Origin of the sequence: Mesorhizobium sp. M1066, assembly GCF_040318635.1 — a bacterium.
In the GTDB taxonomy this organism is placed as follows: domain Bacteria; phylum Pseudomonadota; class Alphaproteobacteria; order Rhizobiales; family Rhizobiaceae; genus Mesorhizobium.
On the sequence record NZ_JAMYMR010000018.1, the window covers coordinates 55,795 to 111,939 of the forward strand.

At 64.2% G+C, this 56,145-nt stretch carries 57 protein-coding genes, 1 tRNA gene and 1 riboswitch (2 of these 59 cut by a window edge); of the genes, 32 read left to right on the top strand and 26 right to left on the bottom strand.

Going from position 1 to position 56,145, the window contains the following annotated elements:
* The 5 genes from NKH52_RS21390 to NKH52_RS21410 all read left to right on the top strand — a co-directional run.
* Positions 1–2,062, top strand: partial view of an efflux RND transporter permease subunit gene (locus tag NKH52_RS21390; RefSeq protein ID WP_127293148.1) — the 3' portion only. 1,100 nt of this gene lie to the left of the window's left edge; the window shows 2,062 of its 3,162 coding nt (coding positions 1,101–3,162); its start codon lies beyond the left edge, outside the window; it ends in the stop codon at positions 2,060–2,062.
* A gap of 80 nt (positions 2,063–2,142) precedes the next feature.
* A complete protein-coding gene (gene nthA, locus NKH52_RS21395) occupies positions 2,143–2,766 on the top strand; it encodes a nitrile hydratase subunit alpha (RefSeq protein ID WP_127293150.1) in 624 nt (207 codons plus the stop codon).
* Positions 2,763–3,422 (top strand): nitrile hydratase subunit beta, encoded by a 660-nt coding sequence (gene nthB / locus NKH52_RS21400; RefSeq protein WP_127293152.1) that lies wholly within the window; start codon positions 2,763–2,765, stop codon positions 3,420–3,422. The genes nthA and nthB overlap by 4 nt, the downstream gene beginning before the upstream one ends.
* 7 nt (positions 3,423–3,429) lie before the next feature.
* Complete coding sequence (locus NKH52_RS21405) at positions 3,430–3,768, top strand: nitrile hydratase accessory protein (protein ID WP_164780066.1); 339 nt, start codon at positions 3,430–3,432, stop codon at positions 3,766–3,768.
* Between the two features lie 144 nt (positions 3,769–3,912).
* Positions 3,913–5,040 carry an ATP-dependent DNA helicase gene (locus NKH52_RS21410; RefSeq protein WP_027034850.1) on the top strand — a complete coding sequence of 376 codons (1,128 nt, stop codon included), beginning with the start codon at positions 3,913–3,915 and terminating at the stop codon, positions 5,038–5,040.
* Here NKH52_RS21410 and NKH52_RS21415 read toward each other — a convergent pair.
* Positions 5,033–5,455, bottom strand: a complete 423-nt coding sequence (locus tag NKH52_RS21415) for a SpoIIAA family protein (RefSeq protein ID WP_128305796.1) — start codon at positions 5,453–5,455, stop codon at positions 5,033–5,035. The genes NKH52_RS21410 and NKH52_RS21415 overlap by 8 nt on opposite strands.
* Positions 5,456–5,590: 135 nt before the next feature.
* Here NKH52_RS21415 and NKH52_RS21420 point away from each other — a divergent pair, with 135 nt between their 5' ends.
* Both NKH52_RS21420 and NKH52_RS21425 read left to right on the top strand, forming a co-directional pair.
* Positions 5,591–6,331 carry a pyridoxine 5'-phosphate synthase gene (locus NKH52_RS21420; protein ID WP_352733537.1) on the top strand — a complete coding sequence of 247 codons (741 nt, stop codon included), beginning with the start codon at positions 5,591–5,593 and terminating at the stop codon, positions 6,329–6,331.
* A gap of 103 nt (positions 6,332–6,434) precedes the next feature.
* A complete protein-coding gene (locus NKH52_RS21425) occupies positions 6,435–8,354 on the top strand; it encodes a potassium transporter Kup (protein ID WP_127293158.1) in 1,920 nt (639 codons plus the stop codon).
* 394 nt (positions 8,355–8,748) lie between these two features.
* On the opposite strand, the gene NKH52_RS21430 is transcribed toward NKH52_RS21425, so the two are convergent.
* A complete protein-coding gene (locus NKH52_RS21430; RefSeq protein WP_352733453.1) occupies positions 8,749–9,642 on the bottom strand; it encodes an SDR family oxidoreductase in 894 nt (297 codons plus the stop codon).
* Between the two features lie 135 nt (positions 9,643–9,777).
* Between NKH52_RS21430 and NKH52_RS21435 the strand changes: the two genes are divergently transcribed.
* Together NKH52_RS21435 and NKH52_RS21440 are read left to right on the top strand one after the other, a co-directional pair.
* Positions 9,778–10,188 carry a winged helix-turn-helix transcriptional regulator gene (locus NKH52_RS21435; protein ID WP_127293162.1) on the top strand — a complete coding sequence of 137 codons (411 nt, stop codon included), beginning with the start codon at positions 9,778–9,780 and terminating at the stop codon, positions 10,186–10,188.
* 46 nt (positions 10,189–10,234) lie between these two features.
* A complete protein-coding gene (locus NKH52_RS21440; protein ID WP_352733450.1) occupies positions 10,235–11,497 on the top strand; it encodes an FAD-dependent oxidoreductase in 1,263 nt (420 codons plus the stop codon).
* On the opposite strand, the gene NKH52_RS21445 is transcribed toward NKH52_RS21440, so the two are convergent.
* A complete protein-coding gene (locus NKH52_RS21445; protein WP_352733447.1) occupies positions 11,445–12,191 on the bottom strand; it encodes a glutathione S-transferase family protein in 747 nt (248 codons plus the stop codon). The genes NKH52_RS21440 and NKH52_RS21445 overlap by 53 nt on opposite strands.
* A 100-nt stretch (positions 12,192–12,291) precedes the next feature.
* Between NKH52_RS21445 and NKH52_RS21450 the strand changes: the two genes are divergently transcribed.
* From NKH52_RS21450 to ilvC, 3 genes are all read left to right on the top strand, one after another.
* Positions 12,292–12,750 (top strand): MarR family winged helix-turn-helix transcriptional regulator, encoded by a 459-nt coding sequence (locus NKH52_RS21450; RefSeq protein WP_127293167.1) that lies wholly within the window; start codon positions 12,292–12,294, stop codon positions 12,748–12,750.
* Positions 12,751–12,901: 151 nt separating this feature from the next.
* On the top strand, positions 12,902–13,555 hold the full coding sequence (locus NKH52_RS21455) for a TetR/AcrR family transcriptional regulator (RefSeq protein WP_164780063.1): 654 nt from the start codon (positions 12,902–12,904) through the stop codon (positions 13,553–13,555).
* Between the two features lie 26 nt (positions 13,556–13,581).
* Entirely contained in the window at positions 13,582–14,601 is a 1,020-nt protein-coding gene (ilvC, locus tag NKH52_RS21460) for a ketol-acid reductoisomerase (RefSeq protein ID WP_352733442.1), read from the top strand.
* 105 nt (positions 14,602–14,706) lie between these two features.
* Here the strand turns inward: ilvC and NKH52_RS21465 are convergent, their stop codons facing one another.
* The gene (locus tag NKH52_RS21465; protein WP_352733440.1) at positions 14,707–15,270 is read right to left on the bottom strand and encodes a BA14K family protein; all 564 of its coding nucleotides are present in this window, start codon (positions 15,268–15,270) and stop codon (positions 14,707–14,709) included.
* 189 nt (positions 15,271–15,459) lie between these two features.
* On the opposite strand from NKH52_RS21465, the gene NKH52_RS21470 reads away from it, so the two are divergent.
* Together NKH52_RS21470 and NKH52_RS21475 are read left to right on the top strand one after the other, a co-directional pair.
* Positions 15,460–16,590 (top strand): endonuclease/exonuclease/phosphatase family protein, encoded by a 1,131-nt coding sequence (locus NKH52_RS21470; RefSeq protein ID WP_352733437.1) that lies wholly within the window; start codon positions 15,460–15,462, stop codon positions 16,588–16,590.
* A gap of 23 nt (positions 16,591–16,613) precedes the next feature.
* The gene (locus tag NKH52_RS21475) at positions 16,614–17,330 is read left to right on the top strand and encodes a hypothetical protein (RefSeq protein ID WP_352733434.1); all 717 of its coding nucleotides are present in this window, start codon (positions 16,614–16,616) and stop codon (positions 17,328–17,330) included.
* Here NKH52_RS21475 and NKH52_RS21480 read toward each other — a convergent pair.
* The 4 genes from NKH52_RS21480 to NKH52_RS21495 form a co-directional block, all read right to left on the bottom strand.
* Complete coding sequence (locus NKH52_RS21480; protein ID WP_352733432.1) at positions 17,327–17,569, bottom strand: hypothetical protein; 243 nt, start codon at positions 17,567–17,569, stop codon at positions 17,327–17,329. The two genes, NKH52_RS21475 and NKH52_RS21480, sit on opposite strands and share 4 nt — an antisense overlap.
* A 129-nt stretch (positions 17,570–17,698) precedes the next feature.
* Positions 17,699–18,916: an ABC transporter permease gene (locus NKH52_RS21485; RefSeq protein ID WP_352733429.1), complete on the bottom strand. Its 1,218-nt coding sequence runs from the start codon at positions 18,914–18,916 to the stop codon at positions 17,699–17,701.
* The gene (locus NKH52_RS21490; protein ID WP_027034834.1) at positions 18,913–19,626 is read right to left on the bottom strand and encodes an ABC transporter ATP-binding protein; all 714 of its coding nucleotides are present in this window, start codon (positions 19,624–19,626) and stop codon (positions 18,913–18,915) included. Before NKH52_RS21490 ends, NKH52_RS21485 begins: the two co-directional genes overlap by 4 nt.
* 4 nt (positions 19,627–19,630) lie before the next feature.
* On the bottom strand, positions 19,631–20,923 hold the full coding sequence (locus NKH52_RS21495; RefSeq protein WP_352733426.1) for an efflux RND transporter periplasmic adaptor subunit: 1,293 nt from the start codon (positions 20,921–20,923) through the stop codon (positions 19,631–19,633).
* Positions 20,924–21,024: 101 nt separating this feature from the next.
* On the opposite strand from NKH52_RS21495, the gene NKH52_RS21500 reads away from it, so the two are divergent.
* Together NKH52_RS21500 and NKH52_RS21505 are read left to right on the top strand one after the other, a co-directional pair.
* A complete protein-coding gene (locus tag NKH52_RS21500; RefSeq protein WP_352551912.1) occupies positions 21,025–21,933 on the top strand; it encodes a PhzF family phenazine biosynthesis protein in 909 nt (302 codons plus the stop codon).
* A gap of 106 nt (positions 21,934–22,039) precedes the next feature.
* Positions 22,040–22,115, top strand: a tRNA-Lys gene (locus tag NKH52_RS21505).
* A gap of 110 nt (positions 22,116–22,225) precedes the next feature.
* Here the strand turns inward: NKH52_RS21505 and NKH52_RS21510 are convergent.
* From NKH52_RS21510 to cbiE, 8 genes are all read right to left on the bottom strand, one after another.
* On the bottom strand, positions 22,226–22,513 hold the full coding sequence (locus NKH52_RS21510) for a hypothetical protein (RefSeq protein WP_352733424.1): 288 nt from the start codon (positions 22,511–22,513) through the stop codon (positions 22,226–22,228).
* Between the two features lie 63 nt (positions 22,514–22,576).
* A complete protein-coding gene (gene cobT, locus NKH52_RS21515) occupies positions 22,577–23,587 on the bottom strand; it encodes a nicotinate-nucleotide--dimethylbenzimidazole phosphoribosyltransferase (RefSeq protein ID WP_352733421.1) in 1,011 nt (336 codons plus the stop codon).
* A 51-nt stretch (positions 23,588–23,638) separates the two neighbouring features.
* The gene (locus tag NKH52_RS21520; RefSeq protein WP_352733418.1) at positions 23,639–24,415 is read right to left on the bottom strand and encodes an adenosylcobinamide-GDP ribazoletransferase; all 777 of its coding nucleotides are present in this window, start codon (positions 24,413–24,415) and stop codon (positions 23,639–23,641) included.
* A gap of 3 nt (positions 24,416–24,418) precedes the next feature.
* Positions 24,419–25,732, bottom strand: a complete 1,314-nt coding sequence (locus NKH52_RS21525) for a cobyrinic acid a,c-diamide synthase CobB (RefSeq protein WP_352733415.1) — start codon at positions 25,730–25,732, stop codon at positions 24,419–24,421.
* Entirely contained in the window at positions 25,729–26,547 is an 819-nt protein-coding gene (gene cobA / locus NKH52_RS21530) for a uroporphyrinogen-III C-methyltransferase (RefSeq protein WP_352733412.1), read from the bottom strand. The genes NKH52_RS21525 and cobA overlap by 4 nt, the downstream gene beginning before the upstream one ends.
* Positions 26,544–27,308, bottom strand: a complete 765-nt coding sequence (gene cobM, locus NKH52_RS21535; protein ID WP_352733409.1) for a precorrin-4 C(11)-methyltransferase — start codon at positions 27,306–27,308, stop codon at positions 26,544–26,546. The genes cobA and cobM overlap by 4 nt, the downstream gene beginning before the upstream one ends.
* On the bottom strand, positions 27,305–27,691 hold the full coding sequence (locus NKH52_RS21540) for a cobalamin biosynthesis protein (protein WP_352733406.1): 387 nt from the start codon (positions 27,689–27,691) through the stop codon (positions 27,305–27,307). The genes cobM and NKH52_RS21540 overlap by 4 nt, the downstream gene beginning before the upstream one ends.
* Positions 27,688–28,929, bottom strand: a complete 1,242-nt coding sequence (gene cbiE, locus NKH52_RS21545) for a precorrin-6y C5,15-methyltransferase (decarboxylating) subunit CbiE (RefSeq protein WP_352733404.1) — start codon at positions 28,927–28,929, stop codon at positions 27,688–27,690. The genes NKH52_RS21540 and cbiE overlap by 4 nt, the downstream gene beginning before the upstream one ends.
* Before the next feature lies 1 nt (position 28,930).
* Between cbiE and NKH52_RS21550 the strand changes: the two genes are divergently transcribed.
* Positions 28,931–29,707: a cobalt-precorrin-6A reductase gene (locus NKH52_RS21550; protein ID WP_352733401.1), complete on the top strand. Its 777-nt coding sequence runs from the start codon at positions 28,931–28,933 to the stop codon at positions 29,705–29,707.
* Here NKH52_RS21550 and NKH52_RS21555 read toward each other — a convergent pair.
* The 10 genes from NKH52_RS21555 to NKH52_RS21600 form a co-directional block, all read right to left on the bottom strand.
* Positions 29,671–30,435: a precorrin-3B C(17)-methyltransferase gene (locus tag NKH52_RS21555; protein WP_352733399.1), complete on the bottom strand. Its 765-nt coding sequence runs from the start codon at positions 30,433–30,435 to the stop codon at positions 29,671–29,673. The genes NKH52_RS21550 and NKH52_RS21555 overlap by 37 nt on opposite strands.
* Positions 30,432–31,190 (bottom strand): precorrin-2 C(20)-methyltransferase, encoded by a 759-nt coding sequence (locus NKH52_RS21560; protein ID WP_352733396.1) that lies wholly within the window; start codon positions 31,188–31,190, stop codon positions 30,432–30,434. Before NKH52_RS21560 ends, NKH52_RS21555 begins: the two co-directional genes overlap by 4 nt.
* A complete protein-coding gene (locus NKH52_RS21565; RefSeq protein ID WP_352733393.1) occupies positions 31,187–31,819 on the bottom strand; it encodes a precorrin-8X methylmutase in 633 nt (210 codons plus the stop codon). Before NKH52_RS21565 ends, NKH52_RS21560 begins: the two co-directional genes overlap by 4 nt.
* A 2-nt stretch (positions 31,820–31,821) precedes the next feature.
* Positions 31,822–33,318: a precorrin-3B synthase gene (gene cobG / locus NKH52_RS21570; protein ID WP_352733390.1), complete on the bottom strand. Its 1,497-nt coding sequence runs from the start codon at positions 33,316–33,318 to the stop codon at positions 31,822–31,824.
* Positions 33,315–37,049, bottom strand: coding sequence for a cobaltochelatase subunit CobN (locus tag NKH52_RS21575; protein WP_352733388.1), 3,735 nt, complete (start codon positions 37,047–37,049; stop codon positions 33,315–33,317). Before NKH52_RS21575 ends, cobG begins: the two co-directional genes overlap by 4 nt.
* A gap of 18 nt (positions 37,050–37,067) precedes the next feature.
* Positions 37,068–38,105, bottom strand: a complete 1,038-nt coding sequence (gene cobW / locus NKH52_RS21580) for a cobalamin biosynthesis protein CobW (protein WP_023812393.1) — start codon at positions 38,103–38,105, stop codon at positions 37,068–37,070.
* A gap of 2 nt (positions 38,106–38,107) precedes the next feature.
* Positions 38,108–38,536, bottom strand: a complete 429-nt coding sequence (locus NKH52_RS21585) for a DUF1636 family protein (protein WP_352733385.1) — start codon at positions 38,534–38,536, stop codon at positions 38,108–38,110.
* 39 nt (positions 38,537–38,575) lie between these two features.
* Positions 38,576–38,779, bottom strand: a riboswitch (cobalamin riboswitch).
* Between the two features lie 45 nt (positions 38,780–38,824).
* Positions 38,825–39,121: a hypothetical protein gene (locus NKH52_RS21590; protein WP_352733382.1), complete on the bottom strand. Its 297-nt coding sequence runs from the start codon at positions 39,119–39,121 to the stop codon at positions 38,825–38,827.
* A gap of 29 nt (positions 39,122–39,150) precedes the next feature.
* Positions 39,151–39,828: a DUF6348 family protein gene (locus NKH52_RS21595; protein WP_352967775.1), complete on the bottom strand. Its 678-nt coding sequence runs from the start codon at positions 39,826–39,828 to the stop codon at positions 39,151–39,153.
* 51 nt (positions 39,829–39,879) lie between these two features.
* Positions 39,880–41,088, bottom strand: a complete 1,209-nt coding sequence (locus NKH52_RS21600) for a winged helix-turn-helix domain-containing protein (protein WP_352733377.1) — start codon at positions 41,086–41,088, stop codon at positions 39,880–39,882.
* A 331-nt stretch (positions 41,089–41,419) separates the two neighbouring features.
* On the opposite strand from NKH52_RS21600, the gene NKH52_RS21605 reads away from it, so the two are divergent.
* From NKH52_RS21605 to nuoN, 15 genes are all read left to right on the top strand, one after another.
* Complete coding sequence (locus NKH52_RS21605) at positions 41,420–41,785, top strand: NADH-quinone oxidoreductase subunit A (protein WP_010910112.1); 366 nt, start codon at positions 41,420–41,422, stop codon at positions 41,783–41,785.
* Positions 41,776–42,357: a NuoB/complex I 20 kDa subunit family protein gene (locus NKH52_RS21610; RefSeq protein WP_013531090.1), complete on the top strand. Its 582-nt coding sequence runs from the start codon at positions 41,776–41,778 to the stop codon at positions 42,355–42,357. The genes NKH52_RS21605 and NKH52_RS21610 overlap by 10 nt, the downstream gene beginning before the upstream one ends.
* Positions 42,358–42,361: 4 nt before the next feature.
* A complete protein-coding gene (locus NKH52_RS21615; RefSeq protein ID WP_352733375.1) occupies positions 42,362–42,964 on the top strand; it encodes an NADH-quinone oxidoreductase subunit C in 603 nt (200 codons plus the stop codon).
* Positions 42,965–44,155, top strand: a complete 1,191-nt coding sequence (locus tag NKH52_RS21620) for an NADH-quinone oxidoreductase subunit D (protein ID WP_023812387.1) — start codon at positions 42,965–42,967, stop codon at positions 44,153–44,155.
* A complete protein-coding gene (locus tag NKH52_RS21625; RefSeq protein ID WP_352733372.1) occupies positions 44,156–45,436 on the top strand; it encodes an NADH-quinone oxidoreductase subunit E in 1,281 nt (426 codons plus the stop codon).
* Positions 45,437–45,446: 10 nt separating this feature from the next.
* Complete coding sequence (gene nuoF / locus NKH52_RS21630) at positions 45,447–46,751, top strand: NADH-quinone oxidoreductase subunit NuoF (RefSeq protein WP_023812385.1); 1,305 nt, start codon at positions 45,447–45,449, stop codon at positions 46,749–46,751.
* A 72-nt stretch (positions 46,752–46,823) separates the two neighbouring features.
* A complete protein-coding gene (locus NKH52_RS21635) occupies positions 46,824–47,513 on the top strand; it encodes a helix-hairpin-helix domain-containing protein (protein ID WP_352733369.1) in 690 nt (229 codons plus the stop codon).
* A gap of 73 nt (positions 47,514–47,586) precedes the next feature.
* Positions 47,587–49,668, top strand: coding sequence for an NADH-quinone oxidoreductase subunit NuoG (gene nuoG / locus NKH52_RS21640; protein ID WP_352733366.1), 2,082 nt, complete (start codon positions 47,587–47,589; stop codon positions 49,666–49,668).
* A 2-nt stretch (positions 49,669–49,670) separates the two neighbouring features.
* Complete coding sequence (gene nuoH, locus NKH52_RS21645) at positions 49,671–50,714, top strand: NADH-quinone oxidoreductase subunit NuoH (RefSeq protein WP_352733363.1); 1,044 nt, start codon at positions 49,671–49,673, stop codon at positions 50,712–50,714.
* Entirely contained in the window at positions 50,714–51,205 is a 492-nt protein-coding gene (gene nuoI / locus NKH52_RS21650; RefSeq protein ID WP_136622278.1) for an NADH-quinone oxidoreductase subunit NuoI, read from the top strand. Before nuoH ends, nuoI begins: the two co-directional genes overlap by 1 nt.
* Before the next feature lie 121 nt (positions 51,206–51,326).
* Positions 51,327–51,947: an NADH-quinone oxidoreductase subunit J gene (locus NKH52_RS21655; protein ID WP_013531099.1), complete on the top strand. Its 621-nt coding sequence runs from the start codon at positions 51,327–51,329 to the stop codon at positions 51,945–51,947.
* Between the two features lies 1 nt (position 51,948).
* Positions 51,949–52,257, top strand: coding sequence for an NADH-quinone oxidoreductase subunit NuoK (nuoK, locus tag NKH52_RS21660; RefSeq protein WP_010910101.1), 309 nt, complete (start codon positions 51,949–51,951; stop codon positions 52,255–52,257).
* A gap of 10 nt (positions 52,258–52,267) precedes the next feature.
* A complete protein-coding gene (gene nuoL, locus NKH52_RS21665) occupies positions 52,268–54,241 on the top strand; it encodes an NADH-quinone oxidoreductase subunit L (protein WP_128304420.1) in 1,974 nt (657 codons plus the stop codon).
* Positions 54,241–55,746, top strand: a complete 1,506-nt coding sequence (locus NKH52_RS21670; protein ID WP_352733359.1) for an NADH-quinone oxidoreductase subunit M — start codon at positions 54,241–54,243, stop codon at positions 55,744–55,746. Before nuoL ends, NKH52_RS21670 begins: the two co-directional genes overlap by 1 nt.
* Before the next feature lie 18 nt (positions 55,747–55,764).
* Positions 55,765–56,145 carry the start of an NADH-quinone oxidoreductase subunit NuoN gene (nuoN, locus tag NKH52_RS21675; protein WP_352733356.1) on the top strand. Its footprint extends 1,056 nt past the window's final position, so the window shows 381 of its 1,437 coding nt (coding positions 1–381); it begins with the start codon at positions 55,765–55,767; its stop codon lies off the right edge, out of view.

Here is a 56,145-nt window from a genome sequence, read left to right on the forward strand (position 1 = left end):
CTCGCTGATTGCCACGCTCGGCGCGATGTTCCTGTTCGGCTTTTCCATCGACAACATCTCGCTGATGGGCCTGACGCTCGCCGTCGGCCTCGTCGTCGACGACGCCATCGTGATGCTTGAAAACATCTTCCGCCATATGGAGGAGGAGGGGTTGTCGGCTTTCGATGCGTCGCTGAAGGGCGCGCGCGAAATCGGCTTCACCATCATCTCGATCTCGATTTCGCTGGTGGCGGTGTTCATCCCCGTGCTGCTGATGGGTGGCGTCATCGGGCGCATCTTCAACGAGTTCGCCGTCGTGGTGACGGTCGCCATCCTGGCGTCGATGTTCGTGTCGCTGACGCTGACGCCGATGCTGTGCTCGCGGCTGCTGTCGGTGACCAAAGCCGACCGTGACAAGCATGGCCCCGGCCATAAGCAGGACCTCATCACCCGCGGCTACGACAGGGTCTTGAGCTTCTGCCTGCGCCACACCTTCCTGGTGTTCCTCGTCTTCGTCGGCACCGCGGCAGCGTCGGTGTGGCTGATCCAGACTTCCCCGAAGGGTTTCTTCCCGCAGGAGGACATCGGCCAGATATCGGTGACCACCATCGCACGTCAGGACATCTCTTTCGACGCCATGTCCAGGCTGCAAGGACAGGTCGCCAGTGTCTTCTCGCATTCGCCCTATGTCGACCATGTGGCGTGGTCGGCGGGCAGCGGCAACAATGCGCTCAACCAGGGGCAGCTTTTCGTCCAGCTCAAGGGCAAGGACCAGCGCCCCGATATCGAGAAGGTGCTTTCGGATCTGCGCAAGCAACTGGCCGGCGTGGCGGGCATCGAGACCTACATGCAGCCGGTGCAGAATTTGAGGCTGGGCTCGCGGTCGTCGGCAAGCGCCTACCAGCTCGTGGTTCAGGGCCTTGATACCGGCCTGACCGATATTTGGGCGCAGAAACTGAACGACGCGATGGCTGCCGACCATGCGAACTTCACCGACGTCACCAGCGACCTGCAGAACAATGCGCTGCAGGCGACGCTGGTGGTGGATCGCGACAAGGCCGCCCAGCTCGGTATCGACACCGACACGTTGCGCTCCGCCCTCTATGGCGGGTTCGGCACCGACCAGGTTTCGACAATCTTCGGTTCGGCCGACAGCTACGAAGTCATCACCGAGCTCGATCCCAAGATCGAGTGGTCGCCCGAGCGGATGCTGGCCATCCAGATGAGGACGGCGAGCGGCAGTCTTGTTCCGCTCGGCGCCTTCGCCCGGGTCGATCGCACGGCCGGCGCCCTGACGGTCAACCAGCTCGGCCAGCTTCCGGCCGTGACCATCTCCTACAATCTGCCGCAGGGCGTGGCGCTGGGCGACAGCGTGACCCGCATCAATGCGCTCAAGGAGCAGATCGGCATGCCGACGGTGATCTCGACCACCTTCGCCGGGACGGCCAAGACCTTCCAGGATTCTCTTGCCAACCAGGGTTTTCTGGTCGGCGGCGCAATCCTGACCATCTACATCGTGCTCGGCATCCTCTACGAGAGCTTCATCCACCCGCTGACGATCCTCACCGGCCTGCCGTCGGCCGTGCTAGGAGCGGTTGTTGCGCTGCGCTTCGCCGGCATGGATCTGTCTGTCATCGCGGTGATCGGCATCCTGATGCTGATCGGCATCGTCAAGAAGAACGGCATCATGATGGTCGACGTCGCGCTCGAACTGCGACGAGAAGGCATGTCGGCGACCGAGTCGATCCACAAGGCGTGCCTGATGCGGTTCAGGCCGATCATGATGACGACGCTGGCGGCACTGATGGGCACCATCCCGATCGCGCTCGGCACCGGCGCCAGCGCCGAGCTGCGCCAGCCGCTGGGCGTTGCCGTTGTCGGCGGCCTGCTTGCCTCGCAGGCGCTGACGCTGTTCGTGACGCCGGTGATCTATGTCTACATGGAGAATTTCTCGGGCTGGCTGGTCGGGCTTTGGTCAAGTCGCAAGGGCGAGCCGAGCCCGGTCGAAGATGTCGACCAGCTCTCGCTGTTCAAACCAAGGGAAGACATGCTGGCCGAACCGCAGCGGGCGGCCGCCGAATGATGTGACAGGGCCGACGCCATATGCCGTTGGCCCAAGCCGTCGCGCTTGCGGCGGCATCATTGCAAACGTAGTTTGTAGCCATGTCACACGATCATGGCCACGACAACGAACTCGATCCGTTTGCCGCCCGCGTCCGCGCGCTGGAAACCATCCTCACCCAAAAGGGGCTGATCGATCCGGCGGCGATCGACGTCATCGTCGATACCTACGAGACGAAAATCGGCCCGCGCAACGGCGCCAGGGTGGTGGCGAAGGCCTGGAGCGATCCCGCCTATGCCGAATGGCTGAAACGCGATGCGACGGCGGCGATCGAATCGCTGAGCTATACCGGCCGTCAGGGCGAGCACATGCAGGCGGTGTTCAACACCGAGGAGACGCACAATCTCGTCGTCTGCACGCTGTGCTCCTGCTATCCGTGGTCGGTGCTCGGCCTGCCGCCGGTCTGGTACAAGGCGCCGCCCTATCGTTCGCGTGCCGTCATCGATCCGCGCGGCGTGCTGGAGGAGTTCGGGCTGACGCTGCCGGCGGACAAGAAAATCCGCGTCTGGGATTCGACCGCGGAGCTGCGCTATCTCGTCGTGCCGATGCGGCCCGAGGGCACCGAGGGCTGGAGCGAGGAGCGGCTGGCGGAACTGGTCAGCCGTGATGCGATGATCGGGACAGGCTTGGCCCAAAGACCTGAAATAGAGGGGCAGCCGGCATGAACGGGCCGCAGGATCTCGGCGGGCAGATGGGGTTCGGTCCCGTCGCGCCCGAACAGGACGAGCCTTACTTCCATACCGCCTGGGAAAGGCGGGCGCTCGGCGTGACGCTGACTGCCGGCGCCATGGGAGCCTGGAACATCGACGAGAGCCGGCATGCGCGGGAATCACTGCATCCGGCCGACTATTATGCCTCCAGCTACTACGAGATCTGGATCAAGGCGCTGGAGGTGCTGCTCAAGCGCCATGGGTTTGTCAGCGAGCGCGACTTGGCTGAGGGCCGAGCGGTTGATCCGGCTGCGACACCGAAAAGGGTGCTGAAGGCGGAAAACGTGCCTGCCGTGCTGGCCAAGGGCGGGCCTTGCGACCGGCCGGTGGCACAGCCAGCGCGGTTCAAGGCCGGCGATCCTATACGGACCAAGAATTTCAACCCGACCGGCCACACGCGGCTGCCGCGCTACGCGCGCGGCAAGCAGGGTAGAATCGAGGCCGTGCGCGATGGCTTCGTGTTCCCCGACAGCAACGCGCATGGCCACGGCGAAAACCCGCAATGGGTCTACACCGTGGTTTTCGAAGGATCGGAAATCTGGGGCGAGGGCGCCGACCCGATGCTTGTTGTGTCGATCGATGCCTGGGAGAGCTATCTTGAGCCGGCGTGACTCGGACATGGCCGATTTGCCGCCGAGCGTCGATGCGCCGGTGTTTGCCGAGCCATGGCAGGCCGAGGCGTTCGCCATGACGGTGGCGTTGCACGACAAGGGCCTGTTTTCGTGGAGCGAGTGGGCGCAGGCGCTGTCGGAAGAAGTGAAGAGACCGGGCGCTGCTGCCGACGGCCACGATTATTACGAACATTGGCTGGCGGCGCTGGAAAGCCTGCTTGCCACCAAAGGGCTGGCCGCGAAGTCGGATGTCGACGCTATGGCTGAGGCTTGGGAGCGCGCCGCGCATGCCACGCCGCACGGCAAGCCGATCCTGCTGGAGAACGATCCCCAGCCGATTCGATAAGGTGTGGGGCGAGCTTGTATGTTCCCTTTACGTTCTTGTTTGCGCCTGATAGCCTGACCTGTCGGCGGCATTGAAGCGTCCCGGCGCATCGATGATGGTGGCGGTTGTCTTGTCTTTCCCTTGCGAATCCGGTCTCTCGCGCTGATGGAATTCTCTCCCCAACAGGACGACGCGCTGAAGGCGGTCGCCCAATGGCTGAAGACCGGCCAGCCGCAGCTGTTCCGGCTGTTCGGCTATGCCGGCACCGGCAAGACGACCTTGGCGCGGTATTTCGCCGAACATGTCGACGGCCAGGTGCAGTTCGCCGCCTTTACCGGCAAGGCGGCGCAGGTGCTGCGCTCCAAGGGCGCGGTCAATGCGCGCACCATCCATTCGCTGATCTATCGGCCGAAGGGCGAGGAATCGGTATCGGACGAGGTCACCGGCAAGACGTCGATGTCGCCGACCTTCTCGCTCAACCGCCAGAGCCCGATTACGCGGGCGAAACTGGTCGTCATCGACGAATGCTCGATGGTCGACGAGCAGCTCGGCCGCGACCTGATGAGTTTCGGCACGCCGATCCTGGTGCTGGGCGACCCCGGCCAGCTGCCGCCGATCTCGGGCGGCGGCTTCTTCACCGACCACGAGCCAGATTTTCTGCTGACCGAAATCCACCGGCAGGCGCGCGACAACCCGATCCTGCGGCTGGCGCTCGATGTGCGCGAGGGCCGTGAATTCATGCGTGGCGACTATGGCACGGCGCAGGTGATCGGCAAGGAAGACGTCACCCAGGAGCTGGTGCTGAAGGCGGACCAGGTGCTGGTCGGCACCAACCGCACGCGTCGCCGCTACAATCAGCGGCTGCGCGAGCTCAAGGGCTTCAACGCCGATTATCCGCAGGCCGGCGACAAGCTCGTCTGCCTGCGCAACGATCCGGCCAAGGGCCTGCTCAACGGCTCGCTGTGGAAGGTGATGACCTCGTCGCGCGAGACGGTGAAGCCCGGCATCAATCTTCTGGTGTCGCCGGAAGAGGACGATCCGGATCGTGGCGTCGCCAAGATCAAGCTGCTCAAGGCGGCGTTCGAGGATCCCGATGCCGATATCCCCTGGCAGCAGAAGAAGCGCTTCGACGATTTCGACTATGGTTACGCGCTGACCGTGCACAAGGCGCAGGGCTCGCAGTGGAACGAGATTGTGCTGTTCGATGAAAGCTGGGCCTTCAAGGAAACCCGCCAGCGCTGGCTCTACACCGCCATCACGCGGGCGGCCGAGCGGCTGACGATCGTCAGGTAGGGGCGCCGGATGCTGTTGCCCCGATAGGCTGTGCGGCAAGCCATTGCCAGGCGGCAGCCTCGTCCTCCGCCCTGAAATGCCTGATTTCGATGGGCGGTGAGGACGGCAGAAAGCGTTGTGCGTCCGCTATCCAGTCCGGTTCGCCGATGGTTGCGCAACGGCCGACATGTTCCAATGCATGAATGGCGCCCTGCTTCAGGGTCTCGTCCGCGATGTCGGCCCAGTCGACGCCATCGTGGTCGACGAGGCGCACCAGCACATCGATGCGCGGATGCAGGGCATAGGCTGCCTCCAGCAGCCCGAAAAGATTTTCACCGTCGGCCGCGGAAACGTGCCCGACGACATCGATGGCGAAAAGGTCGTCGCGGCTGGTGTCGATACGGCGGACTGCCGGAACCTCATCGAGAAAATTCATCGGTGCGTCCTTTCCCGGGTTCGCTCATCAGGCTTGGAACACGCGAAACCCCCAGTCTGTTCCCACCAAAGGCATTACTGTTCCCGTTAAAGGCATTATAGGTGGGCGCGTTGAATGATTTCCGAGGCCACCCGCATGCCTGCAAAGCTCTCCGTCAACCTCAATGCCATCGCCATGCTGCGCAACCGGCGAGACCTGCCGTGGCCAAGCGTGACCGGCCTCGGCCGCATTGCGCTGGCGGCCGGAGCGCATGGGCTGACGGTGCATCCACGCCCCGACGAGCGGCACACAAGACACTCCGATCTGCCAGAAATCCGGTCGCTGATCGACGACGAGTTTCCGCGCGCGGAATTCAACATCGAGGGCTATCCGACCGAGGATTTTCTGTTGCTTGTGGAAAAGCATCAGCCTGAACAGGTGACGCTGGTGCCGGACGATCCGGCCCAGGCGACATCGGACCATGGCTGGAACTTCGCGACCCAGACCGCGTTCCTCACACCGATCGTCAAGCGTCTGAAAAAGGGGGGCTTTCGCGTGTCGCTGTTTTCTGATCCGGACCCCGATGGCGTGGCGGCTGCGCGCGACATCGGCGCCGACCGTATCGAACTTTATACGGGTCCATATGGCAGCTATCACACAGATTCCGCGAAAGCGGCCAAGGAGCTGGAAAAACTGGGAAAAACCGCCGACGCCGCGCTTGCTGCCGGGCTTCAGGTCAATGCCGGGCACGATCTGGTGGTCAGCAATCTGCCGGCACTTGCCCGGCGCATTCCGGCATTGGCCGAAGTGTCGATCGGACATGGGTTGACAGCCGACGCGTTGGAGTATGGCATGGCCGGCACGGTGGGTCGGTTCCTCAAGGCCTGCGGATGGTAGCAATGGCAGCCTCGCGTGGCAGGCATGGCAGCCATTACGCGACGGCACTTGATATTGCATTGCAGCAAGCGTAGAGCACCGCGCGCTTATCGGAGTGTCGTCCATGGCCCTTACCAATACTGGTAGTGAGGCAGAACCCGTCGAACAATCGAGCCATTCGGAAGTCGAGCAGCACAGCACCAAGGTTCTGATGCTGGGCGCGCTCGGTGTCGTCTATGGGGATATCGGCACCAGCCCGATCTACGCCTTTCGCGAGGCGCTGGTGGCGTCGTCGGGCGGACAAGTCGCCCAGCGCGGCGATATTCTGGGCGTTTTGTCGTTGATCATCTGGTCGCTGACGATCATCGTCACCATCAAATACATCATGTTCGTGCTGCGGGCGAACAACCGCGGCGAGGGCGGCGTGCTGTCGCTGATGGCGCTGGCGCGCGGCAGTTTCCCCAAGCGCTCGGCGCTGATGCTCGGCATCGGCATTGTCGGGGCATCGCTTTTCTTCGGTGATGCCGTCATCACGCCGGCGATATCGGTGCTGTCGGCGGTTGAGGGCATGAATGTCGTCACGCCGACCTTCCAGCCCTATGTCGTGCCGCTGACACTGGTCATTCTTGCCATGGTGTTTGCGGTGCAACGTTTCGGCACGGGGGGGGTGGGGCTGGTCTTCGGTCCCGTGACGGCGGTGTGGTTCCTGGCGATCGGCCTTTCCGGCCTCAACCACATCATCGCCGATCCGGAAATCCTGTGGGCGATCAGCCCGCACTACATCGTCGCGTTCCTGATCAATTCGCCCGACGTCGCTTTCGTGACCATCGGCGCCATCTTCCTCGCCGTCACCGGCGCGGAAGCACTCTATGCCGATCTCGGCCATTTCGGCCGCAAGCCGATCGTGCTCGCCTGGCTGTGGGTCGTGTTCCCGTGCCTGCTGCTGAACTATGCCGGGCAGGGTGCCTTCGTGCTGGCCAAGAACGGCGTCGTCGGCCATCCTTTCTTCGAGATGAACGAAGGCTGGACGCTGATCCCGATGGTCGTGCTGGCGACCGCCGCGACGGTCATCGCCAGCCAAGCGGTGATCTCGGGCGCCTTCTCGCTGACGAGGCAGGCGGTGCAGCTCAACATGCTGCCGCGCCTTGAAATCCTGCACACCTCGGAGAAACAGTCCGGCCAGATCTACATGCCGCGCGTCAACTTGCTGCTGGCGCTGGTGGTGATGATGCTGGTCGTCGGCTTCGGCGAATCCAGCAGGCTGGCGTCGGCATACGGCATCTCGGTGACCGGCAACATGCTGGTGACCACAGTGCTCTTGTTTGTGGTCATGACGCGGATTTGGAAATGGCGGCTGTGGGTGGCGGTCGCCATGACGGCGCTGTTCGGCTTCATCGACGTCGGCTTTTTTGCCTCCAACATCGTCAAAGTGTTCGAGGGCGGCTGGGCATCGCTGGCCGTGGCCTTCACCATTGTGCTGGCCATGTGGACCTGGGTGCGCGGCAGCCGCTATCTGTTCGACAAGACCCGCCGCAACGAGATCCCGCTCGACTTCCTCGCCGGCAATTTGTTGAAGAAAAAGCCGCAGCTGGTGTCCGGCACCGCGGTGTTCCTGACGAGCGATCCACTCAGCGCGCCAACCGCGCTGATGCACAGCCTGAAGCACTACAAGGTGCTGCATGAGCAGAACGTCATCCTTTCGGTGGTGACCGCGCCGCAACCGGTGGTGCCCGACAGCGACCGGGTCAAGATGGAGACGGTCAACGAGTTGTTCATGCGAGTGACGCTGACCTTCGGCTACATGGAGCAGCCGAACATCCCGCGCGCGCTGGCGATCTGCCGCAAGCAGGGCTGGAAGTTCGACATCATGACGACCTCGTTCTTCCTGTCACGGCGTTCGCTCAAGGCCTCGCCCAATTCCGGCATGCCGGTGTGGCAGGACCGGCTGTTCATCGGCTTGGCGCGCACCGCGGCCGACGCGACGGAGTACTTTCAGATCCCGACCGGGCGCGTGGTCGAGATCGGCACGCAGGTGGCGATCTGACCGGCTCGGAATAAAAGCCGCTCTGCCGCGATCCTTCGCGTCCCCCTCTGTCCTGCCGGACATCCCCCTCGTGGGCAGGGCTGTCGCATATGGATTCTTGCGAAGAAGAACCCCCACCCTAACCCTCCCCACAAGGGGGAGGGAACGCTGCCGCGTGCCTTTAATTCTTCTTGGCGCCGAAAAGACAGGCGATTCTCCTTGGTCAGCGGTAACGGAAGTCTCCCTCCCCCTTGTGGGGAGGGGTTAGGGGTGGGGGTCCGTGCCGGGCAGACATCTCAGGAATTCCATATGGGATAGCCCTGCCCACGAGGGGGAGATTGGAGCTTCGCCGGTGGCATTGTTCCTCTGGCACCTCAAGAGCTGCGGCGCCGCTATGCCCGGCGAAAACGCCGCTTCAGCCGGCCAGCGCGGCCTTGTTTGCCTCGAGGAACTGCTTCAGCGTCTTCGACTTCCGGCCGGAAAGCGTCTCGACCGCGTCCGTCACCATGGCGATGCGGCCGGAACGCGTGTTGGCGTCGAACGACACGATGATGCGGGCAAAGTCCTCGGGAACGCCAGCCGCCTTCACGCCTTCGGTCAAGGCTTCATCCGAAACCGGCACGACATCGAGCGGCTTGCCGGTGACCTCGCTTACCAGGGCGGCGATCTCGGCCGTCGTGTAGGCCTGCGGGCCAGTCAAGGTGTAGGTCTCGCTTTCGCTTGATGCGGCAGCGAGGCCGGCGGCGATCGCTGCCGCCATGTCGTCGCGCGCACCGTGCGCCATGCGGCCGTCGCCGGCGGACGTGTACCATTTTCCCGAAGCGATCGCGGGCGGCAGGGCCATGAACAGGTTCTCCTGGTACCAGCCGTTGCGGAAGATCGTGTAGGGGATGCCGCTCGCCTTGATCGCCTGCTCGGTGCCGTAGTGATCATTGGCAAACAGCACCGGCGAAACCGGTTCTGGATTCGGCATCGAGGTGTAGAGAAGGTGGGAAACGCCGGCCTTCTTCCCGGCGGCAACCGCGTTCTCGTGCTGCCTCAGGCGCTTGCCGTGAAGCAGGTCGATCTCGCCGGTCGAGATGATCAGCACCCTGTCGGCGCCCTTGAACGCAGCCTCCAACGATAGTGTGTCGTCGAAGTCAGCCGCCCTTGTGATGACACCTCGCGCCGCCAACTCGGCAAGGTTTTCCGGATTGCGGGTGGCGGCGATGATCCGGCCCGCTGGAACCTTGAACGTGTCCAGCAGATGGTTGATGACGCCGCGGCCGAGCTGGCCGGAAGCGCCGGTGACGAGAAGGGTTTCGGTCATGGAAGATCCTGACATTGCGCCGCTAAGGCGGTTCGAGTGGCAGTCTCAGAAAGAGACCAGCACTAAAATAGGAATTGACCCGTGGCCGTAAAGAAGGCAGTTTTTCGGGAGGTAGGCAGGCGCAGGGAACCAGCGGTGGACAGCAAGATCGTCAATCTGAGATCGAAGATGGAGGTCTACAAGGCGATCTCCGGCGGCGGCAATTTTGCAAATTGTCCAGTCCGCGATGTCATCCAGGGGGTGAGCGGCAAATGGAGCTCGCTGCTGATGATGGCGCTGGCCGAAAAGCCCTATCGGTTTGGCGAATTGCGGCGGCTGGTGCCCGATATCTCACAGCGCATGCTGACGCAGACGCTCCATGATTTGCAGCGTGACGGCTATGTGCATCGCGAAGTGTTCCCGACCAAGCCGCCGAGCGTCGAATACAGCCTGACCGATCTCGGGCACTCGATGTTCGGCGCCTTGCATCAGCTGATCCTATGGGCCGAACTCAATCATGACGCGGTGCGCGACGCGCGTTCCGGCTTTGATGCCATGCAGGCTTGAACGGCGGCTAAAACCCGCGGCTTGATTTCGTCGGGCGGCTGAAGGATTGTCCCGGCCATTCGGCTTTGGGGGCATTGGCATTTCCTACGACATCGCAATTGCCGGCGCCGGGCCGGCGGGATTGGCCATGGCGCTCTATCTCAAGCGTGCCGGGCATCGGGTCACGGTCTTCGAGCGCTTCGATGAGCCGAAGCCGGTCGGCTCCGGGCTGATTCTGCAGCCGACAGGGCTGACTGTGCTGGCGGATCTCGGCCTGCTCCAAGACATACTGGCGCTGGGCAGCCGCATCGACCGCCTGCATGGCGCCGATGCCAGCACCGGCCGCACCGTGCTCGATGTCCGCTATGATGCGCAACGCGGCGGCCGCTTTGGGCTGGCGGTGCACCGGGCGGCCTTGTTCGGCGTGCTTTTCCGCGCCGCGCAGCGCGAGGCGATCGCCATCGAGACCGGCGTCGAGGTCGAGGCTCTGGAGACCGGCGAAAGTGCGACGCTGATCTGCGGCAACGGACGAAAGACAGGGCCGTTCGATCTGGTCGTCGACGCCAGCGGTTCGCGCTCGAAACTGCGGCGCGCGAGCGCTCCGGGCGAGCCGCGGCCACTTACCTATGGCGCGTTCTGGGCCTCGCTCGGCTGGCGCGGCGAGGGTTTCGACGATCACGCGCTGCTGCAGCGCTACGACAAGGCGAGCATGATGATCGGCGTGCTGCCGATCGGCCGGCCGGAGCCGGGCGCTGAAAAGATGGCGGCATTTTTCTGGAGCCTCAAGCCGGCGGATTTCGAGCAAGTGCGGGCAGTGGGTCTGGACGCCTGGAAGGAAAGGGTGGTCCGGCTGTGGCCACAGAGCGAGGCGTTCACCAGCCAGATCGACGGTTTCGACCAGCTCTCGCTGGCCCGCTACGGCCACCACACGATGAAGCTCCCGGCCGGTAGGCGATTGGCCGTCATCGGCGACGCGGCGCATTCCACCAGTCCGCAACTCGGGCAAGGGGCGAACATGGCGCTGCTCGACGCGGCGGCGCTCAGCCATGCGCTGGTGCGGACAACGAGTGTCGAGGCAGCACTGGAGGCCTATGCGAAGGCGCGGCGCTGGCATGTCCGCATCTTCCAGGCGCTGTCGCTGGCATTCACGCCGTTCTACCAGTCGGATTCGGCGGCGCTGCCCTTCCTCCGCGACAGGCTGGTGTCGACGGTGGCAAAAATCCCGCCGGCGCCGCAGTTTCTCGCCTCGATGGTGGCCGGTACGGTGATCGATCCGTTCAAGCGGATTGGGCTGACCGAGGCGCGGTGGCTGGATTGTTTTGCCGGATGAGGCCTGAAAGGTGCGATCCCTTCGCTTGCAGGAAAGCATGCAGGCGCTGCGGGTACTCCGGTGCCACGGCGTGTTTGATCGACGGGCGTTCACTCAACGCCTTGCGCCAGGCTCGGACGAGCGGTTTGCCGTCCAGAATGCCGAAATCACCGATGCGGTCGAAGACATCGAGATAGCGGAAGACCGGACCGTAAACGGCGTCGACCAGCGAAAAGTGCTTGCTGGCGAACCAGGGTCCGCCGGGCTCGTCCGCCAGCTCGGCTTCGAGGCGATCGAACATGGCGGACAGCGCGCTGGATTCGGCAAGGAAGCCAGCCTCGGTCGGGGCTGAATAGAACCGGCCGATGGCGTTGAGGGCTGCCGAACCGAACTCGATCCAGGCACGATGACGGGCGCGGGCATAGGGATCGACAGGGTGGAGGGGATTGGCCTGCGTCTCTTCGAGGAATTCCAGGATGACCGCTGACTCGAAGACCACCGTTTCCTCGCCATTTCGCTGCACGCGCAGCAGCGGCACCTTGCCGAGCGGCGAGATCGCCTTGAACCAGTCCGGCTTGTTGGCGAGGTCGATATCGATGCGCTCGAACGGCACGCCCTTTTCGGCCAGCGAAATCGCGGCGCGCTGCACATAGGGGCAGAGGTGATGGCTGACGAGAATGAGCTTGTCGGCGCGTGTGCAGGTTTCGTGTTTCATCGGATCGGCTTTCCAGGGTTAATGCAATTGCATCTATGTAGATGCACACGCATCGACCGTCAAGCTTGATGCAATTGCATCTATCGTCTAGGGATGCACCATGACTGAGAAAGCCATGCCTTCGCCCGAAGCCATCAAGGCCTGGGCTCGCCTGATGCGCGTTTCGCGCCAGCTGATGGAAAGCGCCGAGGAGGCGTTGAAGGCCGCCGGCCTGCCGCCGCTTGCCTGGTACGACGTGCTGCATGAGCTCGCCGAGGCGGGTGAGGGCGGGCTGCGGCCGTTCCAGCTCATCGAGCGCACGCTGTTCGCGCAATACAACATCTCTCGGCTTCTGGCCCGCCTAGAGGCCGACGGACTGGTGGAGAAGCTGCCGGTGGCCGATGACGGCCGTGGCCAGACCATCCGCATCACCGCCAGCGGGCGAGAGACACGCCGCCAGATGTGGGCTGTCTACGGACGCTCGATTGCGGAACTGGTAGGCGCCAAATTGTCGGCGGATGAGCTGACCATGGTCTCGGCATTGCTTGGACGGCTGCGTCAACCGCCAGCCGGCGACTAGGCGAGGCTTGTCGCGCGCGGCAACGCTCATCCACTTGCAGATATTTTGCTCTCGTCCTCTTGCGTGCGGCCTTGGAATGCGCAATATGCCGAACCGTAACGTACGGTACGGATTGCCGAGTGATCGGTGGCCTGCCTTTCGAGAGAAGAGCGTGTTGCACATCTTGCCCGATATGGACACCAGCGAAGCGCTGACAGAACGGCAGAAGGCCGTCCTCGACGCGGCGTTGCGGCTGCTGGTCGAGGAGGGCGATCATCTGACCATGACCGCCGTGGCGCGCCGCGCCAGCTGCTCCAAGGAAACGCTCTATAAATGGTTCGGCGACCGTGACGGGCTGCTGACGGCGACGGTGCAGTGGCAGGCCTCGAAAGTGCGGGTGGCGCCGGTTGACGGCAAGGGGCTCGATCTTGCCTCGCTGACCGCAAGCCTCGAACGCTTTGCCTCGGACTGGCTTAAGGTGATCTCCAGCGACACGTCGATCGCCCTCAACCGGGTGGCGGTCAGCCATGCCGGTTCCGGCAAGGACAATCTCGGCGCCGTGGTGCTGGAGAACGGCCGCTTCGCATTGGCCAAACGGCTGAAGCCGGTGCTTGAGGCCGGCCGACGGACCGGGCTTTTGGATTTCGCGGATGCCGAAACGGCCTTCCGCACCTTTTTCGGGCTGGTCGCCCGCGACGTGCAGATCCGTCTGCTGCTCGGCGACCGGCTGGAATTGACTGAGGCGGCGATCGGCGGCGATGCCGCGCGGGCGACGCAGCAGTTTCTCGCTCTTCATGGAGCAAAAACCGGGCCGCAAGGCCTCTGATTTGTAAAAACGGGAAGGAAGACAAAATGCGCGTCTATTACGATCGTGATGCCGATCTCAATCTGATCAAGGGCAAGAAGATCGCCATCATCGGCTATGGCAGCCAAGGCAGGGCGCATGCGCTCAATCTCAAGGATTCCGGCGCCAAGGAGATCGCCATCGGCCTCAAGGCCGGCTCGGCGACCGCCAAGAAGGTCGAGGCCGACGGGCTCAAGGTGATGAGCGTGGCGGACGCCGCCAAATGGGCCGACCTGATGATGATGGCAACGCCGGACGAACTGCAGGCCGACATCTACAAAAACGAGATCGCGCCGAACATCCGCGACGGTGCCGCAATCGCCTTCGCACACGGCCTCAACGTGCATTTCGGCCTGATCGAGCCGAAGTCGACGGTCGACGTCGTCATGATCGCGCCGAAGGGTCCCGGCCACACGGTGCGCGGCGAATACCAGAAGGGCGGCGGCGTGCCGTGCCTGGTCGCCGTCAACCAGGACGCTTCGGGCAATGCGCTCGACCTGGCGCTGTCCTACGCCTGCGGCGTCGGCGGCGGCCGTTCGGGCATCATCGAGACCAATTTCCGCGAGGAATGCGAGACCGACCTGTTCGGCGAGCAGGTCGTGCTGTGCGGCGGTCTGGTCGAGCTGATCCGGGCCGGTTTCGAGACGCTGGTGGAAGCCGGCTACGCGCCTGAGATGGCCTATTTCGAGTGCCTGCACGAGGTCAAGCTGATCGTCGACCTGATCTATGAAGGCGGCATCGCCAACATGAACTACTCGATCTCGAACACCGCCGAATGGGGCGAATATGTCTCAGGCCCGCGCATCATCACCGCTGAGACCAAGGCCGAGATGAAGCGCGTGCTGAAGGACATCCAAACCGGCAAGTTCACCTCGGAGTGGATGCAGGAATACCGCGCCGGCATGTCCCGCTTCAAGGGCATCCGCCGCAACAATGACAGCCACCAGATCGAGGAAGTCGGTGCCAAGCTGCGCGCGATGATGCCGTGGATTTCCAAGAACAAGCTGGTCGACAAGGCGAAGAACTGAGCGAAATCCACAAGCGCTCGAAAACAGCAGCTTCCATGAACAAGAAACGGCGCCACGTGGCGCCGTTTTTCATTTTGTCGGTCAGCTCAGCTACAGGCCAGCGCATCAATAGGGTGAGTAGCACTGCTGGCGCGGGCCGTTGTAGGGCTGGAAGGTGTTGTCGTAGGCCCGGTACGACCGGTAGCGGTTGTAGCACCATTGGACATGAGCGCTCGAAAGCCGTCCCGCGCGGTAGTAGCGGCGTGGCGCTGGCCGGTCATAGTAGTCGTAGTTGTTGTACATGCTGCCGAGGCCAAGCCCCAGCCCAAGGCCCAGAATCGCTGCACTCGCGCCGTCATCGTAGTAACGGCCGCCACGATAGTGATGGCGACCATGGCGCCAACGCCAGTTGTCTCCACCATTCCAGTTACCGCCGCCGCCGTGCCAGTGTCGACGGCCGCCGTCCCAATTGCCTGACCGGCGCCATCTCCAATTGTCGTTGTTGAACTGACGGTTGTTGCCGCCCGCCCAGCTATCGCGGACCGGCGTGACATTCGGCGCCGCCGTGCTGGTGGGAATCGACAGGTCCGGCTGCATGATCGGTCCGGCGGCGGATGGTGCCGTGATGCCGGAGAGGATACCGAGGGCTATCAGCCCCGATTTGACCGTGGAAGAAAAGAGCGAATTCATTGCACTCTCCAAGAGTTACAGGCCCCACGCCCACCCGAGGAATGGGGCAACAATGGATGTTTGCATCTGAACGGCGGATGAACGGAAAGGTTCCGTCAACCATGACGTGAACGCCCCTAGGACCAATCGATCTCAGCTGGTGCTCCTGCGAGCTTGTTTTCCGAAGCACTTGCGGGCAAAGGTCATGGCATGTCGCTGCGCCTTGCCACCTTCAATGTCGAGAACCTGATGAACAGGTTCGATTATTCCGGCTATCGCAACCAGCTCAACGAGGATCGCACGCTGGCGCTGTTCGATATCCAGAGCGAGGCCGAATACAGGATGCTGGAGCAGGCCCGCGCCATCGCACAGTCCGACGACACGCGCCAACTGACGGCGCTGGCAATCGCTGCCACCCGGGCCGACATCATCTGCATGCAGGAGGTCGACAACATCGAGGCGCTGAAGGCCTTCGAATACGGCTATCTGTTCAAGATGGTGGGGCAGGGCTACCGGCAGAAATACACCACAGCGGGCAATGATTCGCGCGGCATCGACGTTGCCGTGATGATGCGCAACGAGACCGCGCAGGGGCAGCCGATCGAATTCGTGCGCATGACCAGCCATGCCTATGTCACCTACGAGCAGTTCGGGCTGCACACGCCGGAACTCGAGGCACTGGGCAATCAGGCCAATGAGCGCATTTTCCGGCGCGACTGCCTGGAGATCGACGTCACCGTGGGCGGTGTGCCGCTGACGCTCTATCTCGTGCATTTCAAGTCGATGGGCTCGCCGCGCAACGGGCTCGACGGGCGCGAGGCGACGATGCCGGTGCGCATCGCGGAGGCGCAGGCCGTGCGCCGCATCATCGAGGAGCGCTTCGGTGGGGACACCGCTGACAAAAGTGGGGCCGCCGACAAACGCTGGGCGATCTGCGGCGACATGAATGACTATCGCCAGCGCGTGAAGGTAGCCGGCGATGCGATCGACGGTTATCGCTTCGAGGTGGTCGACGAAGCCCTGTCCTGCATCAACGTGCTGACGGCAGGCGACTTTTGCGAAAATGTCGTCGAGCGGCGGCCGGAAATGAACCGCTGGAGTTTTTACCACACGCGCGGACCGGAAGAGCGGCATCTGTGCCAGCTCGACTACATCCTGCTGTCGAAGGGGCTCGCCGCCAGCAACGCAACGGCTGTTCCCGACATCATCCGCAACGGCCAGCCCTGGCGCACCATTTTTCCGCCCGGCCAGGAGGTTGACCGGTTTCCGCGCGCCGGCTGGGACCGGCCGAAGGCATCGGACCATTGCCCGGTGGCGATCACGCTGGACATTGTCCGGTAAGCAGTATTGGGGCCTGATACGGTATGAGTTTCGACCTGCCGCGCAACGTCATCCTGCCGGTCGACGCTATCGACGTGCGGCTCGATCCTGACCCGCATCCGTTCGCCTTGAACAATGCAGAGGCCATCGCCGAAAACTGGCAGCGCGAAATCGCTGCCAATCCGGCGCTGTTCGACGGCATGGTGGTGCTGCTGTCGCAACTTGCCTACCGCGACAGCCGTCTCGTCGGCCGCTGCCATGCGGTCAACTACTCGACGTTCATGCTGTGGCGGAAGCGGCGCGAGAATTCGGGCGCCGAGCATGCCTATGCCCATGCCATGCTGGTGGCCGGCGACAATGCGCTGGTGGCGATCCGCATGGGTCCTCACACAGTCAACGCCGGCCGCGTCTATTTCGCTGCCGGCTCGTTCGAGCCGGTCGATTTTCGCGATGGGCTGGTCGATGTCGATTTCAACATGATCCGCGAGGTGCGCGAGGAAACCGGTCTCGACCTGTCAGGTGCTGAACGCGGCAAGCGCTACCACGCCATGTCGACCAGCAGCGGCACGGTGATCTTCCGCCGCTATCACGAGACGGCGTCCGCAGACGAGATCGCCAGGCGCATCTCGGCCTTCGTCGCCACCGAGACCGACCCGGAGATCGAGGGGCCGGTGATCATCCGCCATGCGGCCGACCTGCCGGATGGGCTCTCGCCGCACATGAAGCCGCTGATCGAGTGGCATTTCGCAAACAGGAATTAAGGGCGCGTCTTGTTCTGTGCCGCGTTGCGATCGTTGCGGGCGGCGACGAGGAACAGGATGAAGCCGATGCCGAGCAAGCCGCCCATCGCCATTCCCATGGTCTGGCCGACGACTGCCTGGAAGTCAGCGGTGACGCGATCGGGATTGGCCATGCCGAAGCGGGCGAGATACCACCAGATACCTGCAAGGAAGGCCTCGATGATGACCATCGCCAGGACCAGTCGCGCCTTCTTGCTCATCCGCCATTCCTCCGCCCAAGGTGAATTGCCCTACCATCGCGAACCTCGCAATGACAGTGCCGGCGCGGGACGAACAAGCAAAGGTTGTGCAAATCCGGACAGAGTGCCGGATGCGACCGAGGCGCCACCCTACTCGTGCCTTAGCGCGTCGATCGGATCGAGCCTTGCGCCGCGCAGAGCAGGGAAGAAGCCGAACACCATGCCGATCAGCGCGGAAAAGCCGACGGCGAGCAGGATCACCGCCGGGCTCGGCGCGAACGGGATGGTCAGCGTCACCGCGGCGAGGCCGGCCAGCGCCAGGCCGAGCAGGATGCCGATGATGCCGCCGAGCAGCGACAGCACCGTCGCCTCGACCAGGAACTGGATCAGTATGTGCTTTTCATGCGCGCCGATGGCGAGCCTGATGCCGATCTCGCGTGTGCGTTCGGTGACCGACACCAGCATGATGTTCATGATGCCGATGCCGCCGACCAGCAGGCTGACGCCGGCGACGGCGCCCAGCATGCCGGTCATGGTGGTTGTGGCGCTGGCCATGGCGTCGGCGATCTGGGTCATGTCGCGGATGGCGAAATCGCTCTCGCGGTCGGGCGTGATGCGGCGCGCGTCTCGCAAAATGTCCTCGACGCGGGGCTGCAACTCGCTGGTCGGCGTGCGGTCGTCGGCGGCGATGTATATGTTGTCGATGTCGCGGTTGCCGGCGATGCGGCGCTGGTAGGCGTGCAGCGGCATCAGCACGACATTGTCCTGGTCCTGGCCGAAGCCGGTATAGCCCTTGGGCTCGAGCAGGCCGATGATCTTGCAGGAGGTGCGGTTGACGCGGATGATCTCGCCCTCCGGATCGCCGGCGCCGAAGAACTGCTGGCGCACCGTTTCGCCGATCAGGCACACGCCGGTGCCCGAGCGGGTTTCGGAATCGCTGAACGGGCGGCCCGACACCAGCTTCCAGTCGCGCGCATCGAGATAGGCGCTGTCGGTGCCGGTGACGCCCGAGGTCAGGCTCTCGGTGCCGAAGATGACACGCACCTGCTTTTGCGAGGCCGGCGAAATCGCGCGCGCGCCGCTGAGATGCGCCACAAGTGCCGCAAGGTCCTTTTCCGCGAGCGGACGCACCACCTGGTCGAGCCCGCCCGGTCCGCCGGGGCCGGCCGGACGGCCGGAGCGGACCACCAGCAGATTGCTGCCGAGCTTGGAGATGTCGGCCTTGACCTTTGCTGTGGTGCCCGAGCCGATGGTCAGCATGGCGATGACGGCGGCAACGCCGATGACGATGCCGAGCAGCGTCAGGAACGAGCGCAGCACGTTGCGGCGGATCGAGCGCAGCGAGAGGCGGACGGTTTCCCAGATCATGGCTGTGCGATCTCCAGCTTCCTGGAATCCGAAGCGACATGGCCGTCGAGGAAGCGGATGGTGCGCTCGGCATAGTCGGCGACGTCGGCCTCATGCGTGACCATGGCGATGGTCAGGCCAAGCTCGGTGTTGAGCCGGGTGAGCAGCTCCATGATCTCGTGCGTGCGGGCGGTGTCGAGATTGCCGGTCGGCTCGTCGGCGACGAGGAGTGTCGGGCGGGTGACGATGGCGCGCGCGATCGCCACGCGCTGCTGCTGGCCGCCGGACAGTTCGGCCGGCGTGTGGTGCTCGCGGCCGACAAGGCCGACCTCCGCCAAGGCCTGCATGGCGAGGTCGCGGCGCTCGCGGGCGGCGACGCCGCGATAGATCAGCGGCAGTTCGACATTTTCGGCCGCCGTGGTGCGGGCCAGCAGGTTGTAGCCCTGGAAGACGAAGCCGACATAAAGGTTGCGCAGCATGGCGCGGCGGTTACGGTCGAGGCGGCCGGCATCGATGCCCATGAAGGAATAGGTTCCGGCCGTCGGCGTGTCGAGGCAGCCGATGATGTTCATCGCCGTCGACTTGCCGGAGCCGGACGGCCCCATGATGGCGACGAATTCGCCACGCCGGATGGCAAGATCGACGCCGGCCAGCGCATGCACCTTGGCCTCGCCCTGGCCATAGCTCTTCCAGACCTTGTCGAAGGTGATGAGGGTCGCGCCCGCAGCCACGGCGTCAGCTCCGCTGCTGCGACGCAGTGATGATTTGAGCGCCTTCATCCAGGCCCGAAATGATCTCGGTCAGCTCGCCGTCGGTGGAGCCGATCTTGACGTTGACCGGACGCGGGCGCCCGTTTTCCAGCACATAGAGCGTGCGCGAGCCGTCAGTGGGCACTGTGGCGGCCTGGCGCTGGCGGTTGCCGCCGGGGCGCCCCATGCGGCCGGTGAACAGGTCGCTCAGGCTCCAGCCGCGGGCGGCCTGTTGGGCAGGGCGATAGCGGAAGGCGGTGGCGGGTACGGTGAGCACGCCCTTGGCCTGCTTGGTGACGACCGAAACGGTGGCGGTCATGCCGGGCCGCAGCAACAACTCGTTGTTGTCGACCTCGAGCCGCGCATTGTAGGTGACGACGCCGTCGGTGGTGACCGAGGCATAGGAGATGTCGCGGATCTCGGCATCGAACGGCCGCTCGGGGAAGGCATCCACGGTGAAGCGGGCGTGCTGGCCTGACTTGACCGCGCCGATGTCGGCCTCGTCGACCGCCGCCACCAGTTCCATGTTCCTGAGATCGGCGGCGATGATGAACAGCACCGGCGCCTGCAGCGAGGAGGCAACCGTCTGGCCGGGATCGACCGATCGCGTCAGCACGATGCCGTCGATCGGCGCATAGATGGTGCTCTTGGCAAGGTCGGTCTGCTGCGCCTTGAGGTCGGCCTGGGCGATGGCGAGGTTGGCCTGCGCACTGTCCAGCGCTGCCTTGGAACGGTCGCGCGTGGCGGTTGCTGCTTCAAGCGACTGGTCGGTCGCCATGCCGCGCCTGGTCAGTTCCGCGGCGCGCACCAGCGCCTTCTCGTTTTCGGCCAGCGTAACCGTGGCGTCCTCGACATTGGCGGCGGCGGCCTTTGCCGAAGCTTCGGCGCGCTCGATCTGGACCTCGAGTTTCACCGTGTCGAGTGTCGCCAGCACGTCACCCTTCTTGACCTGCTGGTTCTCCTCGGCCGAGACCGAGCGGATGATGCCGGACAGTTCGCTTGAAATGTCGACCTGGGTGAGCGGCTGCAGCGTGCCGGTCGCCGACACCGCGACGGTGAGGTCGGCCTTGGCGGCAGGCACGGTGGTGTAGTCGATCCTGGCCGGCGAGCCGGCATACCACTGATAGGCACCAAGCCCGGCGACGAGCACGATCAGCGCCAGCAGCGCATAGAGCCAGCCGCGCCGGCGCGACTTGCGCCGCCCCGTCTGGTCGAGCCCAAGCGCCGTCTCGATGGCGGAATCCGATTCCGTCTTTGGCAGATTGACAATCTGGTCCACGCTGGACCCCTATAATGCGTAATGTCCCTATCTGTGCACAGATCAGGCTTACTGGTTCAAATATCAAATTAAATTTCGCCCATGTTTGGATTGAGGCAGGAATGAAAACCCGGAATTACTTGCTTTACGATGTGTTTACGACCGAGCGACTGGCCGGCAATCCCTTGGCCGTCGTGCTGGACAGCAAGGGATTGGACACGGCCGCGATGCAGGCCATCGCGCGCGAGTTCAACCTGTCGGAATCGGTTTTCGTGCTGCCGCCGGACAATCCCAAGCACAAAAACCGCATTCGAATCTTCACCCCCGACTATGAAATGCCGTTCGCCGGTCATCCGACGGTCGGCGCCGCGATCGCGCTGGCCGAACTGGCGGAGGAGGGCGGCGCCGGCATCTTCGTGCTGGAGGAAAACATCGGCCCGGTGCGTTGCGCCGTCAGCAAGCACGACGGCAATACCTTCGCCGAGTTCGACCTGGCGAAGCTGCCGGAACCGCTGAAGCTCGAGGCCGATCCGGAGGCGATCGGCGCCGCCCTTGGGTTGACGCCGCATGAAATCGGCTTCGAGAATCACCGCGTCGCGTTCTGGTCGGCCGGCGTGCCCTACGTCACCATTCCGGTTGCCAATCTCGAGGCGGCGGGCCGGATCCGGCTGGACAACCAGGCCTGGTCGGAACTGGCGCCGCGCAAGAGCGAGTGGGCCTTCGCCAGTCCCTATGTCTACTGCCGCGAAACGGTGAACCACGAAAGCGCCTTCCATGTGCGCATGATCGTGCCCGGCACGCCTTCCTACGAGGATCCGGCGACCGGCTCGGCGGCTGCGGCCTTTGCCGGCGCCATCATGCATTTCGACGCGCCGACCGACGGCATTTCGCAGCTGTGGATCGAGCAGGGGCTGGAGATGGGCCGGCCATCGCGCATCCGCCTCGAACTGACCGTGCAAGGCGGAAAACTGGCCTCGGCGCGCATTGGCGGCAACGCGATCAAGGTGGCGGAGGGCAAGCTGTTCGTCTGATCGCGGCGGGCTGAAAGCGATTTGTCGGGAAATGACTCCGGCAGGGCTGGACATGACGGATGGTGGCGGCTATATGCCCGCCAACGCCGGTTTTTGCCGGCCGAGTGGGTGCGTAGCTCAGTTGGTAGAGCAGCTGACTCTTAATCAGCGGGTCCACAGTTCAATCCTGTGCGCACCCACCAAATTCCTAGAAGACTTGGTGGAAAGACCCTGAAAGCGAGACGCGTTTGGCGCGTCTCGGGCCAATGGTCTGGCCCCGATGTTTAACCAGCAATGGTGGGCCTCAAGCGATCTAACCGCGTCGAGAAATGCGGCTCAGAAACCTGCCGAATCGAAATGCAATACTTTCTTTCGCGCTTGCAGTTTCGTTGACATCAACTCCACCTTCCCCGCCTGAGAAATCGCTGATGAGCCACCAGAAGAAGACCAGGAAGACAACGAAAATGCCGGTATCGATCGGGCCATGACTTGAATAGCTGCTGTGGCGGAGTACAGCGGCGACCGCCCCGGCGATAAACACTGCAGCTGCGGCAGGATGAAGTTTCTTCATCCGCAAGATATATTTGAGAATCTGGGCCATTGGAAGACGCCGGCGACACTACTTTTCACGTGGCTTGTATGCCTTGAGCAGGGAAGTTGACGATTACTTCTCCGAAACGCCAGCCTCGGCAAAACTCGCCATACGGGCATGGCACTCCAGCGCCGAACGGACGATGTTGACGGCGAGGCAGGCGCCGGAGCCTTCGCCGAGCCGCATGCCGAGATCGAGCAGCGGCGGCAGGCCGAGGGCTTCGAGCAGGCCGCGATGGCCCGACTCGGCCGACACGTGAGCGGCGATGGTGTGGGCGAGCCCGGTCGGGTGCAGCTTTGCCAGTGGGGCCGCGGCTGCGGTGCAGACGAAGCCGTCGAGCAGCACGGGTATGCCCAGATGGCGGGCGGCGAGCGTGGCGCCGAAGATGGCGGCGAGTTCGCGGCCTCCGAGTGCCGCAGCAATGCCAAGCGGATCGGCAAGGACGGCGGCGTGGCGCTTCAGGCCAGCTTCGATGGCGACCACCTTGCGCTTCAACCCGGCGTCATCGACACCGGTACCGCGTCCGGTCCATTTTTCCGCGCCACCGCCGAACAAAGCCGCCGTGATGGCGGCGGCCGGCGTGGTGTTGCCGATGCCCATCTCGCCGAAGCAGATCAGGTCGAGATCTTTTGTAACCGCGTCATAGCCGGTGGATACTGCGGCGAGAAACGCCTTGTCGTCCATGGCCGGACCTTGCGTGAAGTCGCCCGTGGGATAGTCGAGATCGAGCGGAATGACGTCGAGTTCGGCGCCAGCCATACGGGCGAGCTGATTGATGGCGGCACCGCCACCGGCGAAGTTCGCCACCATCTGCACGGTGACCTCAGAAGGATAGGCCGACACACCTTGCGCGGTGACGCCATGGTTGCCGGCGAAGACGAAAACCTTGACGCGGTCGAGCTTTGGCATGTTGCGGCCCTGCCAGCGCGCCAGCCATGCCGCGATCGCCTCCAGCCGGCCGAGGCTGCCTTGCGGCTTGGTCAGCGTGTCCTGGCGGCGGGCGACCGCATTGGCCGCGGCATCGCTGCCGGCCGGCAGGTCGAGGCAGGCGGCGCGCAATTCACTAAGGGATTTGAAGGGCATGGGGGCAAAGTCTCCGAAAAGGAATCAGGCCAAGAGAATCAGGCCAGGGGATCAGGAAAGCGCTACGGAAGCGACGAGCAGCACCGCGATCTCGCTTGCCTGCTGCAAGGCTCCGATCGTGTCGCCGGTCTGGCCATCGATCTGGTTGAGGCAAAGGGCGCGGAAAGCGGCAAACAGCAGGCCAAGCAGGATCAGCGCGAAGACGGCGCCGCCCAATCCGAGCAGGAGCAGCGGGATCGCGCCGAGCACGGCGCCGGCCATGGCGGTTTCCTGCGAGACGGTGCCGGCATCGGCCGAGAGGCCGTCGACGCGCGCTGGAGGCAGCAGATGCATGAAAGCGCCGATCACGCCGCGCGAGGCCGCGTGTGCGGCTATGAGGGCGAAGAGGGCCTGAGTGGGATCGACGAACTCCGACAGCGCGCTCCAGCGGATCAGCAGCGACAGGCCAAGCGCCGCCGCACCATAGGCGCCGATGCGGCTGTCGCGCATGATCTCGAGTTTTTTGCCGCGTGATTTGCCGCCGCCAAAACCGTCGGCGACGTCGGATAGCCCGTCCTCATGCAGGCAGCCGGTGGTGAGCACGGTTGCCACGAGAGCAAGTGCCGCCGCCGGACCGATGGCAAGGCCAAACCGTTCCGCCGTGGCAAAGACGATCGCGCCGATCAAGCCGACGACAAGTCCGGCAATGGGGGCCGCCCAGATCGCCGCGGCGAGGCTGCGGCCGCGGAAATCGAAGACGGGCAGCGGCAGACGGGTGAAGAAGACCAGGCATAGCGCGATGTCGTCGACGACCTGCCGCGGGGAAAGGGCCAGATTCCTGAACTTCATGCTCTAGCCCCTCGCAATGGCATGGAAGAAGGTGCCGCTGACATGGCCGCGCCGGTAGCCCGAGGCGCCGATCGGATTGCCCTGCCCGTCGGCGAGGTCGGCGAGCGGCTCGTCATTGCCGGTGGCCGTCATCTGCGCATAGTGGAATTCGTGGCCTCGGATCAGCGCCCCAGCCGAGCCCAGCGGGCAGTCGGCGCGCAACCGCGCCTCGCGGTAGCCGAGATTCATCTTGCGTTTGGCGAAGCTGGTGGAATGGCCGAGCAGGCCGAGCATCGCATGCGTGTCGCCCGACGCGTCCTCCAGCGCTTCGCCCAGCACCATGAAGCCACCGCACTCGCCATGGATGGGCTTCGTCGCGGCGAAACGCACCATGCCGGCGCGGAAAGTCGCGGCGGCGGCGAGCTTTCCGGCATGAAGCTCGGGATAGCCGCCGGGCAGCCAGCAGACATCGCAAGCCTCGTCGGGCGCTTCATCGGCAAGCGGCGAGAACGGGACGATTTCCGCACCCGCCTTGCGCCAGTAGGCGGCGACATGTGGATAGAGGAAGGTGAAGGCGGCATCCTCGGCCAGTGCGATGCGCTGGCCGGGCGGCGCCAGCGCGTCGGCGAAGCCGCCTTCTACCGGGGTGAAGGGCGTTGCCAGGGCCATAATGGCATCGAGGTCGAGCGACTTTTCCGCCATGTCGGCCAGCCGGTCGAGATGCGCCATCAGGTCGTCATATTCTCCAGCCTGGACGAGGCCGAGATGGCGTTCGGGCAAATTGAGCGTGGGATCGCGCAGGATGGCGCCGACGACCGGCAGGCCGATCGCCTCGATGGCCTCGCTGCACAGCTTGCGGTGCCGCTCGCTGCCCAGCCGGTTGAGCACGACGCCCGCCATGCGCACATCCGGATCATAGGTGGCAAAACCCTTGGCGACGGCGGCCGCGGTGGTCGACTGGCCGGAAACGTCGAGCACCAGCAGCACCGGCAAGCCGTAGAGCCGGGCCAGATCGGCCGCCGAGCCGGTGCGCCCCGGCGAGGCCGGAATGCCATCGAACAGGCCCATGGCGCTTTCGAGGATGACGAAATCGGTGTCATCGGCGGCCTGCGCGGCGAGCGCGTTGAGCAGCGATGGTGGCATCGCCCAGCTGTCCAGATTGACGCCGGACAGGCCCGTGGCGGCGGTGTGGAAGCCGGGGTCGATATAGTCGGGGCCGGATTTGGCGCCGCGCACTTTCAACCCGCGCCGTGTGAGCGCGCGTAAAATGCCGATGGTGACGCTGGTCTTGCCGGAGCCGGAGCGCGGCGCGCCGATGATGATCGCGCGGGCGGTCACAAAGCACCTACCAGTGCCGCGCGCATGGCGACGATGCCGCCGACGACGATCAGCGCCGGCGAGGCAAGGCCGGCGGCCGCGGCTTCCTCGGCAATGGTGGCGAGCGTGGCGACGACGGTTCGTTCCTGCGGCGTCGTCGCGGCGACGATCACTGCCGCCGGTGTCGACGGCGCCAGTCCGCCATCCAGCAGTGCGGCTGATATCAGCGGCAGATTGGCCATGCCCATATAGACGACGACAGGCTGGCCGGTGCGGGCGATTGCCGCCCAGTCGAGATCGTCATCGGTGCCGGCGGCGTGGCCGGTGGCCAGGATCACCGCCTTGTTGATGCCGCGCATGGTGGCGGGAATGCCGGTCGCGGCCAGCGCGCTGAGGCCCGAGGTCAGGCCTGGCAGCACGCGGAACGGGATGTTTTCACGCGCCAGCGCCAGAGCTTCTTCGCCGCCACGGCCGAAAATATAGGGATCGCCGCCCTTCAGCCTGACGACGCGGCGGCCGTCGCGCGCCAGCCGCACCAGCAGCGCGGTGATGTCGTCCTGTTTCATTGACGGTTTGCCGCCGCGCTTGCCGGCAAAGAAAAGCTCGGCATTTTCGGCGACGGCGACGACATCTGGGGAGACCAGCGCGTCATAGACGACCGCATCCGCCTCGGCCAAGGCCGCCAGCACTTCGAGCGTCAGGCAGCCGGGGTCGCCGGGGCCGGCGCCGGCCAGCCAGACGTGACCCGGTTCCAGTTGGCGCGGCTTGAAGTTCAGCCGCGCAAAAGCCTGTTCGAGCCTGGCGTTTTCGCCCTTGTTTTTGGTGCTGCCGCTCACAATCCGTCCCGTCCGCGAAAACGCCGCTGGTAGTGGGCGTCGTATAATGAACTCTCGCCAAAACCTTCCGCCGCCAGCGAGCGGCCGACAAAGATGATCGCCGTGCGCTCCATCGGATCGGCGGCGAGCAGCGCCTCGATGGTTGCCAGCGTCCCGGCCAGCACGCGCTCGTCCGGCCAGGAAGCGCGGAAGACGACCGCCACCGGGCAATCGCCGCCATAGTGCGGCGTGAGCTCGGCGACGATGCGGTCGATGGCGTGGATGGCAAGATGAATAGCCAGCGTGGCGCCGGTGCGGCCGAAGCCGGCCAGCGTTTCGCCGGGCGGCATTTTCGATGCGCGCCCGGAAATGCGGGTCAGCACCAGGCTTTGCGCGATCTCGGGAATGGTCAGTTCGCGGCGCAATGCGGCGGCAGCAGCGGCGAAGGAGGGGACGCCGGGCGTCAGCGTGTAGGGAATGCCATGCCTTTCCAACCGGCGGATCTGCTCGGCCACGGCGCTCCATACAGACAGGTCGCCGGAATGCAGGCGGGCGACATCGTGGCCAACCTTGTGCGCCGCGACATACTCGGCCTCGATCTCGTCGAGCGACATAGGTGCGGTGTCGATCAGTTTTGTCCCCGGCGCGCAGTGCTGCAGCAATTCGGGCGCGACGATCGAGCCGGCATGAAGGCAGACCGGGCAGCTTGCCAGCAGCCTCGCACCGCGCAGCGTGATGAGGTCGGCGGCACCCGGACCGGCGCCGATGAAATGGACGGTCATGGCGCATCTCCACTGATGGCGATGGCGCAGGTGACCGGGCCGAGCACCGTGCGGGGCCCGAGCAGTCTGGCGCCTTTGCCGGCGACGGCAAGGGCGGATGCCTCGGAAACCGATGGGGTGCCGGCGAGTTCTTGCGAGAGCTCGGAATGGCTGAGCGTGTCCGACGAGGCGGCCTGAAGTGCTGAGTTGTCGACGACGATGACCGGAAGGTTCAGCACGCGGCCAGCGGTGGCGATCGCTTCTTCATCCTTCTTGAACTCGGCAGTTGCCAGCGCCGAAAGCGCCGTCATCGCCAGCCCGTAGGCTTCGAGGGCGGTTTCGATCGCGGCAAGCACGTCTTCGACGCTCACGCCCTTTCGGCAGCCTATGCCCGCGACCATCATGGCTTCACCCAGCTCCATTGCGTGACCGGCATGGCTGGCCGCCATGCCTGCATCGCGCCGACCGGCGACGCGCGAGAGATGGCGATGCGGGTGAGATCGCCGCCAAGCGAGACATGGCGGGCGAGAAGCAAGGCTTCCATCTCCAGCGTCACCGCATTGGCCACAAGACGGCCGCCAGTGCGCAGCGCTTTGATGGCAGCGTTCAAGACGCCGGCATCGCTGCCGCCGCCGCCAATGAAGATCGCGTCAGGTGTCTCCAGCCTGGCAAGTGCCTTGGGGGCGCTGCCTTCCACCACGACAAGGCCGGGAACACCACAGGCGGCGGCGTTGCGGCCAATGCGGGCGGCGCGGATCGGGTCGGTCTCGACGGCAATCGTGCGCATCGAGGGATGGGCCAGCATCCATTCGATGCCGATGGAACCGGAACCAGCGCCGATGTCCCACAGCAACTCGCCGCGCTTCGGCGCCAGCGCCGACAGGGTGACGGCACGGATTTCGCGCTTGGTGATCTGGCCGTCATGGTCGAACAGATGATCGGCAAGGCCTGATGTGAGCGGCAGGACGCGCGCATCCGGACCGGATTCAACTTCGATCGCCAGCACGTTGAGCGGATTGATGCTTTCGAGGTCGAAGGCATCGGCGCGGATCGTGCGGTGGCTCTCGCTTGGCCCACCCAACGCCTCCAGGATCGTCAGCCGCGATGCGCCGAAGTCGAGTTCGGTGAGCAGGCGCGCTATTGCCGCCGGCGCATCGCTATCCGACGTCAGTGCCAAGATGCGCGCGCCTGGCTGCAGCAGCGGCCGGATCAAGTCGAGCGGCCGGCCGTGCAGCGAGACGGTCTCGATGTCCTGCAGCGCCCAACCAAGGCGCGCGGCCGCCAGCGAAACGGCCGACGGTGCGGGGATGACATGCATCTCCTGTGGCTTGACCTTGCGCGCGAGGGTGGCGCCGACGCCGTGGAAGAACGGATCGCCGGAAGCGAGCACGCAGACGCGCCTACCCGCAAGCGCCAGCACGTCAGCCATCTCGGCATCGAACGGAACCGGCCACGGGTGCGGCTCGCCCTTGGCGCAGGAAGCGACCAGCGCCAGGTGCCGCTTGCCGCCGAAGATGATCTCCGCCTGGGCAATCCGCTGCTTGGCCTCGTCGCCGAGACCCGCTAAACCGTCCTCGCCGATACCGACGATGGTGAGCCATCTTGAGGTGAGCTTGGCGCCGCGCGGACCCTTAGCAGGCATGATGACCCACCGCATTCTGATCCTCGGCGGTACCACGGAAGCCCGGCAACTGGCCGGAAAACTGGCGGCGCGCGCCTCGATCACGCTCTCGCTGGCCGGCCGCACCGAAAGCCCGGTCGCACAGGGCGTGCCGGTGCGAACCGGAGGCTTTGGCGGCGCCGACGGGCTGGCTGCTTACCTGCGGGAGACGGGCACCGACCTGCTGATCGACGCCACGCACCCCTATGCGGCGCAGATCTCCGCCAGTGCCGCGCAAGCCGCGCGCGTTGCCGGCGTGCCGATCCTTGCCCTGCGGCGCCCTGGCTGGGAGCCTGTCGAAGGCGACCGCTGGACGCTGGTCGATATGTTCGGCGATGCCGCGCAAGCGCTTGGACCGGCGCCGCGCCGTGTCTTTCTGGCGCTGGGCCGGCAAGAGGTCGCCGCCTTTGAAGCAGCACCCCAGCACCACTATCTCATTCGCAGTGTCGATCCGGTCGAGCCCACGTTGGCCGTGCCTGATGCCGAATATCTGTTGGCCCGTGGCCCGTTTCGCGAGCCCGATGAGCGCGCGCTGCTCGAAAAGCATCGCATCGAAGTCGTCGTGTCCAAGAACAGCGGCGGCGCGGCCACATACGGCAAGATCGCTGCGGCGCGGGCGCTTGGCCTCGACGTGGTCATGGTCCGACGGCCTGATCTGCCGGATGTGCCTTCGGCTGAAACCGTCGAACAGCTCGCCGCTATTGTCGATCAATTTGGGGTCGATCATTTTGTCGAGCCCGCTGCCGAACGCGGCGTGTAGACCAGCGCCGGCTTCTCTGCGCGCCTGATGATCCGGGTTTCCGGCGAACCGATGATGATACAAGTGGCCATGTCGGCCTTTTGCGCGTCGACGTCTGCCAGCAGGTAGACCTCGATACGCTCGTCCGGGCGGCCGGCGGCGCGGCCGAAGATCACCGGCGTGGTGCCGGGCAGGATGGCAGTGAGGCATTCGAAGGCGCGGCCGAGCTGCCAGGGCCGCGCCTTGCTGATCGGGTTGTAGAGCGCGATGACGAAGCCGGCGCCGGCCGCTGCCAGCAAGCGCAGTTCGATCAGCTCCCACGGCTTGAGATTGTCGGACAGCGAGATGGCACAGAAATCATGGCCGAGCGGCGCGCCGATGCGGGCGGCAACGGCAAGCATGGCGGTGATGCCAGGCACGACAGCAACATCGACCGTGCGCCATTCGGCCGGGCCGGCCTCGATCGCTTCGCAAACGGCCGCAGCCATGGCGAACACGCCGGGATCGCCTCCAGAGACCACCGCGACGTCGTGGCCCTCGGCGGCTTTGATCAGTGCGTCCTTGGAGCGGGCGAGTTCCTCGCGATTGTCGGAAGCGACGCGGGTCTGATCCGGGCGCAATTCCAGCCGGTCGAGATACGGTTTGTAGCCGTAAAAGAATTTCGCCTCGGCGACAGCGCGGCTGGCTTCCGGCGTGACTTGATCGGCATTGCCGGGGCCAAGGCCGATGAGGGTGAGACGGCCGCTCATGCTTGCGCTCCCAAAACGCCGGGGCGGCCGGACCAGCCGGCAACCAGCACGATGGCGAAGTAGGGCGCTTTGTCGTCCTGTTTGTCGGCAAGCTTCATCGAGACGCTGCCGGCCATGGTGCCGCGCTCGACATAGACGGCGCGCGACAGCTTGGCCGTCGCCTCCAGCGCCCGCCTGATCTTGGGCAGGTTACGGCCGACCTTCATGATGACGGCGGCATCGGTGTCAGCCAGCCGGCGCGTCAGCTCGAACTCGCTCATCGTGCCGGGCAGCACCGTCAGCACATCGTCGCCCTGGACGATCGGAATACCCGTCTGCGACCAGCAGCCGGACATGGCGGTGACGCCGGGAATGACTTCGGTCGGGAAGCGATGGGCGAGGCGCACATGCAGATGCATATAGGAGCCGTAGAAAAGCGGGTCGCCTTCGGACAGCACGGCAACCATCCTGCCGGCTTCGAGGTGCTCGGCGACCCTCTCGGCCGACTCCTCATAGAAAGCCGTGATCTGCGACCGGTAGTCGTCGTGGTCCTTGTCGATTTCGGTGGTGACGGGATAGAGCAGCGGCAATTCCGTCATTTCGGGCCGGAACTGCGCTTCGACAATGGCACGCGCGTTGCTGTTGTTGCCGCGCTTGGCGAAATAGGCCACGACATCGGCTTCCGCCAAGGCGCGCGCGGCTTTTAGCGTCAGCAGTTCGGGGTCGCCGGGACCGGTGCCGACGCCGACGAGACGGCCTTTGAGAAGGGCGTTCACAGGCCGGGCCTCGCCAGTGAATTGAGCGCTGCGGCGGTCATGGCGCTGCCGCCGAGCCGTCCGCGCACGATGGCGTAGGGAACGCCATAGGAATTCTCGGCCAGCGCGTCCTTCGATTCGGCAGCGCCGACGAAGCCGACCGGCATGCCGATGATGGCCGCCGGTTTCGGCGCGCCGTCGCGCAACTTCTCCAAGAGATAGAAGAGCGCGGTCGGCGCGTTGCCGATGGCGACCACCGAACCGGCCATGCGGTCGCCCCACAGGTCGATCGCGGCGGCGGAGCGGGTGTTGCCGATCACCCTGGCAATGTCGTGCGTGCGCGGATCGCGCAAGGTGCAGATCACCTCGTTGCCCGCCGGCAGCCTGGCGCGGGTGACGCCGTGCGAGACCATCTGCGCGTCGCAGAAGATCGGTGCGCCAGCCGCCAAAGCGGTGCGCGCGGCGGCAACGAAATCGGCGGAGAAGACAAAATGACTTGATGCTTCGACCTGGCCGCAGGCATGGATCATGCGGATGGCGACATCGGCCTCGGCTTCGGAGAAGCGCGAAAGATCGGCCTCGGCGCGGATGATGGCGAAGGAGCGCTCGTAGATCGCCGTGCCGTCATGGATATAGTCGTAGGCGGCCATGCTCATTTCCGTTTTTCAGTTTGGGCCTGTCGGTAAGCCTCGGCGATGCCGGCCGGCCCGAGCCTTGTCAGGCAAGCGGCGGCGGTTTCGCCTTGGTATCGTGTGCTGCGGATCATTGCCGCGACGCGGCCGATGCCGCGCGCAGCGTCATAGCCCGGCCTGTAGCCGGCAGGAAGAGCCTTTGCCGTCGCGTCCACGACAAGTCCGGCTCCGTTTTCGCCGCCGACTATGGTTAGCGCCGCCGGACCAGGGTGGGCACAGCCCTTGGCGCAGCCGGAAATGTGCAGGGTGAAGTCGAGACTATCGGCGTTTTCAGCGGCGATCGTCTCGGCAATGTCGCGCGTGGCGATCCGCCCGGAGGCGCAGGCCGGCGTGCCAGGGCAGGCGGCGATGCGCGTGCGCGGGTCGGTGGGGGAGGTGACGAAGCCGAGGGTGGCGGCGGTGTGTTGAAGGGCTTGGTTGGCGCTCGTCGGCTGACCGAGGAAGAGCAGGGCGCGGCCGGGGGCTAGGCGGATTTCGGTTGTGCCGAGGGTGAGCGCATTCCGGGCGAGGTCGATGATCTTGTCTGCCGGCATGCTGCCGTAGGGGAGAGCGACGCCGAGGGCGTGGTCGGTCGATAAGGAGAAAAGACCGATAGGTCGGCGATCCTGCACACCCCCCTCTGTCCTGCCGGACATCTCCCCCGCAAGGGGGGAGATTGAGCCGCCATTGGCGCTTTCGCCAATTGCCGACGTCACGCCCACCGCCGACGTTGCAGGACGAGAGCCGGCGTGGGAACTGCCGATCTCCCCCCTTGCGGGGGAGATGTCCGGCAGGACAGAGGGGGGTGTGACGGAGTGCCAACCTGCGAGAGAGACCAGTTGGCGCTCCGTCAAATCCCTCGCATGGGCCCCCGGACCCTTCTCGGCAATCATCCTGAGCACCGCAACGGCAATATCGCGCGCTACATCGTCATCGACCGTCGCAAGCGGCCTCGCGCTTTGACCATCACCGGCAACAGACACAGCCCACGGCACGCCAGCGCTGGCCCGCACCGCCTTCAGCCTCACATCGGCCGTGACCGCATCCAACCCAAGCTGCCCGCCACCATCGACAATCACCGAAACCTTCGGCCCCAGCCGTTGCGTCAGCCCAGCCTCTTCAATCGCCGCCCTGATCCGCTCGGCCAGCGGCCGGGGATCGGCAATCTCTTGCGGATCGATGCCGGCCAGCGGCCCGGTCTCGACCGGCACGCCGGTGCGCAGCGCGATATCAAGCGCATCGACCTCCGCCGCCAGCAGCGCAGCACTTTCAGCAGTCAGCCCGCGTATCTGCAGGCTGCCGCGCGCGGTCACTTCCATGATGCCGTTGCCATGCCGCAAAGCCGATTCGGCTAACCCGATCAAAAGTTTCGGCGACAATCTTCCAGCAACCGGGTTGAGTCGCACCAGCAGGCCGTCGCCTGTCTGCATCGGCGCCGACAAAGCCGGACAGGCGCCGCGGCGCGAAAAGGCGTTCATGCCGCCACCCCAAGCGCTTCAGCCTCGGCAATCAGGGCGGTGAGATCGTCGTCGATGGAATTGCGCAAGGGATGCCAGAGGCCGCGCCGGCGCGCCGACAGGAAGCGCTCGGCGATGACTTTCGCTGCGGCCGGGTTTTCGCGCAGGATGAAGGCGCGGACAGCCGGATCGCCGACATACGCATCATGCACCGCCTCGATCAGCGCTCCCGAAATGGCGTGCGTGGTTTCGGCAAAGCCGACCAGCCGGTCGACCGTTTCGGCGAATTCGGAGGCGCCGCGCGGGCCATGGCGCATCTGGCCTGATATGAAGCGTGGATTGACGGCGCGTGCGCGAACCACCCGCGACACAGCCTCGCTGACCGAGCGCGCCTTCGGCTTTTGCGGGCCCGTGGTGTCGAGCACGATGACGTCGGCATTCCTGCCGAGCGTTGCCAAGGCGGCCGAAAAGCCGCCGATGAAGGCGACGTCGGCGGAGCCCTCGAGGATATCGCGGCCGGGGTCGTCGCCGGTGTGGACGAGAAGATCGGCTTCGGCGATGCGGCCTTCGAAGGCGCCGGGCGCCGAGATGCCTTCTCCTTCTGCGCCGCCATAGGCGTGCGATGTGGCATCGAGATAGGCGCGGCCGATTTCTTCGCGCGCGGCCCAGTTGCCGGAGGACAAGATATCCTCGACGCCGGCGCCATAGGTGCCGGGCGAGGTGCCGAAGATGCGCGGGCTGAGCTTGCCATCGGCACGGGTTTTGGCCGCGAGCGGGTTTTCCGTATCGTCCTCGTCGCGGGCGGCGACCGCGTTGGCGGCGGCATCGATCAGTGCGATCTGGGTCGGGAACATATCGCGGAACAGGCCTGATATGCGCCAGGTGACGTCGACGCGTGGCCTTCCGAGCGTGGCCGGCGGCAATACCTCGATGCCGGTGATGCGGCCGGTCGCCGAATCCCATTGCGGCCGGCAGCCCATCAGCGCCAATCCTTGCGCGATCTCCTCGCCGCCGGTGCGCAGTGAGGCCGAGCCCCACAGGTCGATGACCAGCGAGCGCGGCCAGTCGCCATGCGATTGCATGTAGCCGCGCACGACTTCCTCCGCCGCTGCCTTGCCCAGATCATAGGCGGTCGGCGTCGGCATGGTGCGCGGGTCCGAGGTGAACAGGTTGCGGCCGGTGGGCAGAACGTCGGAGCGACCCCGCGCGGGCGCGCCGGCCGGGCCGGCCTTGACGTGGCGGCCATCGAGCGCGGCGAGCAGCGCCGCCTTCTCGGCTTCAGCGCTTTGTCGCCGCATGGCGTCGGGCTCATCCTCCGGAGCGCGGCCGTAGATATGCAGCCCGTCCTTGATGGCAAAATCCTTGAGGTCACAGAGCCAGGCGTCGATGCGGCGCAGCGCTTCGTCGGGTGCGTCGGTCGTGGCGACGCCGGCTTCGGAGGCGAGACCGGTCTTTTGCGCGGTGTCGACGATCAGCTTCGCCAGACGGTCTCGGCGGCGGCGGTCGAGCCCGTCGGCCTGGGCATATTCATCGACCAGCCGCTCGAGCTTGTGTTGGTTTTCGTCGAGCCCGGCGCCGGTCAGCGGCGGTGGCAGATGGCCAAGGGTGACGGCGGCAATGCGCCGCTTGGCTTGCGCCGCTTCGCCTGGGTTGGAGACGATGAAGGGATAGATGACGGGCAAGGCGCCGGTGACGATCTCGGGAAAGCAGTTTTCCGAGAGCGCAACCGTCTTGCCCGGGAGCCATTCCAGCGTGCCATGCGCGCCGACATGGACCAGCGCGTGGATGCCGAGCGACTTGCGCAGCCATAGGCCGAAGGCGATCAGCGCATGGCGCGGCGGCAGTGTCGGGTCATGGTAGTCGGCGCGGCGATCGGCGGAGCGGCCGCGATCCGGGGCGAGGGCGACGGTGATGTTGCCGAAGGTGGCGGCGCGGAAGGGGAAGTGGGCGGCGGTCGGTCGCGAAGGTTGGCGCGAGGCGCCCCCCTCTGTCCTGCCGGACATCTCCCCCTCTAGGGGGGAGATTGGCAGCTTTGGCGCTTCGTCCATATCTGCCACGTTGGCGATTGGCGAAAGCTGAGATGAGAGCGCAATCTCCCCCCTGGAGGGGGAGATGTCCGGCAGGACAGAGGGGGGCGCCTCGCGCAGACCTGTCTTTTCTGCCTTCCCCCACGCCGCTTCGACGGCAGCAATTGCTGCCGTCGGCAATTCCGTCGAAAAGTCCAGATACTCCTCCAGCCCCAGCCCATCCTTGCCCCGCTCCAGCAAATCCAGCAATTCGCGCGGTGTCTGCGGAATTCCCTCAACCGCATAGCCCTGCTCCTTCAGGTCATGCAGCATGGCCAGCACGCTGGACGGAACGTCGAGGCCGACGGCATAGCCGGTGCGGCCGGGCGCGCTCGGATAATCCGGGATCAGGATGGCCAGCTTGCGCTCGGCGCGGGGCGTCTCCTGCAGGCGGATGAAGGCCGCGACGCGGTCAGCCACCTGCGCCACACGATCCGGTTCCGGCCGGTTGGCGAAGGCGCGGTGGCCAAGTGCGGGATCGGTCTCGCTTTCGCCCTTGAAGGAAATCGCGCCGGCCAGGATGCGGCCGTCGAGTTCGGGCAGCACGACATGCATGGCGAGGTCGGCGGGCGCCAGGCCGCGCTGGTTGTTCTCCCAGATGTCGCGGCGGGTGGTGGCGACGATGACCTGGAAGACCGGCACGCCGGCGCGGTCGAACAGGGTCTCATTGCCGGGCTCGGCGCCGGACGCGAAAGCGGTCGCGGTGATGATGGCGGCGGGTTTGAGCGTGGCGAGTGCTGTTTCCACGAATGCCAGGGATGATGGGTCCTTGAGGCTGGAGACGAAGATCGGGACCGGGGCGATGCCGCGCTGGCCGAGCGCTTCAAAAAGTGCGTCGATCGGCGCGACATCGGCGGCCAGCAGCATCGAGCGGTAGAACAGGATGGGGATGATAGGAGCGTTGACGTTGTCAGCGTCGAGTTCCGTCACACCCCCCTCTGTCCTGCCGGACATCTCCCCCGCAAGGGGGAAGATTGCGCTATCATTGGAGATTTCGCCAATTGTCGAGGTTGCGGACGCGTCAGCTTCTAATGAAACGGGAAAAGAGCCGGCTTTGATGAAGTCCGATCTCCCCCCTTGCGGGGGAGATGTCCGGCAGGACAGAGGGGGGCGTGAAGGATCACCAACGACCCCGAGTCCTGGCTCATAAAACCCGGCTTTCGGCACTGGAACCGGCTCTGTAACAACCGCATCCTGCCCCGCCAGCCGCGCCAATCTCCGCACCAGCGCGCTCATATTCGCCGGGCCGCCCTCGCGGAAATAGTCGAGCAGGCCATCGAGCTCCTCGCGCGGCAGCGTCGAGGCTTCGATCAGGCGCAGATCCTCGTCGCGGCATTCGCCGGGCAGCAGCGCCAGCTTTATGCCGTGTGCGCGGGCGGTCGAGGCAAGCTGGTCGCAGCCGTAGCGCCACCAGTCGTAGCCGCCGAGGATGCGCACGAGGATGATTTTGGCGTGGCGGGCGACGCTGTCGACCCAGAGGTCGACGGACATCGGATGGCGCAAGTCGCGAAGAGCAGCCAGCCGCATCGAGGGCAGGTGTTCCGCATCGGCCTTCCAGGCTGCCGCCAGTCCGGCGAGATCGCTGTCGGTGAAGGACAGGGCCACGATATCCGCCGGCGTCTGCCGCAGATCGACCGGCTCGGCGAGGTCGTCGAGCGAGGCGGATGTCGTGGTGAGGATGTGCATCGCAACCCGTGTCCGAGATCAGCCGGCGAGTATACGCTCGATCGCCGGGCGGTTCAGCCCCTTCAGGCCGATGACGACGAGGCGCGAACGGCGGTCGTCCTGCGCCGTCCAGGCGCGGTCATAGTAATGATTGACGCGCGGCCCGACAGCCTGCAGCAAGAGCCGCATCGGCTTGCCACCGACCTCGACGAAGCCTTTTACACGCAGCACGTTCTCTTCTTCGGCGACGGTGGCGACGCGCTTTGCCAACTCGTCCGGATTGGCGATCGAGGCAATGTCGACGATGAAGGTGTCGAAGTCGTCATGCTCATGGTCGAATGCGCCGTCATGGTGGGACTTGCGGTTTTCGATGTCGTCCTCGACGGCGAGACCGAGCCCGAGCAGCACCGAGGGATCGACCTTGCCATGCGACGTCGGCACGATCTTCACCGCGCGGGCGGAATGTTCGTTGATGATGGCGTTGGCGCGGGCGGTGCCGGCGGCGTCCATCAGGTCGCTCTTCGACAGGATGATCAGGTCGGCGCAGGCGATCTGATCCTCGAACACTTCTTCCACCGGATCGTCATGGTCGAGCGTCTCGTCCCCGGCGCGCTGCGCCTGCAAGGCGTCCATGTCGTTGGCGACGCGGCCTTCGGCCAGCGCCGGGCCGTCGACCACGGCGATGACGCCATCGACTGTGACGCGGCTCTTCACGCTCGGCCACTGGAAGGCCTGGACCAGCGGCTTGGGCAGCGCCAGGCCCGAGGTTTCGATCAGGATATGGTCGACCCTCGGCGTCAGCGACAGGATCTTGTCAAGCGCCGGCACGAAATCGTCGGCGACGGTGCAGCAGATGCAGCCATTGGCCAGTTCGACGATGTTTTCCTCCGGGCAGGTGTCGATGCCGCAGCCCTTCAAAATCTCGCCGTCGATGCCGATGTCGCCGAATTCGTTGACGATGATGGCAATGCGTTTGCCGCCGGCGTTTTCCAGGAGATGGCGGACCAGCGTCGTCTTGCCGGCGCCGAGGAAGCCGGTGACGACGGTGCAGGGAACGCGCGAGACGGAAGCAGTCATGGTCAATCCTTCAGCAGGTCTAGGGGAGGGATGCGGGCAACGAGGCCGCGCTTCAGGCTATCGGGACGGCCACGCCACGGGATCAGGCCGTCGGTCGAGGTGGCGAAAAGCTTGGCACCCGTGATGAGGTCGGCGCCGCTGGTCGCTGTCAGGTCGCCGAAGACATAACTCCAGCAACCGTCGCGCAGGATGGCGGCGCTCAGGCGGCGCTTGCAATTGCCGAGGCATTCGACGCTGCGGATGCGGATGTTATCGCCAGATGCGGCGCGGCGCGTGTCGTCCGCCAGCAATTCGCCGGCGCGGGGATGAGCGTCGGCGCCGGTCTCATCGCGGCAGGAGGCGCAGACGATGATGGTGACGCCGGCCAAGGCATCATCATGGCCGGACGAAATATCCGCTGTGCCAGCCGAAAAACTGCTGTCGTGGTCCAAAGATCGGGCTCCTTGCCCGGAAACCCGCCGGGCGATCGGATTCTAAAGTCGCAGACGGCAGGTCTCCTGGCTCGCGGGTCATCGCCTTGGTAGCCGCCTTCCCGGGAACTCCCCAGTGGCTTTCGGCCTTGGCTCTTCGCTTACAGTTGCGGGGACAGCCGCGGATTTGGGATTTTGCCCCGCACCGCATTCCCTCTTAGCTCTTGCCGTTGCGGGCAAGAGACCATCTGAACCGGATTTAGGCTTTTGCGGGCAGCGGTGTCAACGCAACGCAGGGGCAATCTGAAATCAGGGGCGGGGACGCTTCACTACCACTGACCGCTCTTCGCGAATGCCATCTTCGTTGTTGGAATCAGGAAAAGCTGTAACGAAAGCCGTCAGAAGGATATCTCCATCTTGCCGGTCCAGCCATCCGGCGCTGTCACCCACATCGAAGTAAATGCCATCAACTTTGAAGCCAAATGTGTCTCCAGCAGGTCTAGGGTAGCGTTTTCGGATTGCCTGCGCATGTACGTCCCATGAAAAGGACGAAATCCTATCGAGGCACTCCTGCACCTCTTGGGTCAGCCTGGCTTTGATATCCATTGTTTATCCGCTAGCCTGTGTACGTTGGCTCAATTGTTATCTCCCGGCAACGCAAGGATGACCTGACGCAGCGCCTGGTACCCGTCGCCGTGGTGCCAGTCCTGATCAACGAGGAGCTCTTGACCTTCCGGCCAAGTTTCGTTGTCCAGGAGAATTTCGTTGCCGACCAGTGCTCCGCCATAGCTCGCCAGGAATATCCGGATGAAATGACTGCCAGGGCGAACCTTAGCCGTGAACAGTTTTTTCAAGCGGGCATAAAACGCTGGATATGTCCGGTTGAGAGTGCATTCCACTGCAGCCTGTGTGATCACAGGTCCACCGTAGATCTTCCAGCCAGCATCATTCCGTTGCCAGAATGCAATCTCGGCTTGCATGTTCTCGCAAACATGCTCCGCAAGGCCCTCGATCAGCACATGAAATACACCGATCAGGAATTTTCCGAATGCTTGGAAAATCGCCTGTTCACGCGTGTCGCCCAGTCCAACAAAAGATTCGATGACCGGCTGAGTGCCTAGCAACGGTGAGAAGACGTAGATTTCGAGAACAAGCCTGCGACCCGAGCCTGACGGCTCCTTGTCGAAAACTTGGGCTTCAAAGCGCAGGTCTTCCAGTTCAATCCTGACATCGTTCTGTCCACGGATGGCGCTGATCCCATGCGCAATCAACGCTTCGTGAATCAGGTCGAGAACCTCTTGCGATGCCATCATTGAACCTAGGCCGACAAAACTCCCTCAAACGGCTGCAGCCGACGGCTGATGTCAAGAGCGCCCGTCGCTGATCACGCTCAGCAGCGCCGGACCCAAATCCCCGGCAGGCGTCACTTCGATGCGTTCGAGACCGAGCCAGCCCTGCATCTGCTTCAATTCCTCGAACAGCTCTGCAGCGGTTTCAGGCGGCGCGCCAGCCTCCGCATAGGCCGCATGGACGCGCAGCACGCTGGCCGGACGGTCGGCCTTGAGGTCGACGCGTGCCACGATCCTGTCGCCGAGCAGGAACGGCAGGACATAATAGCCGTATTGCCGCTTGTCGGCCGGCGTGTAGATTTCGATGCGGTAGTGGAAGTCGAACAGCCGCTCGGTGCGCGAACGCTCGAAGACGACCGGATCGAAGGGTGCCAGCAGGGCGCGGGCCCCGACTTTGCGCGGCAGGCGGGCATCCCGGTGAAGATAGGCCGGCTTGTCCCAGCCTTCGACACGCACCGGCAGCAACTCGCCCGTTTCAACCAGTTCCTCCAACCGGCCTTTCATATCGGCCGGCGACAGGCGGAAATAATCGCGCAAATCGCCTGAAGTGCCCACGCCGTGGGCGCGGGCGGAAATGCGCAGCAATTCGCGGTGCGCGTCCTCAGGCGTCGGCACCGGGAGGTCGAGGACCGCCTGCGGCAGCACGCGCTCGGGCAGATCATAGAAACGCTCGAACCCGCGACGGTGCGCCGTGGTGATGCGGCCGGCCCAGAACAGCCATTCGAAGGCGTGCTTGGCATGGCTCCAGCCCCACCAGCCGCCCGAGCCTTTCTGGCCCTCCAGCGCGGAAGCGGCGATCGGGCCGCGCTCGGCGACCTGACGGTAGATCTCTTCGATATAGGAAGCGTGTTCGCGGCCCCATTTGGCGAGCCCCAGATACATTTCCTCGCCGCGCTCGGCGCGCTGCATGCGCCAGCGCATCAGCGGGTATGTCTCGACCGGCAGGAAGGAGGCCTCGTGCGCCCAGTATTCGAAAACCGTGCGCTTGCGCGTCACGGCCGCGTTGTCGAGCAGCGAGAACGGGTAGGGGCCAAGGCGCGAATAGAGCGGCATATAATGAGCGCGCACCACCGCGCTGACGGAATCGATCTGCAGCAGGCCGGTGCGGGAGAGGGTGCGAGCAAAATGCCGGCGGTCGGGCGTACCGGTCGGGCGGGGATCGAGAAACCCCTGGGCGGCAAGCGCGATGCGACGGGCCGTGGGGAGCGAGATCTTTTCCTTCATGCAGGCATCACTTTGAAGTGTTTTGACCGAGGGTCGAATGGCTGATTCCAACCCATGCTAGCAGGGTTTTGGCGGCATCCATGTCAGGAGAGAAAAGTGGAGTGAAAAGCGAAGGAAATCAAACAGGAGCGGATCGGACCAGTTTGCCGCGATATGCCGTCCAGGTCGGTGTTTTGAACAAGGTTTGACTTGCTTCGCTGGAAGTGCTGCGCTAACCCTCGCCGCGTTGCAGCATAGGCCCTTAAAACGGTTCAGCGGTTAAACTGTCACGCTTCCGCATTAGGGTCCGGTGCTGTAATCAAAGTGGATTGGCACCAACGGAAAGCCGAGCATGAACGCACTCTTGAGCTCATACCTGCCCATCGTCCTGTTCATAGGCGTGGCGCTGGTTGTCGGCCTGGCGCTGCTGGCCGCGCCCTTCCTGGTGGCCTACCGCAATCCCGATCCCGAAAAGCTTTCCGCCTACGAGTGCGGTTTCAACTCGTTCGACGACGCGCGCATGAAGTTCGATATCCGCTTCTACCTGGTGTCGATCCTGTTCATCATCTTCGACCTGGAAGTGGCCTTCCTGTTTCCGTGGGCGGTGTCGTTTTCGAAGATCGGCATGCTCGGTTTCTGGTCGATGATGGTGTTTTTGGCGGTGCTGACCATCGGCTTTGCCTATGAATGGAAAAAAGGAGCGCTGGAATGGGATTGAACGACAGTTCAGGCACCCTCGTCGCGCCGAAGCCCAAGGGCATCATCGATCCCAACACCGGCAGGCCGGTAGGGGAGGACGATCCCTTCTTCCTCGAGATCAACAACGAGTTGGCCGACAAGGGCTTTCTGGTCACTTCGACCGAGGCGCTCATCACCTGGGCGCGCAGCGGGTCGCTGATGTTCATGACGTTCGGCCTCGCCTGCTGCGCGGTCGAGATGATCCACACCTCGATGCCGCGCTATGATTCGGAGCGGTTCGGCGTCGCGCCACGCGCGTCTCCGCGTCAGTCCGACATCATGATCGTCGCCGGCACGCTGACCAACAAGATGGCGCCGGCGCTGCGCAAGGTCTACGACCAGATGCCGGAGCCGCGCTACGTCATCTCGATGGGCTCCTGCGCCAATGGTGGCGGCTATTACCACTATTCCTATTCGGTGGTGCGCGGCTGCGACCGCATCGTGCCGGTCGACATCTATGTGCCCGGCTGTCCGCCGAGCGCCGAAGCGTTGCTGTACGGCATTCTTCTGCTGCAGAAGAAGATCCGCCGCACCGGCACGATCGAACGGTAAATCCATGACCGCATCCCTGAGCGAACTGTCGACATATCTCGGCGAGAAGCTGATCGGCCGCGTGAACGAAGCGGCGATTGCCTATGGCGAGCTTACCGTTCATGTAGAGCCGCGCGACCTGGTCGAGGTGATGACCTTCCTGCGCGACGATGCGCGCTGCCAGTTCATCTCGATCATCGATGTCTGCGGCGCCGACTATCCGTCGCGGGCCAAGCGCTTCGACGTCGTCTATCATCTCCTGTCGCCGAAGCAGAATGTGCGCATCCGCGTCAAGGTGCAGGCCGACGAGGAAACCATGGTGCCGTCGATCACCGGCGTCTATCCCGGTGCCGACTGGTTCGAGCGCGAGACCTACGATCTCTACGGCGTGCTGTTCTCCGGCCACCCGGATCTGCGCCGCCTGCTGACCGACTACGGTTTCGAAGGCCATCCGCTGCGCAAGGATTTCCCGCTGACCGGATTCGTCGAGGTGCGTTACGACGACGAGGCCAAGCGCGTCATCTACGAGCCGGTCGAGCTCAAGCAGGAATTCCGCAATTTCGATTTTTTGTCCCCGTGGGAAGGCACCGATTACGTGCTGCCGGGTGACGAGAAGGCAAAGCAGTAAATGGCTGAAACCTCGGTCCGCAACTTCAACATCAATTTCGGCCCGCAACACCCTGCGGCGCACGGCGTTTTGCGCCTTGTGCTGGAGCTGGACGGCGAAGTCGTCGATCGCGTCGATCCGCATATCGGGCTCTTGCATCGCGGTACCGAAAAGCTGATCGAAGCCAAAACCTATTTGCAGGCGATCCCTTATCTCGATCGGCTCGACTATTGCGCGCCGATGAACCAGGAGCACGCCTTCGCGCTCGCCGCCGAGCGCCTGCTCGGCATCGAAGTGCCGAAGCGCGGGCAGCTGATCCGCGTGCTCTATTGCGAAATCGGCCGCATCATGTCGCACATCCTCAATGTGACGACGCAGGCTATGGACGTCGGCGCGCTGACACCGCCGCTGTGGGGCTTCGTCGAGCGCGAAAAGCTGATGGTGTTCTATGAGCGCGCCTCCGGTTCGCGCATGCATGCCGCCTATTTCCGTCCCGGCGGCGTCCATCAGGACCTGCCGCAGAAGCTGGTCGAGGACATCGGCAAGTGGATCGACCCGTTCCTGAAGTCGATCGACGACCTCGATCAGCTGCTGACCGGCAACCGCATCTTCAAGCAGCGCAATGTCGATATCGGCATCGTCTCGCTGGCCGATGCCTGGGCCTGGGGTTTTTCGGGTGTGATGGTGCGTGGCTCGGGTGCACCCTGGGACCTGCGCAAGTCGCAACCCTATGAATGCTATTCGGAAATGGATTTCGACATTCCGATCGGCAAGAACGGCGACTGCTTCGACCGCTACCTCGTGCGCATGGAAGAAATGCGCCAATCGGCGAAGATCATGCGCCAGTGCGTCGATCTCCTGCTCGGCAAGGAAAGCACCGGCCCGGTGTCGAACCTCGACGGCAAGGTGGTGCCGCCCAAGCGCCAGGCGATGAAGCGCTCGATGGAAGCGCTGATCCATCACTTCAAGCTCTACACCGAGGGTTATCGCGTACCCGCCGGCGAGGTCTATGCCGCCGTCGAAGCGCCGAAGGGCGAATTCGGCGTCTATCTGGTCTCCGACGGCTCCAACAAGCCCTACCGTTGCAAGCTGCGCGCGCCCGGTTTCGCGCATCTGCAGGCGATGGATTTCCTCTGCCGCGGCCACATGCTGGCCGACGTCACCGCCGTTCTCGGCTCCCTCGACATCGTGTTTGGTGAGGTCGATCGCTAAATGTCAGTCCGCCGTCTCGCAGAAGCCAGCATCCAGCCAGCCTCCTTCGCCTTCAACCGGGCGAATGCGGCCGCGGCGAAGCAATGGATCAAGAAATATCCGAAGGGTCGCGAACAGTCGGCCATCATTCCCTTGCTGATGATAGCGCAGGAGCAGGAAGGCTGGGTGACGAAGGCGGCGATCGAGACGATCTCCGACATGCTCGGCATGCCGCGCATCCGCGGGCTCGAGGTCGCGACCTTCTACACGCAGTATCAGTTGAATCCGGTCGGTACGCGTGCGCATATCCAGGTCTGCGGCACCACGCCCTGCATGCTGCGCGGTTCGGAAGCGCTGATGGATGTCTGCCGCTCCAAAATCCATCACGATCAGTTCCACACCAACGACAAGGGTACATTGTCGTGGGAAGAGGTCGAATGCCTTGGCGCCTGCGTCAACGCGCCGATGGTGATGATCTTCAAGGACACGTTCGAGGATCTGACGCCGGAACGCCTGGCTGAAATCATCGATCTCTATGACGCCGGCAAGGGTGCTTCGGTGGAACCGGGGCCGCAGAACGGCCGCACCGGCTCGGAGCCGGCCTCCGGCCTCACCACGCTGAAGAGCGAAAAGGCGATCCTCAAATCGACCCGCGAAAGGGAAGCCAGGGAGGCGGCCAAGGCCGCCAGGGCGGCGCCCGACGCGATCATCGCGGCGCCCGTGCCGGGGCCGGCCGCGGCGCCTGTCGCACCATCCAACACCAGCAAGCCGAAGACCGACGCCCCTGAAACCAGCCCGGCATTGAAGACGCCTTCGAAAACCAAGGTCGCGCCGGCGGTCGAAAAGGCGGCGAGCGTTGCCGCCCCACTGCATTCGGCCGCCAATGCCAACAAGGCCGACTCCAAAGTCGAGCAGGTTTCCAAGCAGCGCAACGGTCCAATATCCAAGGCCGAGCCGGCATCCGCCTTCAAGGCGCCGGAGGTCAAGGTACCGGCAGCCAAGCCGGCCAAACCGTCGCTCGAGGACAAGAACCGTCCGGCCGGCATCGATAAGCCGGTACAGGTCGATGACCTCAAGCTGATCTCCGGCGTCGGCCCCAAGATCGAGGGCATCCTGCATACGCTGGGCATTTTTACCTTCGCGCAGGTCGCGTCGTGGAAGAAGGCCGAACGCGAGTGGGTGGATGGCTATCTCTCTTTCCAGGGCCGCATCGATCGCGACGACTGGGTCAAGCAGGCCAAGGCGCTCGCCAAGGGTGGCGTGGCCGAATACATCCGCGTCTTCGGCAAGAAGCCGGTCTGAGGGACGAAAAATGCTCGGGGATAAAGACCGCATCTTCACCAATATCTACGGCCTGTTCGACAAGTCCTTGGCCGGCGCGATGGCGCGCGGCGCCTGGGACAACACGCCCGGCATCGTTGCCAAGGGGCGCGAGTGGATCGTCAACGAGATGAAGGCGTCGGGCCTGCGTGGCCGTGGCGGTGCCGGCTTCCCGACGGGCCTCAAATGGTCGTTCATGCCCAAGCAGAGCGACGGCCGGCCGAGCTATCTCGTCATCAACGCCGACGAATCCGAGCCCGGCACCTGCAAGGACCGCGACATCCTGCGCAACGACCCGCATACGCTGGTCGAGGGCGCGCTGCTTGCCGGTTTCGCCATGGGCGCGATTGCCGCCTACATCTATGTGCGCGGCGAGTTCATCCGCGAGCGCGAGGCGCTGCAGCGCGCGATCGAGGAGGCCTACGAGGCCAAGCTGATCGGCAAGAACAACACCTCCGGCTATGATTTCGACATCTACATGCACCACGGCGCCGGCGCCTATATCTGCGGCGAGGAGACAGCGCTCCTCGAAAGCCTCGAAGGCAAGAAGGGCCAGCCCAGGCTGAAGCCGCCATTCCCTGCCAATGTCGGCCTCTATGGCTGCCCGACCACGGTCAACAATGTCGAATCGATCGCGGTTGCGCCGACCATCCTGCGCCGCGGTGCGGCCTGGTTCTCGTCCTTCGGCCGGCCCAACAATGTCGGCACCAAGCTGTTTTGCATCTCCGGCCACGTCAACAATCCGTGCACGGTCGAAGAGGCGATGTCGATCCCGTTCCGCGAGCTCATCGAGACGCATTGCGGCGGCATTCGCGGCGGCTGGGACAATCTCTTGGCGGTCATACCGGGTGGCGCCTCGGTGCCGCTGGTGCCGGCCGAGCAGATCATCGACGCGCCGATGGATTTCGATGCCTTGCGCGACCTCAAATCCGGCCTTGGAACCGCGGCTGTCATCGTCATGGACAAGTCGACCGATGTCGTGAAGGCGATTGCGCGGCTTTCCTACTTCTACAAGCACGAGAGCTGCGGCCAGTGCACGCCATGCCGCGAAGGCACCGGCTGGATGTGGCGGGTGATGGAACGGCTGGTGCGCGGCGAGGCGCAGAAGCGCGAGATCGATATGCTGCTCGACGTCACCAAGCAGATCGAGGGCCACACGATCTGCGCGCTGGGCGACGCGGCGGCATGGCCGATCCAGGGTCTCATGCGGCATTTCCGCGGCGAAGTGGAGCGGCGCATCGACGAGTTTTCGCGCAATGCGCACCGGGCCGAGCCTGTGATGGTGGCGGCGGAATAGAAGAACGTTTTACGCGGGACGAAAGTCCGCAGCGAAGGGCGGGGCGAACGAAGAAACGACCAGGAGAACTCTATGGCGCCGTATTCGAACCCGCTGATGCCCAATTTGGACCAGATCGAGAAGATGAACCAGGACTTGACCAGGATGATGCCGAAGGAGATGGCCAGCGCCGTCAACCTTTTCGTGCATCCCGTGGCGGGTGCGGCGGCGATGTCGGCGCTTGGCCTCGGGCTCGCCAACCACGCTTTCGGCGTCTGGCTGGGCGCGCTTTCGGGAGCGACTGAGGCCTCGCAACGGCTGCTGCAGCCGATCGTCGATGATTTCGAGGCGCGCGTCGCGCAGTTCGACGATCCGAACTCTTCCTCCACCAAGGCGCGGGCGACGGCGAAAACCATGATCGCCGAGGCGCAGTCCTTCGCCAGGGAGGTCACCGATATTGCCGCCAAGGAAGCCGCCACTGCCGTGCCGGCCGCGAATGCCGCTCCGGCGACAAGCGGCGCCGGCGATGCGCTGATGCCCGAGGATTTCAGGCAGCCCAACGCCATGGAGAAGCCGGCCAAACCGGCGGATCTCAAGGCCATCTCGGGCATCGGGCCGAAGCTGGAAAAGGTTCTCAACGGCCTCGGCATCTGGACGTATGCCCAGATCGCGGCATGGACGCCGCAAGAGGTTGCCTGGGTCGAGGACTATCTGTCGCTCGGCGGCCGCATCGGCCGCGACGATTGGACAGCCCAAGCGGCGGCGCTCGCCGTCAAGAAGTGAATGAAGTGCCCGACGTGGTCTCGACCGCGTCCGGAAAAAGAGATTGCGGGAACTCCGCAGGGGTTTGAGGCGAATGGCAAAGCTCAAGGTCGACGGGAAAGAGATCACTGTACCCGACCACTACACGCTGCTGCAGGCGGCGGAGGACGCTGGCGCGGAAGTGCCGCGCTTCTGCTTCCATGAGCGGCTGTCGATCGCCGGCAATTGCCGCATGTGCCTGATCGAGGTGAAGGGCGGGCCGCCCAAGCCCCAGGCATCCTGCGCCATGAACGTACGCGACCTGCGTCCCGGCCCGAATGGCGAGGCGCCGGAAATCTTCACCAACACGCCGATGGTCAAGAAGGCCCGGGAAGGCGTGATGGAGTTCCTGCTGATCAACCATCCGCTGGATTGCCCGATCTGCGACCAGGGCGGCGAATGCGACTTGCAGGACCAGGCGATGGCCTTCGGCGTCGATTCCTCGCGCTATCACGAGAACAAGCGCGCGGTCGAAGACAAATACATCGGACCGCTGGTCAAGACGGTGATGAATCGCTGCATCCACTGCACGCGCTGCGTCCGCTTCACCACCGAAGTCGCAGGCATTTCCGAACTGGGCCTGATCGGCCGTGGTGAGGATGCCGAGATCACCACCTATCTCGAACAGGCGATGACGTCGGAGCTGCAGGGCAATGTCATCGACCTTTGCCCGGTCGGCGCGCTGACCTCGAAGCCATTCGCCTTCCAGGCGCGACCGTGGGAGCTGACCAAGACCGAATCCATCGATGTGATGGATGCGGTCGGCTCGGCGATCCGCGTCGATAGCCGGGGCCGCGAAGTGATGCGCATCCTGCCGCGCGTCAATGAGGCGGTGAACGAGGAGTGGATCTCCGACAAGACCCGCTTCATCTGGGACGGCCTGCGCACGCAGCGTCTCGACCGCCCCTATGTGCGCAAGGACGGCAGGCTGGTTGCCGCCAGCTGGGCCGAGGCCTTCGCCGCGATCAAGGACGCGGTGTCGAAGACGGCGCCCGAAAAGATCGGCGCTATCGCGGGCGATCTCGCCGCCGTCGAGGAAACCTATGCGCTCAAGCTGCTGATGGCTTCGCTCGGCTCGAAGAACACCGATTGCCGCCAGGACGGCGCCGCACTCGACCCGGCGCTCGGTCGTGCGAGCTACATCTTCAACCCGACCATCGAAGGCATCGAGCAGGCCGACGCGGTGCTGATCATCGGCGCCAATCCGCGCTATGAAGCCTCGGTGCTCAACGCCCGTATCCGCAAGCGCTGGCGGATCGGCAATCTGCCGGTCGGCGTCATCGGCGATGTCGGCGATACCCGCTACGACTATGAACAGCTGGGCGCCGGACCGGATTCGCTGAAGGATTTGGCCGACGGCAACGGCAAGTTCTTCCAGACGCTGAAGAAGGCGACACACCCTCTGATCATCGTCGGCCAGGGCGCGCTGGCGCGTGCCGATGGCGCGGCCGTGCTCGGCCAGGCGGCCAAGCTCGCCGCCGCCGTCAACGCTGCTCGCGCCGACTGGAACGGCTTTGCCGTGCTGCACAATGCGGCCGGCCGCGTCGGCGGTCTCGATCTCGGCTTCGTGCCGGGCGAGGGCGGCAGAAACGTTGCCGGCATGCTGGGCGAAATGGAGCTCTTGTTCCTGCTCGGCGCCGACGAGATCGACATGGCCAAGACCGGCGGCGCCTTCGTCGTCTATATCGGCACGCATGGCGACCAGGGCGCGCACCGCGCCAATGTCATCCTGCCGGCGGCCGCCTACACGGAAAAGTCGGCCACCTATGTCAACACCGAAGGCCGCGTGCAGCAGACCAACCGCGCCGGCTTCGCGCCGGGCGAGGCGCGCGAGGACTGGGCGATTCTGCGGGCGCTGTCCGATGTGCTGGATAAGAAACTGCCGTTCGATTCGCTGCCGCAGCTGCGCGCAAAGCTCTATGGCGAATACCCGCATCTGGCCCGTATCGATCAGGTCGCCGCCGGCAATGCCGAGGATATCGCCGAGGTGGCGAAGCTCGGCGGGCGGCTGAACAAGGGCACCTTCACCTCGCCGGTGACGGATTTCTACCTGACCAACCCGATCGCGCGGGCATCGGCCGTGATGGCGGAATGCTCGGCACTGGCCAAGAGCGGCTTCAAGCAGGCGGCGGAATAAGCATGGACACTTTCTTCTCCTTCTACGTGCTGCCGGCGCTGCTGATCCTGTTGAAGTCGGTCGTGCTGATCGTCGTGCTTTTGATCTTCGTCGCCTACATCCTCTACGCCGACCGCAAGATCTGGGCGGCGGTGCAACTACGCCGTGGCCCGAACGTCGTCGGCCCTTGGGGCACGCTGCAAGCCTTCGCCGATCTGCTGAAATTCGTCTTCAAGGAACCGATCATTCCATCGGGCGCCAACAAGGGCGTGTTCCTGCTGGCGCCGCTGGTGTCGGCGGTGCTGGCGATCTCCGCCTGGGCGGTCATTCCGGTCGACCAGGGCTGGGCGATCGCCAACGTCAATGTCGGCATCCTCTATGTCTTCGCCATCTCCTCGCTCGAAGTCTATGGCGTGATCATGGGCGGCTGGGCGTCAAACTCGAAATATCCGTTCCTCGGCGCGCTGCGTTCGGCGGCTCAGATGGTGTCCTACGAAGTCTCGATCGGCTTCGTCATCGTCACTGTTCTGCTCACCGCTGGTTCGCTCAATCTGACCGATATCGTGCTGTCGCAGCATGATGGAATTGGTACGCGGCTTGGCCTGCCCAATACGTTCCTTGACTGGAACTGGCTGGCTCTGTTTCCGATGTTCATCATTTTCTTCATCTCGGCGCTGGCCGAGACGAACCGGCCGCCTTTCGATCTGGTGGAAGCCGAATCGGAACTGGTCGCCGGCCACATGGTCGAATATTCGTCGACGCCGTTCCTTTTGTTCTTCCTCGGCGAGTATGTCGCCATCGTGCTGATGTGCGCGCTGGCCACTATCCTGTTCCTCGGCGGCTGGCTGCCTCCGTTCGACTTCGCGCCGTTCACCTGGGTGCCGGGCGTCATCTGGTTCGTGCTGAAAGTCTGCTTCGTGTTCTTCGGCATCTCCATGGTGAAGGCCTTCGTGCCGCGCTACCGCTACGACCAATTGATGCGGCTTGGCTGGAAAGTGTTCCTGCCGATCTCGCTGTTCATGGTGGTCGCCACCGCGGCCTTCCTCAAGATCACGGGGTTTGCGTGATGTCCGCTCTTTCCCAAGCCGCCAAATCGCTGCTGCTGCAGGATTTCGTCAGCGCCTTCTTCCTGTCGATGCGCCAGTTCTTCGCGCCGAAGGAGACGATCAACTATCCGCACGAGAAGGGGCCGACCAGCCCGCGCTTCCGGGGCGAGCACGCTTTGCGCCGCTATCCCAATGGCGAGGAACGCTGCATCGCCTGCAAATTGTGCGAGGCGATCTGCCCGGCGCAGGCCATCACCATCGAGGCCGGCCCGCGTCGCAATGACGGCACGCGCCGTACGGTTCGCTACGACATCGACATGGTGAAGTGCATCTATTGCGGCTTCTGCCAGGAAGCCTGCCCGGTCGACGCCATCGTCGAGGGGCCGAATTTCGAATTCGCGACGGAGACGCGCGAGGAACTCTACTACGACAAGGACAAGCTGTTGGCGAATGGCGACCGGTGGGAGCGCGAATTGGCGCGCAACATCACGCTGGACTCGCCATACCGCTGATATTTGACGCATGGACGGGGCGAGGGGCCTCGTCTAAGGACACAACTTGCCGACCGGAGGCGGTCGCAAAAATCGAACAGGACGAGCGTCCTGTTTCGGACAGGAACCCGGGGGATCCCCAATGTTGAGTGGACTAGAGGCGGCCTTTTTCTACCTCTTCGCCTTTGTCGCGGTGGCATCGGCGTTCATGGTCATTTCGTCGCGCAACCCCGTGCATTCGGTGCTGTTCCTGATCCTGACCTTCTTCAACGCCGCCGGCCTGTTCATGCTGACCGGCGCCGAATTCCTGGCGATGATCCTGCTCGTCGTCTATGTCGGCGCGGTGATGGTTCTGTTCCTGTTCGTCGTCATGATGCTCGACGTCGATTTCGCCGAACTGAAGAGCGGCGCCCTGCAATATGCGCCGATCGGCGCGCTGGTCGGGCTGATCCTGGCGGCGGAGCTGATCGTGGTTCTCGGCGGCTACACCTTCGCGCCGCAGCTCGCTTCGACGGTCTCCAAGCCCATTCCGGATCTCGCCACGCGGACCAACACCGCCGCGCTCGGCGACATCCTCTATACCGACTACCTCTACTACTTCCAGATTTCGGGCCTCGTGCTGCTGGTCGCCATGATCGGCGCCATCGTGCTGACGCTGCGCCACAAGCCAGGCGTCAAGCGGCAGTCGATCGCAGCCCAGGTCGGCCGCACGCCGGCGACCGGCATGGAAATCCGCAAGGTCAAGACAGGCGAGGGACTCTGAGATGGTTGTCGGCATCGCACATTATCTGACCGTATCGGCTGTTCTGTTCACGCTCGGCGTGTTCGGCATCTTCCTGAACCGCAAGAACGTCATCGTCATCCTGATGTCGGTCGAGCTGATCCTGCTGGCGGTCAACATCAACTTCGTCGCCTTTTCGGCGGCACTCGGCGATCTGGTCGGTCAGGTGTTCGCGCTGTTCGTGCTGACGGTCGCGGCGGCTGAAGCCGCCATCGGACTTGCCATTCTCGTCGTCTTCTTCCGCAACCGCGGCTCGATCGCGGTCGAAGACGTGAACATGATGAAGGGTTGACGGAACCACCATGTATCAGGCCATCGTCTTCCTTCCCCTGCTCGGCTTCCTGATCGTCGGCCTGTTCGGCACGTCGCTCGGCGCCAAGGCGTCCGAATACATCACCTCGGGTTTCCTGGTGATCGCGGCCGTGCTGTCGTGGGTCGCTTTCTTCACCGTCGGTTTCGGCCATGGCGAGGTGTTCACCGTGCCGGTGCTGCGCTGGATACAGTCGGGCGGACTGGAAGCGTCCTGGGCGCTGCGGATCGACACGCTGACGGTGGTCATGCTGGTGGTGGTCAACACCGTGTCGGCGCTGGTCCACATCTATTCGATCGGCTACATGCACCACGATCCGAACCGGCCGCGCTTCTTCGCCTATCTGTCGCTGTTCACCTTCGCCATGCTGATGCTGGTGACGGCGGATAACCTCGTGCAGATGTTCTTCGGCTGGGAAGGCGTGGGGCTGGCGTCCTACCTGCTGATCGGCTTCTGGTACAAGAAGCCGTCGGCCAATGCCGCGGCAATCAAGGCCTTTGTCGTCAACCGCGTCGGCGATTTCGGCTTCGCGCTCGGCATCTTCGGCGTGTTCGTGCTGTTCGGCTCGGTCAATCTGGGCACCATCTTCGCCAATGCGGCGACGTTCATCCCCGCTGAAGGCGCGCCGCACGGTGCCGCCGTGCTGACCTTCCTCGGCTATGCGCTGGACAAGCAGGCGGCCATGACGATCGTCTGCCTGCTGCTGTTCATGGGCGCCATGGGCAAGTCGGCGCAGGTGCCCCTGCACACCTGGCTGCCGGATGCCATGGAAGGCCCGACACCGGTTTCCGCGCTGATCCATGCCGCCACCATGGTGACGGCCGGCGTGTTCATGCTGGCACGGCTGTCTCCGCTGTTCGAACTCTCGCATTCGGCGCTGACTGTCGTGACCTTCATCGGTGCCTTCACGGCCTTCTTCGCGGCCACCGTCGGTCTCGTCCAGAACGACATCAAGCGCGTCATCGCCTACTCGACCTGCTCGCAGCTCGGCTACATGTTCGTGGCACTCGGCGTCGGCGCCTATGGCGCGGCGATCTTCCATCTGTTCACGCATGCCTTCTTCAAGGCGCTGCTGTTCCTCGGCTCGGGCTCGGTCATCCATGCCGTGTCCGACGAGCAGGACATGCGCAAGATGGGCGGCCTCAGGAAACTGATTCCGACCACCTACTGGATGATGGTGATCGGCACGCTGGCGCTGACCGGCGTCGGCATTCCGGTGACGGTCATCGGCACCGCCGGCTTCTTCTCCAAGGACGCCATCATCGAGAGCGCCTTTGCCGGCCACAATTCGGTTGCCGGCATGGCCTTCGTGCTTTTGGTCATCGCCGCCTGCTTCACCTCCTTCTACTCCTGGCGGCTGATCTTCATGACCTTCCACGGCAAGCCGCGGGCGAGCCATGAGGTGATGCACCATGTCCATGAATCGCCGCCGGTGATGCTGGTGCCGCTGTTCATCCTGGCCGCGGGCGCGCTGTTTGCCGGCATCATCTTCCACGGCGCCTTCATCGGCGAGGGCTATGCCGAGTTCTGGAAGGCATCGCTGTTCACGCTGCCTGACAACCACATCCTGCACGACATCCACGAATTGCCGCTGTGGGTCGAACTGTCGCCCTTCATCGCCATGCTGATCGGCTTCGCGCTGGCCTGGAAATTCTACATCCGCTCGCCGGAAATGCCGGTCAACCTCGCCGCGCAGCATCGCGGGCTGTACGCCTTCCTGCTCAACAAGTGGTATTTCGACGAGCTCTACGACTTCCTGTTCGTGCGGCCCGCCAAGCGCCTCGGCCATTTCCTGTGGAAGACCGGCGACGGCACCATCATCGACGGCCTCGGCCCGGATGGCATTTCGGCGCGCGTCGTCGATGTCACCGACCGCGTCGTCAAGCTGCAGACCGGCTATCTCTACCACTACGCCTTCGCCATGCTGATCGGCGTTGCCGCACTCGTCACCTGGATGATGCTCTGATGACCGCCTGGCCAATCCTCTCGCTGGTCACCTTCCTGCCGCTGGTTGGTGTGCTGCTTATCCTGTTCATCAATGACGACAGCGAAAATGCACGCCGCAATATCCGCGCCATCGCGATGTTGACGACGACGTTCACGTTCATCATCTCGCTGTTCATCTGGACCGGATTCGACAATTCGCAGTCCGGCTTCCAGTTCGTCGAGAAGGTCGCGTGGCTCGACTCCGGCATTTCCTACCATATGGGCGTCGACGGCATCTCGATGCTGTTCGTCATCCTGACGACGTTCCTGATGCCGCTGTGCATCCTGGCGTCGTGGGAATCGATCGAGAAGCGCGTGAAGGCCTACATGATTGCCTTCCTGCTGCTCGAAACGCTGATGATCGGCGTGTTCTGCGCGCTGGACATCGTGCTGTTCTACGTCTTCTTCGAAGCCGGCCTGATCCCGATGTTCATCATCATCGGCGTCTGGGGCGGCAAGCGGCGCGTCTACGCCTCGTTCAAGTTCTTCCTCTACACGCTCGCCGGCTCCGTGCTGATGCTGCTCGCCATCATGGCGATGTTCTTCCAGTCCGGCACAACCGACATCCCGACGCTGCTGACCCACAACTTCCCGGCCAACATGCAGACCTGGCTATGGCTTGCCTTCTTCGCCTCCTTCGCGGTGAAGATGCCAATGTGGCCGGTGCACACCTGGCTGCCCGATGCGCACGTCGAGGCGCCGACGGCGGGCTCCGTCATCCTGGCCGGCATCCTGTTGAAGATGGGCGGGTACGGCTTCCTGCGCTTCTCCTTGCCGATGTTCCCGCTGGCGTCGGAAATGTTCGCGCCGCTGGTCTTCGCGCTGTCCGTCCTCGCCATCATCTACACCTCGCTGGTGGCGCTGATGCAGGAGGACATGAAGAAGCTGATCGCCTATTCGTCGGTTGCTCATATGGGCTTCGTCACCATGGGCATCTTCGCCATGAACCAGGAGGGCGTGCAGGGCGCGATCTTCCAGATGCTCAGCCACGGCCTCGTCTCCGGCGCGCTGTTCCTGTGCGTCGGCGTCATCTACGACCGCATGCACACACGTGAGATCGCGGCCTATGGCGGCCTGGTCAACAACATGCCGAAATACGCAACGGTGTTCCTGATCTTCACCATGGCCAATGTCGGCCTGCCCGGTACCAGCGGCTTCGTCGGCGAGTTCCTGACCATGCTGGGCGTGTTCCGGGTCAACACCTGGGTGGCGTTCTTCGCCGCCACCGGCGTCATCCTGTCGGCCGCCTACGCGCTCTGGCTCTACCGCCGGGTGATCTTCGGCGCACTGACCAAGGAGAGCCTGAAGGGCCTGCTCGACCTGTCGCCGCGCGAGAAGGTGATCATCTACCCGCTGGTCGTGCTGGTCATCTTCTTCGGCGTCTATCCCGCCCCGGTCTTCGACGCGACGGCCGAATCGGTCAAGTCGCTCGTCACCAATGTCACTGCATCCATCGGCGCCGCGCAGACCGCGGCGGCGAACTGACCAGAGGTTTTGCGAACCATGACGCCGGACCTTCTCTCCAGCCTGTCGCTCTCGACGCCAGAGCTGATCCTTGCCGTCGGCGCGCTGGCGCTGCTGATGGTCGGAGCCTATTCGCGCGCCAACACGGCCAACACGGTAACCGGCCTTGCGGTTGCCGTGCTGGCGATCGCGGGCGCCTGGCTGATCTTCCGAACCGGGCAGGGCAGCGCTTACGGCCATGCCTTCATCCAGGATTCCTTCGCCCGCTTCATGAAGGTGCTGGCGCTGGTCGGCTCGGCGGTGACGCTGGTGATGTCGATGCGCTTTGCCAAGGCGGAGCGTTTCGACAAGTTCGAATATCCGGTGCTGATCCTGCTCTGCACGCTCGGCATGATGCTGATGATCTCCGCCAATGGCATG

Bases quoted from the DNA above. Each gene is read 5' to 3' on its own strand.
- NKH52_RS21655 (WP_013531099.1), top strand. From the start codon at position 51,327: ATGTTGAGTGGACTAGAGGCGGCCTTTTTCTACCTCTTCGCCTTTGTC.
- cobG (WP_352733390.1), bottom strand. From the start codon at position 33,318: ATGAACGCCTTTTCGCGCCGCGGCGCCTGTCCGGCTTTGTCGGCGCCG.
- NKH52_RS21450 (WP_127293167.1), top strand. From the start codon at position 12,292: ATGACTGAGAAAGCCATGCCTTCGCCCGAAGCCATCAAGGCCTGGGCT.
- NKH52_RS21620 (WP_023812387.1), top strand. From the start codon at position 42,965: ATGGCTGAAACCTCGGTCCGCAACTTCAACATCAATTTCGGCCCGCAA.
- NKH52_RS21575 (WP_352733388.1), bottom strand. From the start codon at position 37,049: ATGCACATCCTCACCACGACATCCGCCTCGCTCGACGACCTCGCCGAG.
- NKH52_RS21550 (WP_352733401.1), top strand. From the start codon at position 28,931: ATGACCCACCGCATTCTGATCCTCGGCGGTACCACGGAAGCCCGGCAA.
- NKH52_RS21605 (WP_010910112.1), top strand. From the start codon at position 41,420: ATGAACGCACTCTTGAGCTCATACCTGCCCATCGTCCTGTTCATAGGC.
- NKH52_RS21470 (WP_352733437.1), top strand. From the start codon at position 15,460: ATGTCGCTGCGCCTTGCCACCTTCAATGTCGAGAACCTGATGAACAGG.
- NKH52_RS21500 (WP_352551912.1), top strand. From the start codon at position 21,025: ATGAAAACCCGGAATTACTTGCTTTACGATGTGTTTACGACCGAGCGA.
- NKH52_RS21540 (WP_352733406.1), bottom strand. From the start codon at position 27,691: ATGATGGTCGCGGGCATAGGCTGCCGAAAGGGCGTGAGCGTCGAAGAC.
- NKH52_RS21405 (WP_164780066.1), top strand. From the start codon at position 3,430: ATGGCCGATTTGCCGCCGAGCGTCGATGCGCCGGTGTTTGCCGAGCCA.
- NKH52_RS21610 (WP_013531090.1), top strand. From the start codon at position 41,776: ATGGGATTGAACGACAGTTCAGGCACCCTCGTCGCGCCGAAGCCCAAG.
- NKH52_RS21485 (WP_352733429.1), bottom strand. From the start codon at position 18,916: ATGATCTGGGAAACCGTCCGCCTCTCGCTGCGCTCGATCCGCCGCAAC.
- nuoH (WP_352733363.1), top strand. From the start codon at position 49,671: ATGGACACTTTCTTCTCCTTCTACGTGCTGCCGGCGCTGCTGATCCTG.
- NKH52_RS21510 (WP_352733424.1), bottom strand. From the start codon at position 22,513: ATGGCCCAGATTCTCAAATATATCTTGCGGATGAAGAAACTTCATCCT.
- cbiE (WP_352733404.1), bottom strand. From the start codon at position 28,929: ATGCCTGCTAAGGGTCCGCGCGGCGCCAAGCTCACCTCAAGATGGCTC.
- nuoF (WP_023812385.1), top strand. From the start codon at position 45,447: ATGCTCGGGGATAAAGACCGCATCTTCACCAATATCTACGGCCTGTTC.
- NKH52_RS21520 (WP_352733418.1), bottom strand. From the start codon at position 24,415: ATGAAGTTCAGGAATCTGGCCCTTTCCCCGCGGCAGGTCGTCGACGAC.
- NKH52_RS21445 (WP_352733447.1), bottom strand. From the start codon at position 12,191: ATGAAACACGAAACCTGCACACGCGCCGACAAGCTCATTCTCGTCAGC.
- NKH52_RS21595 (WP_352967775.1), bottom strand. From the start codon at position 39,828: ATGATGGCATCGCAAGAGGTTCTCGACCTGATTCACGAAGCGTTGATT.
- NKH52_RS21425 (WP_127293158.1), top strand. From the start codon at position 6,435: ATGGCCCTTACCAATACTGGTAGTGAGGCAGAACCCGTCGAACAATCG.
- NKH52_RS21615 (WP_352733375.1), top strand. From the start codon at position 42,362: ATGACCGCATCCCTGAGCGAACTGTCGACATATCTCGGCGAGAAGCTG.
- nuoG (WP_352733366.1), top strand. From the start codon at position 47,587: ATGGCAAAGCTCAAGGTCGACGGGAAAGAGATCACTGTACCCGACCAC.
- nthB (WP_127293152.1), top strand. From the start codon at position 2,763: ATGAACGGGCCGCAGGATCTCGGCGGGCAGATGGGGTTCGGTCCCGTC.
- NKH52_RS21410 (WP_027034850.1), top strand. From the start codon at position 3,913: ATGGAATTCTCTCCCCAACAGGACGACGCGCTGAAGGCGGTCGCCCAA.
- NKH52_RS21565 (WP_352733393.1), bottom strand. From the start codon at position 31,819: ATGGCCGCCTACGACTATATCCATGACGGCACGGCGATCTACGAGCGC.
- NKH52_RS21480 (WP_352733432.1), bottom strand. From the start codon at position 17,569: ATGAGCAAGAAGGCGCGACTGGTCCTGGCGATGGTCATCATCGAGGCC.
- NKH52_RS21670 (WP_352733359.1), top strand. From the start codon at position 54,241: ATGACCGCCTGGCCAATCCTCTCGCTGGTCACCTTCCTGCCGCTGGTT.
- cobM (WP_352733409.1), bottom strand. From the start codon at position 27,308: ATGACCGTCCATTTCATCGGCGCCGGTCCGGGTGCCGCCGACCTCATC.
- NKH52_RS21635 (WP_352733369.1), top strand. From the start codon at position 46,824: ATGGCGCCGTATTCGAACCCGCTGATGCCCAATTTGGACCAGATCGAG.
- NKH52_RS21590 (WP_352733382.1), bottom strand. From the start codon at position 39,121: ATGGATATCAAAGCCAGGCTGACCCAAGAGGTGCAGGAGTGCCTCGAT.
- NKH52_RS21415 (WP_128305796.1), bottom strand. From the start codon at position 5,455: ATGAATTTTCTCGATGAGGTTCCGGCAGTCCGCCGTATCGACACCAGC.
- nuoL (WP_128304420.1), top strand. From the start codon at position 52,268: ATGTATCAGGCCATCGTCTTCCTTCCCCTGCTCGGCTTCCTGATCGTC.
- nuoK (WP_010910101.1), top strand. From the start codon at position 51,949: ATGGTTGTCGGCATCGCACATTATCTGACCGTATCGGCTGTTCTGTTC.
- NKH52_RS21555 (WP_352733399.1), bottom strand. From the start codon at position 30,435: ATGAGCGGCCGTCTCACCCTCATCGGCCTTGGCCCCGGCAATGCCGAT.
- NKH52_RS21475 (WP_352733434.1), top strand. From the start codon at position 16,614: ATGAGTTTCGACCTGCCGCGCAACGTCATCCTGCCGGTCGACGCTATC.
- NKH52_RS21600 (WP_352733377.1), bottom strand. From the start codon at position 41,088: ATGAAGGAAAAGATCTCGCTCCCCACGGCCCGTCGCATCGCGCTTGCC.
- cobT (WP_352733421.1), bottom strand. From the start codon at position 23,587: ATGCCCTTCAAATCCCTTAGTGAATTGCGCGCCGCCTGCCTCGACCTG.
- ilvC (WP_352733442.1), top strand. From the start codon at position 13,582: ATGCGCGTCTATTACGATCGTGATGCCGATCTCAATCTGATCAAGGGC.
- NKH52_RS21465 (WP_352733440.1), bottom strand. From the start codon at position 15,270: ATGAATTCGCTCTTTTCTTCCACGGTCAAATCGGGGCTGATAGCCCTC.
- cobW (WP_023812393.1), bottom strand. From the start codon at position 38,105: ATGACTGCTTCCGTCTCGCGCGTTCCCTGCACCGTCGTCACCGGCTTC.
- NKH52_RS21625 (WP_352733372.1), top strand. From the start codon at position 44,156: ATGTCAGTCCGCCGTCTCGCAGAAGCCAGCATCCAGCCAGCCTCCTTC.
- NKH52_RS21430 (WP_352733453.1), bottom strand. From the start codon at position 9,642: ATGACCGAAACCCTTCTCGTCACCGGCGCTTCCGGCCAGCTCGGCCGC.
- nthA (WP_127293150.1), top strand. From the start codon at position 2,143: ATGTCACACGATCATGGCCACGACAACGAACTCGATCCGTTTGCCGCC.
- NKH52_RS21420 (WP_352733537.1), top strand. From the start codon at position 5,591: ATGCCTGCAAAGCTCTCCGTCAACCTCAATGCCATCGCCATGCTGCGC.
- nuoI (WP_136622278.1), top strand. From the start codon at position 50,714: ATGTCCGCTCTTTCCCAAGCCGCCAAATCGCTGCTGCTGCAGGATTTC.